We start from the raw sequence: 42,175 nt of genomic DNA, 5'->3' as shown, positions 1-42,175 counted from the left end.
TGCTAGGAAACTAGCACGTACGGTGTGAGGTGGGGGAAAAGGTGGAGATTACATCAAAGCCTTACCTATCATCATAAGTAGAAAATTACCGAGAAGAAATTCTAAATCAATCAAGCGAGTTGCTAGATGAAGAAGGATTAGCATATTTGGAAGAAGATTTACGTTCACCTTGTACGGAAGAAATTGCAATCTTCCGTGCGTTTGCCAATATCGTAGAAAAGGCAAATAACGAAATTGTTGTTATCGACACAGCACCAACAGGACATACGTTATTACTTTTAGATGCGGCACATTCTTATCATAAAGAAATTGAACGTTCTACTGGTGAAGTGCCCGTTTCAGTACAACAATTACTACCACGTCTTCGTAATCCGAAAGAAACAGGTGTTGTAATTGTTACGTTAGCAGAAGCTACACCTGTGTTCGAAGCAAGTCGTTTACAAGAAGATTTAAAACGTGCGAGTATTACACCAACTTGGTGGGTGATTAATCAAAGTTTATATGCAACAAACACAAAAGACCCTATTTTACATGGTAGAGCGATATCCGAAATAGAATGGATGCGTGAGGTTGAAGAAAGAGCAAATGGACAATATGTGGTGATTCCTTGGAAAGCACAAGATATTGTTGGCTATGAAAATTTGAAACACTTAACAGTGTAAAAATAAAAAAGAAGAGGAGAGAATACTATGATTATTACAGATGGAGCAAAGGCATATATTGAAGAGGTTATGAAAGAACACGGTGTATCCACATTACGTTTTTCATTTGAAGGTGCAGGATGTTGCGGGCCGAGCTGGGGAATGTCGTTAGCTACAGCACAAGAAGACGATATTGTACAAACAATTAATGGGGTAGAGATTGCAATAGATCAAAAGATTGTAGATACAGTAGATAAACTGACTGTTGATTTCGAAGGAAAAGGTGAAGAGTCAGGATTAGTCTTCCGCGGTGGAGAAAGCTGCTGTTAAATATTAAATAGTTCTTTTGTTATGAAGCAAAAGTAATCATATATAAATAAAGACCAAATCATTATGCGATTTGGTCTTTATTTTTTGCTGATAAATTAATAAAAGTAATTGTCTGTAATCCAGTTCGTATCTTTTTAATAAGGTAATGTTATTAAAACATTATTTAAAACGGTTAAAGGGAAATGTAATTATATTTTAGAATTAAAACAATGAAGAATGCATGTTGGAATATATTATATCAAAAGGTTAAGGGGATGAATCTAAATAATCAGTTTGGAGGAGAAAATGAAAAAATTGTTCTTCGCTGTGATTCTATTTTTGATTGTTATTACTACCTTCGGTTGTTCAAATAATAAAGGCTATAGTTCCAAGGAAGCGATAAAAAGAGGTGACATTGTGTATCAACAAAGCAAAGTTGCCAATTTAGCAAAATTTGAACAGTTCTTAATGAATATCTCTAACAAAAAAGAAGATAAGATACGAGTGACAAGCTATACACATGAAGGAGACCCCATATTTCAAGATTTGAAATTTGATGGGAAAGTCTTGAAATATACTCACGACAATTCAAACGATGCGTATGCTGGAAACGATAAAGGTATAGAAAAAGATGTTTGCACAGAAATAATTAAGAAGGAAAATGAACAAGGTCAAGTGGATTTCTTTGTAAGTGGTTGTGCAAAACAGCAGGATTCCTTTCTTTTCCGTGTAGAAAAAAGTAAATTAAAACATGATTGACTAATGATATAAGAAATGATATTACGCAATAGAAAAACATCTGACGCATAGGCAGATGTTTTTCTTACTATATATTTATTATTTTATTTACAGCACTCTGATTTATTATCAGTGTTGTTAGAAGTTGAATCATTCTTTTCTTCTTTTACTTCCTCAATTTTAATACTGCAACAATCTTTTTCTTTGCTCTGAAATAGTTTTTTAAAGATACTCATGGTAATTCCTCCTCTGTTTTATATGAAATAAAATAAAAATCCTGAAAGTGTTGCCATACTCATTACTGAAAGAATAAATGCTACGATTAATTTCTTTTTGAAAATACTGTTTAGCAATGTTATCTCTGGTAAACTTGCACCCGCAGAACTAATCATTAATGCCATAACTGGACCTAATGCCATTCCTTTTGCAATCATGATTTGCGAGATTGGAATCATCGTAGAAAGACGAATATATAATGGGATACCAATAATAGCAGCAATCGGAACAAGCCACCAATTATCACCTCCTAAATAGTTTGTAATCCATTCAGTAGGTACAGCTCCGTGAATAACAGCTCCAATTAGTGCACCAAAGATTAGGTAAGGATATACTGTCTTCATTAATTGAAACACTTCAACAAAAGCATTTTTTAAGCTAAATGATTGCGTTTTTTCTTCATATCCACTCATAATTACCTGTTTGACTTCTTTTTCGAATCCTAATTTTTCAAGTGTGTAGCCAATGATAATGGATAATAGGGATGTAATGACCGTATATGTAAGCGTCACTTTTACACCTAGCGTTGCAGTCATAAGTGTTAATATCGTTGGATCAAGGACTGGTGAAGAAAACAGAAATACCATAACTGTTCCAAATCGAATTTTTTTGTTTAATAAGTTCACAACAATTGGAATCGTTGAACAAGAACAAAATGGTGTAATAAAAGCAAATACGATAGCAATGAAAGAACTGTATAGAAAGTTTGATTTAGAGAGCAATACGTCTAGCTTGTCGTATGGCAAAAAGCTTTGAATGACTTGAATAAAGAATGAAATACCAACAAATAAGAGAGTTAGTTCAAGTGCGATAGAAAAGAAATCGCGAAGAATGGTTTCCCACATGTTAATTCCCCCTTTTAAAATAGTTGCATTTTGCAAGTATTAGTTTAAAATAAAGAGCAAAATACTTTGCTCAAGCAAGTGGCTTACAGCAAACATCAGTATCTTGCATTGCGTTGTTTAACAACTGAATAGAATTTAATATCATATCTTTTTCAAATGGACTCATTTTTGAGAACACTTCATTTAAATATTGATTCATTTGTTCATTGATTGTAGCAACAGCAAATGTTCCTTCTGTGGTTAGGGATAAAGTATGAATTCTTCGGTCTTGTGAAGAAGGCGTTTTTGTAACAAATTTCTCTTTCACAAGTGTTTGGATTTGTCTGCTAAATGTTGTAATATCCATGCCTAGAGTTTCTGATACGGTTTGCATAGAGGGTTGATCACGTTTGCTAATTTCATATAAGATGTGGCTTTGAACAAGTGAAATCTCTACCCCGCCAATACTACAACAGTTTTTATTTAAAAAACCAAAACGTCTTGCGAATACTTGAAATAGTTCTCTTGCATCATTCATTACGAATTCCTCCTTTGCTATATTTATACTATACAATAATATTTGCAAAATGCAACTATTTTCCTTTATAATTTTCTTATAAATTTGAAAAAGGGGTATGAATATGGAGATAAGGAAGTGTCAAAGTACTGATATTGAAGCAATCACACGCATTTATAACCAAGGAATAAAAGATCGAATTGCTACATTAGAAGAAAATGAGAAGACTATTCATGATATGGAAGAGTGGTTTGTAAATCGTGGAGAACGATATGCCGTATTAGTGGCGGAAATGAAAGGAGAAATTGTAGGGTGGGTGTCTTTAAACCCCTATTCTCACCGTTGTGCGTATAACGGTGTTGCTGATTTATCTATTTACATTGACCGAGAGCAACGAGGAAAAGGGATAGGAAAACGGCTATTACAAAAGATTGAAGAGGTTGCTGTACAAAATACATTTTATAAAATTGTTTTGTTTACATTTCCTTTTAATGCATTAGGTCAAAGTTTATATCGTTCTATGGGTTATCGTGAAGTAGGTGTTTTTGAAAATCAAGGTAAGTTAGACGAAGAATTTGTTGATGTTATGGCAATGGAAAAAAATATTGATTTATAAAAAGAAAAAATGCCTTCGAATTAAATTATTCGGAGGCATTTTAATATTAGTATCCTAGTTCTTTTTTTAATCTAGCTGTTTTTTCTTTGAGGACTTTTAGTTTGTCTTCAAATACTTGTTGTTCTTGTTTTCGTTGTTCGCGTCGCAGTTTTACATACTCTGCAATGGGGATTGTTTTTAATTCAATTCCTTCATCCTCGTCTTCTTCTAGAAAATTGTCCTCTTCATTAAGAGACATAAAAAGTCCCTCCTAGTCATAAAGGACTACCAACCCAGTAACAGTATATGCGTTACCAGTAAAAAATGTCCCAGTGTTAATGCAGGACCTCCACGGTACACAGTATATGCGGAGCATCTCAACGAAATGCAGGATGCCGAGTCCAATATATGATATGTGTATTTGTATTTAAAAGTGAGTTGAAAATAAGTGTTTTAAGAGGGGGTAACCAAGAGGGTTTGCTTAGTAGTCTACAAGTGTAAATATAAATATTTCAGAGGTGTTTGTATGAAGAAACATCTTTATTAATTGTGAACAATTGTTAGAATTTAATACAGGTTAAATTTAAAATTCAAGAATAGACAAATTAGGGTGACCATTGAAAGATGTTTGCCGAGAATTTGATGTTATATTTCCCTAATAATGTTAGGGAAATACAACATCATTGTTGATATAACAATATTTATATCATTTCACTAACTATTTACGTTCGCATAAAATCGAAAAACAAATGAAAGCAGAGCGTAATAAACGTGCGATCATATTAGAAGCTGAAGCTGCAAAACAAGATAAAGTCCTTCGTGCTGAAGGAGAAAAGCAAAGTAAAATCTTAATGGCTGAAGGGGATAAAGAAGCACGTATTCGAGAAGCAGAAGGTATTAAAGAAGCAAAAGAATTAGAAGCGCAAGGGGAAGCAAGAGCGATTGAGGAAATTGCAAAAGCAGAACAAAATCGAATTGAATTACTTCGCGAGGCGAATTTAGATGAACGTATACTTGCTTACAAATCATTTGAATCATTAGCTGAAGTTGCGAAAGGGCCAGCAAATAAAGTCTTTATTCCATCTAATGCAATTGAAACACTTGGTACTCTCGGGGCAATTGGTGAAATCTTTAAAGAAAAACAAGCGAAGAAACTGCCTTTAAATAATACAGAAAAAAAACAATAAGAGTGAAAAAGAGAAATGGGATGCCATTTCTCTTTTTTATTATAGAAAATTCAGAGTATGATATAATGGAATTTTTCGGATATTAAAAAGGGGAGTGAAGAAACATGCAAATACTACTAATACGCCACGGAGAATCAGAAGCTGATATTTTAAACGTACATGAAGGACGAGCTGACTTTGAATTAACAGAAAAGGGAAGAGAGCAGGTGCAAAGACTTGTACAGAAAGTGAAAGCAGATTTCCCGCCAGATTTCATTTGGGCAAGTACATTAAAACGGGCTCGCGAAACAGGTGAAATGTTAGCAGAAGGAATTGGATGCCCAATTCAATTAGAAGAGGAATTAATGGAGTTTAATAATGGAGTGCAAGCAGGTCTTTCCTTTGAAGAAGCAAAGAAATACCCAGAGCCAAAGTTCCTTCATGATCGTTTTGAAAACGGGGAATCATTTATTGAATTTAGAATGAGAATAGAAGGCATCTTTTCTAAAATCGTGACAGAGAATACATATGACCGAATTGCAATTGTTGCACATGGTGGTGTAATAAATAGTCTATTACGTGCGTTTTTCAAAATGCCCATTTCAATGGAATATTATTTTAAAATGGGAGATACGGGAATAAGCTTAATTGAAATGGATGGCGAACAAAAAACAGTACATTTCATTAATGATACGAATCATTTGGACGGGATGTAAAGATCTATGTACAAAGTAGTATTTTTTGATGTTGACGGTACGCTTTTAAGCGAAATTGATAGAAGTATGCATGAGAGCACAAAAGAAGCAATACAAAGATTAATAGAAAAAGGGATTCACGTAGTTGTTACTACAGGGAGACCATATAGCTTATGTTCGCAATTTAAAGAGCTGGGCATACATACAATTATTTCTGCAAATGGTGCACATATCAAGTGTGGGGAATCAGTTATACATAAATCAGTACTTTCAAGTGAAATTGTACATGATATCTCAGAGTTTGCAGAATTACATGGTCACGGTATTTCTTATTTTACCGAGGATTTTGCAATGAACGGAATAGCCTCGGATAATGAGCGTGTAATGCAAGCGCTTAGCGAGACGTTGAATTTAGAGGAGTATCCAGAAAAAAGCAGAGATTTGTCAGAAGAAATCTATTGTTTATGTCTGTATGCAGATGAAATAGAAGCTCAAAAATTTCTTGAAAGATATCCAGCACTTACGTTTGAACGTTTTCACGGTTATGTTATGAATGTGTTGGAAGATAATAAAGTATCGAAGGTAACTGCAATTCAAAAGGTATTAGAGCACCTAAACATTTGCAAATCAGAAGCCATTGCTTTTGGTGACGGTAGCAATGATATTGAGATGTTAGAGTATGTAGGATTAGGTATTGCGATGGGGAATGGCGGAGAAGAGTTAAAAACAAGAGCTGATTTCGTTACAAAGAAGGCGAGTGAAGGTGGTATTTTATTTGCCTTAGAGAAGTTTCATATCGTCTAACATACCTTTATTGAAATAAAGGTATGTTAGGATCTTTTATATGCTCACATAGTAAAATATGAACTTGTCCACGATGATGATAAAAGTGTGTAACAATTTCCAGCAACCATTCAAAGCGTGAATAAGAAATACCCCAATAAGCAGTCTTAATTTCTGCTAATTGTTCATTGGGATAAGATAAAAAAGTTTTAGAAAGTAAATCGTAGCCCTGTATCATCGTTTGTTGTATTTGCATAATTGTTTCGGGTGTTTGTTCTTTATAGAAAGTATGTAGCTCTTTTTCTGTAATACCATTTAAAATGAGTAAATCAGCATGGCAAATAAGAGAAAGATGTGCACACATTTCAAATAATGATCGCTTTGAGTGAATGGGTTGTATTTTTAATTCGTCTTCTTTATATCGGTTAAGCATTTGAATAGAAGTATCAACAGCAACTTGTAGTTGGTGTAATGCAGATTGTACAAACATTGTAATTCTCCTCTTCTACGTATATAATAGTTTCTTGAGGGTATTATATCGTACTCAAAATTCCGAAAATTCTAGTAGTTTGACTAGCATATTGAAAAGTATTATATTGTAAAAGGTCATATGAAACGTGAAATAGAATGGAATGCAATTATTGAGTTAGGAGTTAGACCAATGAGTTTGAAATATGGAAGAGATACAATTGTTGAAGTTGACTTAAATGCAGTAAAACATAATGTAAAAGAATTTAAAAAAAGAGTGAATGATGAAAATATTGCAATGATGGCTGCTGTAAAAGCGAATGGGTATGGTCATGGGGCAGTTGAAGTTGCAAAAGCTGCTATTGAAGCAGGAATAAATCAGCTTGCAGTTGCGTTTGTAGATGAAGCGATAGAGTTAAGAGAAGCAGGAATTAACGTGCCGATTTTAATTTTAGGCTATACGTCAGTAGCATCTGCGGAAGAAGCAATTCAATATGACGTTATGATGACTGTTTATAGAAGTGAAGATTTACAAGGTATAAATGAAATCGCAAACCGTCTACAAAAGAAGGCGCAAATTCAGGTGAAAATTGATACAGGAATGAGTCGCATTGGTTTACAGGAAGAAGAGGTTAAACCATTTTTAGAGGAATTAAAACGTATGGAGTATGTAGAGGTAGTAGGAATGTTTACACATTACTCTACGGCAGATGAAATCGATAAATCATATACGAATATGCAAACAAGTTTATTTGAGAAAGCTGTCAATACAGCAAAAGAATTAGGAATTCATATTCCATATATTCATAGTTCAAATAGTGCGGGTTCAATGGAACTTAGCAATACATTTCAAAATATGGTTCGAGTAGGTATTGGAATTTATGGAATGTATCCTTCAAAAGAGGTAGATCATTCAGTTGTTTCTCTGCAGCCTGCGTTGTCGTTAAAATCAAAAGTAGCTCATATTAAGCATGCAAAGAAAAATCGCGGTGTAAGTTATGGGAATACGTATGTAACGACTGGTGAAGAATGGATTGCCACTATACCGATTGGTTATGCTGATGGCTATAACCGTCAGTTATCTAATAAAGGGCATGCATTAATAAATGGAGTTCGAGTACCTGTTATTGGTCGTGTTTGTATGGATCAGCTCATGTTAGACGTTTCAAAAGCAATGCCAGTACAAGTGGGAGACGAAGTAGTATTCTACGGTAAACAAGGCGAAGAAAACATTGCAGTAGAAGAAATAGCGGATATGTTAGGTACAATTAACTATGAAGTTACATGTATGTTAGACAGAAGAATTCCACGTGTATATAAAGAAAATAATGAAACGACTGCTATTGTAAATATACTAAGAAAAAACTGAATCGTTATGATTCAGTTTTTTTATTTTTGACAAATGAAAAATGTTCTATTTGTACCGTGTGATTGAATGTCCTTAAAACCTACGGATTCTAGCAAAGAAATTATTTCTTCATTGGAATAACAAGCTTCTTCAAAAGAAAAGTCACTTCTTGTCCAATTATTATCTATGTCATGTTGAAATAGTATAAAGTTCATGACTGCTTTTTTATTGTCATTATCATATGTAGAATCGATTGTACAAATATATTCCGTTTCTGAAATGTGAAAGGAAGCGCTCCAGTTTTCAAGAAAACCTTTTTCCATATTCATATCAAATACGAATGTACCTTCACTATGTAATATAGAATAAACATTACGAAAAACACTTTTTAATTCATCTAATTTTAAAATATGGTTTAAGCTATCGCCAGTAGAGATAACATATTGAAATAGCGAGCATCATCGACGATAAAGGCTGCATCTGGAGCGTTTTGACGTGCGTATTCAATCATTTGAGCAGAACCATCTATACCAGTTACTACAAAATGATTCTCAATTAATTTCTTAGTAAGGTGACCAGTCCCGCAGCAAAGATCTAAAATATGAGAATGTGGTGGTGCATATTGTAAAATGAGTTTTTCCAAAAGTAGATAGGAGTGTTCAGCATAATGCCCCCAATGTTTATTATAAATGGATGCGAAAATATCATAATCAGAATAAATTAGTTTTTTAGACACATGCATTCACCTCGAAATTCATTACATTATAATAATCATACTTCGTTTTCATTTCAAAACCACATTGTGTATACAATTTTAAAGCATGGTTATTTTTCGTTTCGACGTCTAATTCAATTGTTGAAGCTCCTTTTGTAATAAGGGTATGTACCATGGACATAAGAATATCTTTTCCGTATCCTTTACCTTGATAGGAAGGATGAACGGCGAATCCTGATAGTGTAGTAGATTGGTCTTCTTTAGAAACTGTAATTGTTCCTATCACTTTTTCATCGATAAGAGCACTGTAAACTTGATGGGAAGATGAATCCATCATCTTTTGTAACCATGTAGTGGTGTTTTCTACTGAATCTCCAAACGCTTTACTAGAAATTTCAATCAGATCAAGCAGTGATTTTGAAGATGCAAGAGTAAGTTGTATAGCATTCTTCGTTCTTTTTTGCGCTCCATTTGCTTTGAACTCCATACTATATTCACTATATAAATAAGGCAGCTTCATATGTATTGCAAATGCTTTCCCAGAAGCAGACTCCCCATTCATAATAAGAAGAGCTTCGTCTGCCTCTCTTAATCGTATTTCTTTCATTGCGGTTTGTAAAAGAGTAGTACCTATATATTGTTTCCTATAGTTCGGATGAACAAAGCCTAATAACTCAAGTTTGGTAGGTCTTTCAAAGTCATACATACTTAATGCACCGACTAATTGAGTATCGTCATAGAGTAAAAAGTCATTTATCTCTTCTTTATTACGAGCAGTTAAAAAGTTTACATGTAAATCTGACGAGTAATCAATTTGATCGTGTTGCCCGCAAATATGAGCTAAATCTTTCATTTGTTGTATTTCACATTCTGTTAAAGAACACTTTTTCTGAATTTCCATTTCATAACCCCTCACCTTCGTATTTAAAAATAGGATGGATGATTTAGCCACTTTCCTAACTCCACACTGCCCTGAACAGATAATAAACGGTACAAATATCGATAAGGACGTCTACATGCTACAAGATTAGGAATAGGCATGATGGTTTCATAACCTTGTTTAAAAGCATGAGCTTCCTTTTCTGTAAATACATATTCTAAGCCGATAAAATCAAATTCTCGGGGAGCAACTGCGTAAGCTTCTGTATCTACTAAACCTGTAATAGTTGTACCATCTGATAAAAACTGAGTAGGGTCCATATCAATTAAAACGAGCGTAGCTTCCTTTGGTACCGGTAAGGAAGAAAGTTGTTGTTCAAAAGTAGGAAATGCGTTACGGATGCTCGCATTATTGGAATAAAATCTATTTACAAGTTCTTTACTGACTTTTAATATGTGAGACTTACATTCTTCTAGTGGAATTTGGAAAGTACCTGGTGGGTTTCCTATAAACTTTGCTTGAAACGAATGAATTTCTGCTAGTCCTTTTCCAAGGCTGAATAAAATTGAATCAGATTGTCCGATAAAGGATTGCAGCGTATTTCCTGTTAGTTTTTCGACACTAACAAACTTCCGGCCATTTAAAACATGTTTTTGCAAAATAGTGGGGATGGGCAAGTTAGTATGCTTTTTCAATAATTCGTGTATATGCTCTAAATGATGTACGTTCCTTGGATCGATTCCAAAAAGGTTTTTACATCCCCACCAAAAATCATTATTTGGTTCTTCAGTCATTTTTGAGGAACGAACAATAACTTCTTCAAATGCTGTTTTAACAAGAAACACATCGCTTGCATGTTCTTCATAACCTGGGTGTAAAGTTTGAATAGATAAAATAGGTGAAGCGAATAGTTGTTGTAGCATGAAATTGCTCCTTTTTCTGTAAATTCGATAAAATTATTATATAACAGAATATATTGCAAGTGGATAATGATAGAGACAACATAGAATTTAAATAAATTTAAGGTGAGAAATCAGTTTGGAAATTATATTTTTCTACTTTTGTATGAATTATCAAAATAATGTTTTTGATGATAAATCTGTAAAAATACCCAAATATAAATCTCATATTTTTCAGTAAATGAAGAGTTAAGCGCACTTTCAATAGGGGGATAACGTAGGTTATGAAAAATATTTCTCAATAATAAAATGAAGAGAAAAATGTGAAGAAATAGAATAGATTCCTTTATAATAGTTTTAAATTAATTAATATAATTAATTATTAATAATATTAGATAGGAGAGAATATGATGGCAAACGTACTCGTAATAAATTTCCCTGGAGAAGGTCATATAAATCCGACTTTAGCTATTGTAAGTGAGTTAATTCGGCGAGGGGAGACAGTTGTTTCGTATTGTATTGAAGATTTTAGAAAGAAGATTGAAGCAACAGGTGCAGAATTCCGAGAGTTTGAGAATTTTCTCTCTCAAATTAATATTATGGAGCGAGTAAATGAAGGTGGGAGTCCTTTGACGATGCTATCTCATATGATGGAAGCATCAGAACGTATTGTTACTCAAATTGTAGAAGAAACAAAAGGGGAAAAGTACGATTATTTGATATATGATAATCATTTTCCAGTAGGACGTATTATAGCCAATGTTTTACAATTACCTAGTGTTTCTTCTTGTACAACGTTTGCTTTTAATCAGTACATTACTTTTAACGATGAACATGAATCAAGAGAAGTAGATGAAATGAATCCATTGTATCAATCTTGTTTAGCGGGAATGGAAAAATGGAATAAGCAGTATGGAATGAAGTGTACTAGTATGTATGATATTATGAACCATCCTGGTGATATTACGATTGTGTATACTTCAAAAGAATATCAGCCGCGTTCAGATGTATTTGATGAATCATATAAGTTTGTCGGTCCATCAATTGCTACTCGAAAAGAAGTAGGTAGCTTTCCTATTGAACATTTAAAAGATGAAAAAGTGATTTTCATTTCTATGGGAACAGTTTTTAATGAACAACCTGAGCTATATGAAAAATGTTTTGAAGCTTTTAAAGATGTAGAAGAGACAGTCGTATTAGTTGTTGGTAAGAAGATAAATATAAGTCAAATTGAAAACATTCCGGATAACTTTAAGTTGTATAATTATGTGCCACAGTTAGAAGTATTACAGCATGCTGATGTATTCGTGACACACGGTGGTATGAATAGTTCGAGTGAAGCACTATATTACGGTGTCCCGTTAGTTGTAATTCCGGTAACAGGAGATCAGCCTTTAGTTGCGAAACGAGTAAATGAAGTAGGGGCTGGAATAAGGCTAAATCGTAAAGAACTCACTTCTGAATTGTTACGAGAGTCTGTAAAGAAAGTGATGAATGATGTAACGTTTAAGGAAAATAGTCGTAAAGTTGGAGAGTCACTTCGAAAGGCTGGTGGATATAAAAGGGCAGTTGATGAAATATTTAAAATGAAAATGAATTCGTACTTGAAACTTAAATAAATGTTTGAGGCACACTTACTACAATGGGTAAGTGTGTTTCAATAAAAAATTACATAAAAATCACTATAAAGGTGAAACTTTTGTGTATATAAACTGATATCTTTGTATTAGTAGAGAAATTACGTTAAAATAATACTAAGAAAATATATAAGTTTTGGGGGTAATGAATGAAGAAAGTATTTGAATACGTATTATTAACAATTGGCTCAATTATTGTAGCAGGTTCATTAGAGCTTATTTTAGCGCCTAATGGATTAGTAGATGGCGGGGTAACAGCCATTGCTATTATGGCGAATAAAGTTGCAGGATTGCCGCTTTATGGAGTGTTCTTGGGGATTAATATCCCGATTTTATTATTTACTGCAAAAGTAATGGGAAAGAAGTTCTTTATCCGTACGTCCTATGCAAATGTTGTGACAACACTCGGATTGATTTATTTGAAACCATTTCCAGCAATTACAACTTCTGAATTGTTAATTGTTCTTTATGGAGGAGTTCTATTTGGTGTTGGTGTAGGAATTGTAGTAAAAATGGGCGGAGCAATTGATGGATCAGAAATGTTAGCTGTTTGGATGAATAAACATTTTAAAGTGCCGATTAGTACATTTTTACTTGCTGTAAATGCGGTTATTTTCATCTTTGTTGCCATTTTGTTTTCAATTGAACAAGCGATGTTCTCATTAGCAATTTTCTATATTGTTACGAAGATGATTGATTTCATATTAGATGGCATTAATCAAGGAAAGAGCGTTATGATTATTTCTGGTAAAAATAAAGAAATAGGCGATCTACTTATGAAAGAATTGCAATTATCCGTTACGTATCTACATGGAGAAGGTGGTTTTTTAGGAGAACATAAGAGAATCATTTATTGTATTACAAACCGTTTCATTTATCCGAAAATGAAAGATCTCGTTCTCTCTGTAGATCCAACTGCTATTATTGAAGCTTCCTATTCAACAGAAACAACTGGTGTCAAACGTCCGGGAAGGGCAATGAGATCAGAAAAATAGTGCATAAAAATAGCTCCACGTAAGTATAACTTGCGTGGAGCTATTTTTATTTAGGGAACCACGCTTTTTTCAGTAATTTGACAACAGTTTCAATACATTCCTCTCGAATACTGCCAAAACCGAGCAATACATATGACTCCTCCCTTACATTATAAACAGAATCGTATGTGGAGAGAGGGTATAACTTAATACGTTCTTTTGCAGCTGCATGAATAAGTTCTTGTTCATTCATCCCGTTATGAACGTGAAGTACAATATGAAGCCCGGATTGTTCACCGAGTATATGCACGTTATTTCCCATTTCGCTTTTAATAGATTTAATTAAAGAAATATGTTTTCTTTTATATAACGTACGACTTCGGTTAAGATGACGTTCCCAATCCCCATTTTGAATAAAGGTGGCGAAGGTAAGTTGTTGCATTGTAGAGACAGTTTGTTTAAACATACCACCAAGTTCTTTATAGACTTTTAAAAGATGAGGTGGTAAAATGATATATCCCATTCGTAAAGAAGGTAAAAAAGATTTCGAGAAAGTTCCCATATAAATAACACGTTCATTTGAATCTAGCCCTTGTAAAGAAGGAATAGGTTTTCCTATATAGCGAAATTCCCCGTCGTAATCATCTTCAATAATATAACCATTACAATCATTCGCCCATTTTAATAACTCGAGTCTTCTAGATAATGGCATAATGATTCCGAGTGGAAATTGATGAGATGGAGTGACATATGCCACATTGGAACCGGATTCACGTAAAGCGGAAATATGAATCCCTTTATCGTCTAAAGGGATCGGGTGAACAGGTAGGCCACAACTTTGAATCATAGCAGGTATACGGTGAAATCCAGGATTTTCGATTCCGTATTCTTTTTTTGAACCAAGTAGTTGAAGGAGTAGCCAAAGAAGAGGCTGCGTACCTGCTCCAATAATAATTTGATCAGGTGAAGAATGTACCCCGCGAGCATGATATAAATACTTTGAAATATGTTCTCGTAGAACGAGCTCACCTTGTGGATCTTCTTTAGCAAATAATTCATTTTCATACTGAAATAAAGTTTCGTGTAACGCTCTTTTCCAGTTTGTTATGGGAAAAGCTTTTTGATCAATAAGTCCTTGACTACAATCATAATCATATTGTTCTTTTTCTTTATTGTTAGTACTGCTTGACGCAATTTGTTGTTTCTTTTGAATGACATCAATATCTACTTCCGCAACAAAAATCCCGCGTTTCGGTTTGCTTTCTACGTAACCTTCAGCTAGTAATTGTTGATAAGCGGATTCAACTGTAATACGACTCACATTAAGTTGCATAGCTAAATTTCTGTGAGAAGGAAGACGTGTACCGGCACGTAGTGATCCATGAGAGATTTCTCGTTTCATATATTCGTAAATTTGTAAGTAAATAGGTGTTTTATTTTGTAACACTAATGGGATAGTCAGATCCATTTGTAGACGCTCCTTTTTATACTGGCCTTATAAAAAAGAATAGAACTGTCACTTAAGTTAAGGGCAGTTACTTTCTATAATGATGATATAACATTTAGAAAATTTTATAAATAGTAAGGGGAGAATCATAATGAATATTAAAGAAGTAGTAACAGAAGCTGATTTACATGAAGTATTTCCCGTATTACAGCAATTACGAACAAAACTTTCAAGAGAAGAAGCAAGTTCTTTATTTCAAAAAATGAAAGAAGAAAATTATAAACTATTTTCGCTGCGTAACGAAGAGAATGAAGTTGTTAGTCTAGCTGGTGTAGCAATTTGTACGAATTTTTATAATGAGAAACATGTTTATGTATATGACCTTGTAACCGCGGAAGCTCATAGATCAAAAGGGTATGGTAATGTTCTGCTGTCATATATAGAAAAATGGGGGAAAGAAGAAGGGTGCAGTTCTATCGTACTTACATCTGCATTTCCAAGAATTGATGCACATCGTTTTTATGAAAGAGAGGGCTTTAATAAGGTAAGTTATTCTTTTTATAAAGAGTTATAATACTAAGTAGGTTCCGTGTGTAAAAATATATGGAACCTATTTTCTTTTTCAGCTTTGAGCTAGGGATAGGTCTAGCGATATGATTTGTCGAATATTAGAAATTTAAAATGGAATCTTGAATTTAGAGAATGTTAGGGGCGTTTATACTTGGAAAAAATAAAGAAATTATCTATACCAAATGATGTAAGAGTCATCATTATTTCTGATATTCATGGAGAATTAGACCTTTTTAAGGAACTACTACATAAAGTTAATTTTCAAGATGAAGATTATTTAATTATTAATGGCGATCTTTGTGAGAAAGGAAGAAATAGTATTGGCGTCGTAAACTATGTGATGGATCTAGTAGTTAGTAAGCCAAATGTGTATGTAATAGAAGGGAATTGTGAAGTTGTAGTTGAAGCACTTGTAAATGAAAATCCTGCTTTAATAAATTATTTGTGTACGCGAAAAAATACAATTTTTAATGAATGGCTAGCGTAATTGAATATTAACGTTCATAAAGAAAGTGATATCCGTGAATTGAAAACAAAATTAATGAGCCATTTCTCAAAAGAAATAAAGTGGCTAACAGAATTACCAACAGCGATTGAAACGGAGGATTATATCTTTGTACATGCTGGCCTTGAAGATAGAGAAGATTGGAAAGAGACAGAACGAAAAAATGCGATAGCAATGCCGGAGTTTTTCAATCAATCACATAAAGCAAATAAGTATGTAGTTGTCGGTCATTGGCCTGTTGTAAACTATTCAGAGAAGGCACCATCTAACAATCCTGTTATTGATAAGGAAAAAAAGATTATTGCAATTGACGGTGGAAATACGATTAAAGAGGCAGGACAATTAAATGCATTTATCATTCAGAGGACAAGTGCAAGTGATAAGTTTTCTTATACATATGTAGACTATTTTCCAGAATATGAAGTAATAGCAGATTTTCATGCCGATGCAACAATGCAGGGCGGGGTTACCTATCCACATTATTACATAGAGCCTATGGAGAAGAAGCAAGATTACACAATATGCAGGCAAAGGGAAACGAATACATTACTTTATGTGAAAGATGAATATATTAAGCAACTTGATTCAGGTGAATACACAGTGAAAACGGATATATCTTGTGCGCAAATAAGCGTAAAAAAAGGGGATATTGTTTCTCTCATTGATGGTAGCTGCTCAGGATATGATTTAATTAAAAAAGATGGAGTAGAAGGCTGGATAGAGAAAGGGATTTTAGTTGAGATAGAAAAGACGAAAAAGAAAATATTTAGCTGAAATAGGAGGGATGTAACCTCCTATTTTTTTTAAGAAGTAGATTGCTTGCTATCTTTAATAAGTAAATAAATCGTACTCGGTAAAATGACAAGCGTCATTCCTAAAATAATTGTTAGTATAGCATAACCTCTATAAGGAGTAGAAACGATAAATGGAAGCCCCGCTAGTAAAATACCTGCTATTATCATTGAAATACTACAAATATTTGAAGCTCTTTTTTCGAGGTGCTTATCATTCCATTCCAATGAAACAGTTGATTCAGTCGTATCAATTTTGGAACTGAAATAACCTATTAATATAAATAAAAGCCCTAATCCTAAAAATATAAAATGATCAAGAGGAAGTGAAAAGCCAAGAGCGATAAGGGCAATGACAATATCGACAAAAAATAAGAATAGTAAAATAGTATTGCCGATCCAAAGGAGAAATTTCTGATTACTCGCTGCTTTAGATAAAGCTAAAAATAAAAAGAATACGAAAGAACATATAATTATATTTACGATAACAAAAGTAGCTTTATCCATTGTTGATGTAGGCGTTCCATTGAAGTCCCATTTCGTAACAATATTTGATGGTAAGAAGAAATAGAGAATAATATTTGTCGTAACAATAGTGAGAAATAAAGTAATACTAAATCGATTATTCATTGAATCACCAGCTTTCTACATGAATAATTGGTATCTTATAACAAAATTATACAATATAATAAACGATATCTGTTTTGATTTTTCAGAAAAAACATTATAATTATATATGAAATAAAGAGGAGTGTAGGAGGAAATTATGAAAAGCGTAATCATAAAAGGGGATAGAGTAACAATTCGTACAATTGAAGAATCAGATATAAAAACATTATGGAATCTCGTGTTTAAAGAAGAAAATCCAGAATGGAAAAAATGGGATGCACCGTATTTTCCGTTTTCGATGCAAGAATACTCAGCCTATAAGGAAAAGATGCAAACTCGTTTAAAAGAAGAACCGCTATCCAATTTAATTATAGAACATAACGGTCAAGTTATAGGGACGGTCGGATTTTATTGGGAGTATAAACCGACGCGTTGGTTGGAGATGGGAATTGTCATTTATAATCCGGCTTACTGGAATGGCGGTTACGGTACAGAAGCGTTAACGTTATATCGGGATTTACTATTTGAAAAGATGGAGATTGGTAGAGTAGGGCTCACGACTTGGTCTGGTAATGAACGTATGATGAAAGTAGCGGAGAAAATAGGAATGAGCTTAGAAGGTAGAATGCGAAAATGCCGTTATTATAACGGAACGTACTATGACTCTATTCGAATGGGAATGATTCGTGAAGAATGGGAAGCGTTGAAAAATTAAAATTAATTAAGGTGGATTATGAAAATGGTTCTGCCATTTCTTCTAGTATATTAGCAGAATATAATGTAAAGAGAATGGAGACATCGAGATGACATATGTAATTAGAGAAATGAAGCAAGAAGATATTCATGCTGTACAATCAGTAGCGAAAATAGCTTGGCATGATACATACGAAGGCATTATTCCGGGAGAGATTCAAGACAGTTTTTTAGACGAGGCTTATTCTGACGAAAAAATGAAATATCGTCTTGAGAATACACATTTATTCGTTGCAGAAGAAGAGGGAGAAGTAATTGGCTTTGCAAATTTTTCACCTGTTAGACTGCAAAACGAAGCAGAATTAGGCGCGATTTATTTGTTACCAGATCAACAAGGGAAAGGGATAGGAAGTGCTTTATTACAAAAAGGGTTAACGGTATTAAAAGGAATTCGGAAACTATACATTCATGTAGAAGCAGCGAATGAAAAAGGAAAACGTTTTTATAAAGCGAAAGGTTTTGCGCAATTAGAGGAATTTGAAGAAAATTTTGAAGGACATATGATGCAGACAGTAAGGATGGTTTTATACATATAAGGAGGACTAGAAGTGAAGATTTTTGATTTTAGTGAAAAAGTAGGAAAGCAAATTACAGCATTTCAATCTAATTTCATAATGTCGAAAATAGTAAACCATCAAGGGAATATACATATCGGTGCTATGCATTTAAAAGAGAATGGAATAATTGGATATCATGAAGCAGTTGTATCGCAACTGCTTCTTATTGTGGACGGAGAAGGATATGTATGCGGAGCAGATAAAGAAAAAGTGAAGGTGAAGGCGGGACAGGCTGTGTTTTGGGAGAAGGGCGAATTTCATGAGACAAGTACAGAGCATGGATTAATGGCAATTGTTATGGAAGCGGAGGATCTTGAACGAGCGATATTAATGCCTATTAAAGAGGAGAGTTGTGAAAAATGATAGAAAAGGCAAACCGGAAAGAAACGGACGAAATAATACAATATGCAGCTCAATCGCTTTTTGAAGGTACGAGAGGAAATTGTCGGTTAAATACAGAGAAAGCGATTGAAATTACAAGGCCGATTGTAGAAAAAGGAGCGTATTATTTAGTCGTTAAAGAAGAAAACAATGTAATGGGATGGATATTGATAGGGGAAAATACGGACTATTTTTCTCATGACAAACTAGGGTTTATATACGAATTGTATGTTTTTCCAGAGTACCGCGGGAAAGGGTTATCAAGAAAATTAATGGAGGCTGGTATTAAGGAATTACAAAAGAATTATTCAGAAATTCGTTTGAATGTATTTGCTGGGAATTTTGCAAAAGAGATGTACGAAGAGTTTGGTTTTGTTGAAAGACAGGTAATTATGACTTTGAAGTGAGAAAAATATTGTGAGTGGGAGGAGGGAAAGAATGAGAAAAGAAAATGAGTATATTTCGTATTTACAAAGAGTATATCCAGAATTAAAAATAAGATCCGCTTATATAAATGAAATAGGCCAAAATAATGATGTATTAATTGTAAATGATAATATAGTATTTCGGTTTCCGAAATATGAAAAAGGTATTCAGCAACTGCGAATAGAAACGCAGTTGCTAGAGAAAATAAGACCCTTCATTACGCTTCAAATTCCCAACCCGAGTTATCAAGGGTTTCAAGATGAAGTACCAGGGAAAGTATTTGCAGGATATGAAATGATTGAAGGAGACCCATTTTGGAAAAATATCTTTACGGGAATAAATGAAGAGAAACAATTACAGAAACTTGCGTGCACATTGGCGGGATTTTTAAAAGAGTTGCATGAAATTCCGTTATCTACATTTGAAGGTATTATGCAATATGATAGTGCTGATATGTATTCAGAAATAAATAGTTTATATAGTCAATTGAAAGATTATGTTTATCCATACATGAGAGAAGAGGCAAAAAAAGAAGTTTCATTATCTTTTGAAACGTATTTAAATGAAGAGAGTCATTTTAATTTTACACCCAGTCTTATTCATGGGGATTTTGGTATGACAAATATTTTATATAGTGCAACAAAACAGGATATTTCTGGAGTCATAGATTTTGGTGGTGCAAGTATTGGAGATCCTGCTTATGATTTTGCTGGGATATTAGCTGGCTATGGAGAGGGGTTTTTACAATTCTTTTCAGCTTATTATCCCAATTTGGAAGAAGTAAAGGAAAGAATATATTTTTATAAAAGTACATTTGCGCTTCAGGAAGCGTTATTTGGGGTGATTAATAATGACAAGGAAGCTTTTGAAGCTGGAATAGCACAATTTGCTTAAAAATTTGATTGGTGAGAAAGAACAGTCAGTGGAGATGGGAAAATCATGATTTAGTAAACAATTTATTGTTGAAATTAAAAATGGATAAGTTCTTAAAGATATATAAAATAAAAGGTTTTCTTTAAATTTATAGTCGCTTTATAGAGTATGCCTCAAAAATGATAAATTGGAATTATATAATATAATGTTATTATAATAAAAGAGAAAATTTGGAAAAATATCATTTTTTTGTTTAGAAATTTTTAAATTATTGATATAATCAATTTGTAGAATTGATTATTGGTTAATTTTACTATTTTTAAATTTTAAGGGGGATTTAATAATGGCAGGACAAATTCGCATGTCACCAGAGGAGCTTAAATCGAAAGCGACTCGATATGGACAAAGTGCAAATCAAATTGAGGACATTTTACGTCAATTACAAAACTTACAAAATGAATTAAGAGGAGAATGGGAAGGTCGTGCTTTCGAAGGCTTTGATCAACAGTTCAATCAATTAAAGCCAAAAGTACAAAACTTCGCACAGCTATTACAAGAAATTAATATGCAGCTTAATAAAACTGCAGAAGCTGTTGCAAGACATGACGAAGATCTTTCTCGTAATTTCGGTCTACAATAAGACAGATAAAAAAGAAATATATAATTTAGCCATGCAACTATAGGTTGTATGGCTAAATTACTTTAAAACTAGAGTAAGATACGAAGTCTTTAACTTAATAGACTCGCAGTTGCAGGAGTGATAAGTAGTGAAAAAGTTCAAGTGGAGCATCTTGTTGTTTATTATTTTAGCTCTTGTGTTATCAACAGGGATCTCCTATTTAGCGTTAAACCAAAATGTTAAAAAAGCAAATGAGAACACCACGCCCAAAATGACAGTTGCATTGGTAAATGAAGATCAAGGTACTGTATTTGAAGGGAATAAAATAGCGTTTGGAGATCAATTTGTAAAAAATGTAAATAAAAACACGAAACAAGAATGGTACGTAGTGAGTCGTGGTGTAGCAGAAAGTGGTTTGAAAAATAATAATTACAATATGATGATTGTAATACCTAACGATTTTTCAAGAAAAGCTGTTGCGATTGATTCAGAACTTCCAGAGAAATTAACATTAAATTACAAAGTAAATGCAACTGGAAATAAAGATTTGAAAGCTGAGGCAGAAAATACAGCCTCTGCTATCTTAGAGGATTTTAATAAGCAAATCATCGATGTTTATTTTGCAAGTATTATCGGTAAGTTACAAGGTGCACAAGATAATATAGGTAAAATAATTGAAAAAGGAACCGCTCAAACAACTATGTACAAAAAAGATGTACATAGTCCTTTGGAAAATTATACAAATCAATTTAAAACGGTACAAGATTACACTGGTATTTCTGTTAATAGTTTTAAAGGATTCCAAGATGTTTTAAAAGGGTTTGGTCAAGCTTTAGATGAAGGTAATAAATCTAATAATACGTATTTAGAAGGATTTAATAACTTTCAAAAAATGCAAACTGATAATAATCTGTTAGCGAATAACTTTACAAATCAATTTAATCAGTATATGAGTGATATGAATTCAGGCGATGTATTAAAGCAGTTAAGCGCATTGGAATCCGCAAATAAAATTATCGCAAATCAATTTACGCTTTCAGAGAAAGATCCTAGTATTTTAGCTGATGCTTCAGCAATACAGAAGTATTTAACAGATGTAAAAAAACAAGTGTCAGAATATGATACAGAACTTGCAGGGAAATTAGAGAGTGACATTCAAGCAACAATCCTAAAACGATTACAAAAGTCTATATCAAATGATGGACAACATGAAGTAGTTATAAATTCGTTAATGAAACAACCAGATCTTCGTATTAAACAACAAATTGAAAATTTAATTGCGAAGTTGCCTAGTTTGAACATGGAAGAAATCGTTCAAAGTGATTTGCCGGATGTAACGAAATTACAACTGAAAAACGTAATCCAATTTACGAATAAATATAATAAAGAAAATAACTTTTATTATGACCCTGTAAATAAAATATCTTTAGGGAATTCAATTAAAGAAATAAAAGAAAGCTTATCTAAAGATGGAATTATATTCAACGATACAGCGAAAGTAATTGGAATGGATTCTTCGCAAACTATGAATATAAGTATACCTAGTGGCTTTGAGCTCTATGGAAGTACAGATTCATTATTAATTGATGGTGTGGACCGTACAAGTGAATTTCAACAAAACGGATCAATTACAATATCAGCACGTAATGAAGGAGATTTGAAAATTAGCCTCCATGTGAAGTTAATAGATCCAAATATCAATATAGATGTTTTCTCTCCAATAACGTGGGAATGGAAATTGAATGGTAATTACGAGAAAGAAACTAGTACTGGAAAAGAAGAACCAAATAAGGAAGAACCAAATAAAGAAGAACCAAATAAAGAGAATGAAGGAACAAAAACAGAAAATAGCAAAGTAGAAAGTGTAGTTAATAAAGCGCAGTATGGAATCATGCCGCTAGTAAACACTGTTAAAAAGCCTATCATTCAAAAGACAGAACAGAATAATAATAACACCGGAGGAAACCCAGAAGGCGGAACGGGAACAGATAACGGAAACGGAGGAAACCCAAATCAAGGTGGTGGCTCAACAGTTATTGAACGTACAAATAATTATATTGTACATCAAAAGACTGAGAAGTTAACAAATAATACATCTAATGTATTAATTAAAGAAGCAGTGGAGACCGTTCAAAGTTATCAAGGTTTAATGAGTCTTTATCAAATGTATTATGGTATTGATTTAAGAACGAATGATGTGGGGCCTAAGCTTGAAGAGGGAAGTTTAGATGCGATTGCTACTGATCATTCATTGTACTATATGTTAAATAAGCAAAGTGTAATTGATTTAATTTCAAATCTTGTATCAGCTAGTATTACGAGTGAAGTAAAACAAGATATGATTGGTTTAAAACAAAAAATGGACTCTTACCAACAGCTCATTACTAGTGCAGATCAAAATTCAATGCTACTAGCAGAGAAATTAAATGAAACGATGCAACAAGCAACTAGTATGAATCAAAATTTAGGTGAATATTTAAAAGGTTTAGCGAAATGGCGTGAGAGTAGCTTAAAGTTAGCTGAAGAACAACAAGTATTAACGACTAATAATGCAGGTGAACAAACAGCTGTACTATCATTAGACTCTGGTATTAAATCTTTAACGATGCAAACGCAGTCATTAGTAGAGAGTTCGAAGCATAGTTTAGCGACATCAGATGATGTATATAAAACATTTGATCAAATTAATGGACAAGCAAAAGAAATTCAAGAAAGCGGAACGACAATTGTTTCAAAAGCAGATTCTTTATTAAATGATTTTACGAAGAAAATGGAAGATGACAAAGCATTCTCGAAAAACTTTACGAAGATTTTGGCAAATAGTCGTATTGGAGATCGTCAAAATGAAATGCTATATGAGTTTTTAGCTAGTCCAGTTCAGAAACAAAATGATGGGGTAATTGTAGCAGGTAATGCTTTTACACCGTACTTAATCGTATTAACTTGTTTCATTGTTGCGCTATTTACAGCATACGCAATTGCCAATCAAGAAAAGAAACGAACGCAATCAGATCATTTTGAAGAGAGATTCTCTTTAATTGATATGAATGTACCAACTACAGTAGTAGCATTTGGAATATCGATTGTGGAAGGAATCAGTATAGGAATCATTTCAGGCCGTCTTTTAAAATTCGGTCAGGATCAAAGTTTACTATGGATTGCGTTTATCACATTTATTATGATGGCGTTTGTGCTAGTTTCAACATACTTACTGCGACAAATAAAAATGGTAGGAATGTTTATCTTATTAGTATTTTTAAGTATGTATCTATTTTTAACTGAAGCAGTTGGAAGTAAAGTAGATCAAATGTCTTCTGTAGGTAAAATGCGTCAATTTTCACCACTTCAATATATAGAAGGTTTTTTAAATGATTTTATTAGCGGTAAAGATACTGGAAAAGTTATTTTTATCGTATTGTTTGTAATTGCCATTATAGGATTAGCTAGTAATCTATTTGTATGGCACAAGAAATGGGAGGAAAAAGAAGTAAATGATCAAACAATGGAGCATAGTGGTTAAGTTATCATTTATTTGTTTCCTTTTACTGTTTGTCGCGCTACCGATAAGGAGCGCGGCCGACAGTTATCTTGGTGATGATGGAAAGATTCAGTTTAAAGTAGATCGCTTTGAAGATAAAGACCAAGAAAAAAATAAAAAGGAACATAAGGAAACGGAATTAGATAAAGCATCAATTGAATTATTTAATAAAGATATAGAAGAAGAAATTCAAAAAAAGAAAAAGAAAGAACAAAAAGAGATGGAATCTTTAAGAGATTCTCTTTTTATAAAACAAAAAGAGAATAATAGTGTTAAAGATACGAAAAATAGTTTGTTTAGCAGTGAATACATTGTGAGAAAAAGTGTAGATGAAGTAGCAAGTAATGAAACAATGAATGAAGAGCCAATTAGTATAACAGTAATATTATTATTTGGCGGCGGCATTATGCTTATTTGTATCGGTATTTATACGGTTCTTCGTAAAAGTTGGAGGTAAAGCGATGGCAATACAAACACATATAAATGTGACAGTAGATTTTAATAAATGGAATGGAAATACATATGATTTGCGTATTCCGAATCATCAATCCATTAAATATTTATTGAAAAACTTATTAGATACGCTAAAGATTGATAATCATGAAGGTTCACATTTTGTAATGAAAGTGAAAAATAAGTCAATTGTTTTAACAGATAACGATCGTTTAATTGATCACCAAATAACAGATGGCGATATTTTACAAATTTTATAAAGAATATTTCTTACTTTTAGTTATTTGAAAATAAGTTATTACGGGTATAAAGAAAAGGAGAAGAGGATAAACATGACGGAAAAAATAATTCAAATTGATGCAATGAACTATCAATTTCAAATAGAAAAAGAAAATTGGAAATTGGAGATGACCAAATCTCAAACACGTATAAAAGACTTCCGTCAATTCGATATAATTACGGGCGTATCATCTGAATTCGTGCCATTAACGATAGAAGAAACGGATGATATGTTTACGTTTGTATTTCAAGTGGATAAAAAATTATATAAGTGGGACGATCTTAGCCGTTTTGGAAGAAATGAGAAATTAAGACTACTTCGGAATGTTGCGCAGTTTCGTAAATATTTAAATAAGCGAATCACGTTCTTTTTACATCCAGACAATATAGTTTTTAATGCGAATTTAATACCAAGTATTATACATAGAGGAATTCGAGATATTGTTCCACCAACCCCGTTATTAGAAGAGCAATTTTTAACACAATATAAGTGTTTAATTATTGCTTTATTCTCCCAAAAACATAACTTTGATGATTTGTATGCTGGGTTACTAAAAGATGCAAAAGAAACAACATTTGAACAGACCGTTGCTCAAATGGAAAGCCTAGATGCATTACTGCAGTTTCTTGATGACAGCTTTGAGAAGGAACAAACAAAAACAGAAAAAAATATGCAGTTAGTACCTAAAAAAAGCTATAAATCGTTTAAATACTTAGCTTTTTCCTTCATAGCGGCGACAGTTATTTTAGCTGCTCCTTTAATATATTTCACTTTTATAAAACTTCCTTATCAAAATAAATTATTAGAAGCAAATGCGGGTTTCATAGCAACTGATTATGACAAAGTCATTACGCAGTTAAGTGAAGAGGAATTTGAATCATTACCGATTGCATCTAAATATGAGTTAGCATTTGCATACATTACAGCTGAAAAATTAGGTGAAGATCAAAAGAAATCGATTATGAAAAACATTAGTTTGAAAAGTGATGAAAAGTATTTGCTGTATTGGATGTATAACGGAAAAGGTAATTTTGATAAATCATTAGATTTAGCTAAAACACTTGATGATCCTCAGCTTATTATGTACGGCCTTGTTAAACAAATTGAATCATTGAAAAATAATCCGGATTTATCAGGAGAAGAGCGTGATCAAAAATTAAAAACATATGAGCAACAATTAGATGAATATAAAAAGAAATATGGCAATTCATCAAGTGATAAAAATTTGTCGGACACAGAGAAAAAAGAGTAAGCACTTGATGAGACAGTTGAAAAGGAGCAGTGAACAGGCATGGAGCAACTATTAGTATTGACTTATGGAGACAAAATATATAAGTGCACATTACATCCAAATGAGCAATCAATAGTGTCGATTGGAAAAGAGTGGACAAATGATATTACGAATCCAAGTTTAGAACAAGAAATAGAATTAACGTGGAATAATGAAGTAAATGCTTGGATGGTACAAAATCAATTAATAGAATTCAATAAGGAATTTGAGATTGGAAAAACTAAAGATGTGAGCTTGAAAATCTTTATCTCTATTATCGGCACAACTAAAGTGTTTGATATCGGAACGAAACATTCTCTTACAATTAGTCAAAACAGTTATGATGATATTTCTATTATTGGGACAAATGTAGATTTAATGCTATCTCGTGAAACGTTGTACGATTCTTTTAAAGTGAATGTATATGACGGGGATGTATTTCATAATTATACGAAGCTAAAAGATAGCGTTATGTTAGAAGCGGGAGACGTATTATATTTTGATGGTGTTTTAGTAGAAATAGGCAATGAAGACATTCAAGTACTTTCTTCAGAAGAGAACGTGAAATCTACGTTACCTATTTTAGTAGAATCAGAAACAAATTATCAAAGTGGTTATCCAGATTATCATCGTTCACCGCGTATTATTTACCGTGAACCAGAAGAGAAAATGACAATTGCAAAACCTTCAAGTATGCCGTCAAAACCGACTGAACATTTGGCAAGAATTATTGCACCTTCTCTTGTCATGATTGTCGTAACCGTATTACTTGCTATCTTTATGAAATATGGGATGTTTATTATTGCATCGATTGCGATGACATTAGTAACAATTATTGTTTCTGTCACATCATATATAAAAAATTTAAAGCAATATAAAATTGACATTGTTGAACGTGATAAAAGTTATAGAGCGTATATAAAACAAAAAACGAAAGACTTACATGCAGAAAGTGAAAAACAGCGCCATGCATTACATTATCATTATCCAAATGTTGAAGTGATACGTAATATGGCTATGCAAGTAAATCCACGTATTTATGAAAAAACAATGTTACATCATGATTTCTTAACATTTAGCGTTGGGACAGGACAAGCTAATACGAGTTTTGAAATCCAATTTAATGAAGAAGAATTTAGTCAAACGAAAGATGAGTTAATTGATATAGCGCGTGAACTAAGACAGCGTTATCTTACTTTGGAAGATGTACCTGTTGTAACAGATTTGATAAATGGACCGGTTGGCTATATTGGACAACGCTCTTTAGTGCTAGAACAATTACAATTATTAGTTGTACAAACCGCGTTATTCCATAGTTATTATGACTTGCAGTTTATTACTATTTTTCCTGAAGAGGAAAAAGAAAAATGGAATTGGATGCGCTGGTTACCACATGGAAGTGTTCGCGATATAAATGTACGTGGATTTGTATACCATGACCGTAGCCGTGATCAAGTGTTAAATAGTTTGTATCAAATATTGAAAGAACGAAAATTAAAACTAGATGAAAAAAGTTCAACGAATGAAAAAATGTACTTTGCACCGCACTATGTTGTTCTCATTACAGATGAAAAACTAATACTAGATCATGTTGTTATGGAATTCTTTAATGATGATCCAAGTCAATTAGGTGTATCACTTGTATTTGTACAAGATGTTATGCAAAGTTTACCAGAGCACGTGAAAACGGTAATTGATATAAGAGATGCAAAACAAGGGAACATCATCTTAGAACAAGGAGAGCTTGTAAACCGTCAATTTAAACTCAATCACGTACCGAAAGGGTTCAATTTAGAAGACATTTCACGAGCATTAGCACCTTTAAATCATTTGCAAAACTTAAAAAATAGTATCCCAGAAAGTGTAACATTTTTAGAGATGTACGGTGTTGAGAAAGTAAAAGAACTAAATATCACAAGTCGCTGGGAGAAAAATGCAGCGCATAAATCTTTAGCTGTACCACTTGGATTACGTGGTAAAGAAGATATCGTAAACTTAAACTTACACGAAAAAGCACACGGACCACACGGGTTAATAGCAGGTACAACAGGTTCAGGTAAATCGGAAATTATACAATCGTACATTTTATCTCTAGCAGTTAATTTCCATCCGTACGAAGTAGCCTTTTTATTAATTGACTATAAAGGTGGCGGTATGGCGAATTTATTCAAAAACTTACCGCATTTATTAGGAACAATTACGAACTTAGATGGAGCACAAAGTATGAGAGCGCTCGCATCAATTAAAGCTGAATTACAAAAAAGACAACGATTATTTGGGGAAAATGATGTAAACCATATTAATCAGTATCAAAAACTGTATAAAGAAGGCTTAGTAAGTGAACCGATGCCACATCTATTTTTAATTAGTGATGAATTCGCGGAACTGAAGTCAGAACAACCAGAGTTTATGAAAGAGTTAGTTTCAACAGCGCGTATCGGTCGTTCGCTCGGAATCCATTTAATATTAGCTACGCAAAAACCGAGTGGTGTTGTAGATGATCAAATTTGGAGTAACTCGAAATTCAAACTAGCATTAAAAGTTCAAAATACGTCAGATAGTAATGAAATTTTAAAAACACCAGATGCTGCTGAAATTACATTACCAGGACGTGCTTACTTACAAGTTGGGAATAATGAAATATATGAACTATTCCAATCAGCTTGGAGTGGAGCAGACTATGTAGAAAACAAAGAAGATAAAGAACATTTAGACGCAACGATATATGCAATAAATGATCTAGGACAATATGAAATATTAAGCGAAGACTTAAGTGGACTTGGTAGTAGTAAAGAAGTAATAAGCGTACCATCTGAACTGGATGCTGTTATTGACTACATTCACGATTACGCAGAAATAAATGAAATTGAAGCGTTAGCTAGACCGTGGTTACCACCACTTCCAGAAAGCGTATATTTACAAGACTTACATGCAATTCAGTTCAAAGAAGCATGGACGAAAGAAAAGAAACCATTACAAGCAACAGTTGGTCTACTAGATCAGCCTGAATTACAATCACAAACACCATTAACATTAGATATTAGTAAAGACGGACACGTAGCGGTCTTCTCAAGCCCAGGCTACGGAAAATCAACATTCTTACAATCAGTCATTATGGATGTAGCTCGTCAGCATAGTCCGGAGCATTTGCATGTGTATTTAGTGGACCTTGGAACAAATGGTCTTCTACCTTTGAAAGGATTACCTCATGTAGCGGATACGATTACGATTGATGAATCTGAAAAATGTTTAAAGTTTGTTGAAAGATTAACTCAAGAAATGAAAAATCGTAAACGATTATTAAGTGAATATGACGTTGCAAATATTGAAATGTATGAAAAGGCAAGCGGGAAAGAAATACCACATATTATTATTGCAATCGACAATTATGATGCAGTAAAAGAAGCGAAGTTCTATGAAAGCTTTGAAATGCTAATTATGCAAATTGTCCGAGATGGTGCAAGTTTAGGAATTCATACCTTAATTAGTGCAGGGCGACAAAATGCACTTAGAATTCAATTGTACAATAATATTAAAATCCAAACTTGCCTATATATGATTGATCAAAGTGAAGTAGCTAGTATTGTAGGGAGATCTGATATAAAAGTGGAAGAAACAGCAGGAAGAGCGTTAATAAAACTAGAATCTCCTACATTATTCCAGGTTGCACTACCTACGAAAGCAGAAGATGAATTACAGCAAATTCAATTATTACAACAAGAAGCAAATGATATGGATCGAGAATGGGATGGAGAACGTCCGAAGGCAATTCCAATGATGCCAGAAGTGATTGATATTGCTACTTATCGTAAAAATAAAGACGTTACAAAAGCTCTACAAGCAGCAAGAATTCCAATGGGGCTTGATTTTGCAAACGTAGAAGTTGTAGCTCATGATATTGCAGTGAATGATCATTTAATGATTTATAGTGTAGATGATAGTATGAGAAAACAAATTGTATCTAGCATCCTATCTCAATTGAATAAAGATTATTTTGAAAGTGTGACGTTGGTGGATACAGCAGAGTATAGTTTCGTTCAATATAAAGACGATGTGACGCACTACATTGTAGACGAAAATGAAATCAATATGCATGCGAAGTATTGGATGGAAGTAATTCGTGAACGAGCTCTTGAATTAGCACAAGCAAGACAAGAAGGTAGAGAAATTCCTGCATTCACAAAACAACTCATTATCATGACAAATGTTGAAGAGTTTAGTAAATTTGTTTATTTAGAAATGGAGGATGCAGCGACTTTAATTGATTTATCTCGTACAGTAGGTATTTACTTTGTATTAGCAGGTCACCACGACTACATGGACCGAAATCGTGAAGCTCTACCTATGAAAATGAGAAGTAAACTAACAGCAGCAATTATCGCAATGCCATTAAATGATCAAAGTATCTTCAACATAAAATATATAAGCAACGAAGCACCATTAGGTAAAGATGAAGTGTATTACTATCAAAAAGGGAACATAATGAAACTAAAAATGCCTAGAGTAACTAACGAGGTGACAGTATGAAATTAAAGAAGAAAGCTAAGGTGATGATAGTCGTGTCAATAGTGGCAAGTTTATTAAGTGGATGTGGTTTTGGAGAAAAGCAAATAGATTATAAGCCATTTGTCAAAGCTTTGGATGAAGGTGACATGAGAAAGGTTATGTCTGCGAGTGATGATGGGTATGCGTATGTGAAGGAACGGGTTATTGATTTTACGACAGAAAAAAATGGTGATGACAGAATTCATAATACACTATATCAAACTACTGAAGGTATATATAATTTGAAAGAAAAATTGTTATATGGAATAACGTCTCAAAAAATAACAAGTAAAACAAAAGATATAAAGGATAGGCATAAGGATATTAATTATAAAGAAGAAGAAAAATATAATACCAACTTTATGTATAAAAACGGAAAACTTCAAGGTTCGGATTCAAATTTAGATATTTCTCCTGTGAAATTGATATTTAATAGATTACAAGGTGTAGGGAATTTAAAACTGAAAGCAGATGGTAATAGAAAAAAATTTAATGAACCAAATTCAGTTGGATTTACTTTAACAGAAGCACAATTTCAAGAAATAATTAATGATAAATTAAAATTGCAATATAATAAATTTGAAAATGCATCAATTGTACTTAACTTTAACGATTCAATAGACAATGAAAAACACCCAATGCAAATAACAGAATTAACAATTTCAATTGACTATGAGAAGAAAAATGATGAAGGTAAAATGTTAACGCATAGTCAACAAATATATGTTTATTTTAGTAGTAAAAAAGATAACAATCAGGAAGCTAAGAAAGAGTTTGTAAATTATGAAAAACAATATAAAAATAAGTAATTAAATGGGAAGGTGAAGTGGTTTGACGAAAGGTGTGGAAAAGACAGAAAATTATAGATTGACTTCGGATTGGGGGAAATTGAAACTAGCAGGAGAAGATATATATAGTTTCAATAACAGCGAAGAGCCATATAATAAAACAGGAGAAAACGGCAGGGAATTAAACATAAATACTTTAGAAGAAAAATTTGGTGCAACACTTATAGAAGTTGAAGTGGATAAAGATACAGGATTTGCAGCTTATGCCTTTAAGGATAATAAAACAGGAGAAGTTGTTATTTCGTATGTTGGAACGGAAGCTGGAAAAGACAATAATAGTGATGTAGTAGTGGATGCGGAGATAGGTGGTCATAATTTAACCAATGCAAATAAATTAGTGTTTAATGATTGGGAACATGAGTTAGAAGTAAAACAATATGATCAAGGAGAGGCATTTTACGAAAAAGTGAAACAATATGCTGATGGTAAAACCATTAGTATAACAGGACATTCTTTGGGCGGAGGTATTGCAAATACAGTAGCATTAAGGCATCAAGAAGACGATATTGATGTTTTGGCGCTAAATCCAGCACCAGTTTTAAATCGAGATGTAGATAAGTTTGGTAATGGCTTTGATATGAAAAATGTTCGGAATATCATTAATCAGAATGATCCACTACATATTGGGATAAAGGCAGCAGACTTCACACTTCCGGGAAGAATGTATAAAATTCCGAATCAAGCTGGTCACTCATATGCTTTTACAGTGAAGGATTATGATGAGAATGGACATCTAATATGGATTGATAAACTAGCAAGTGATAATGATACAGGGTGGGATATTATTCCGGGGATTCTGGAGCTTTCCCAATCTACTGGTGCAATATATACAGGAACTATAAATGACGTATTTCATAGAAAAGTTTCTATCCAGGAAGAAAAAATAGCTGGAAATGCAATTAATTTGATACTAAGCGTAACGCCAATTTCTACTATTTTAGGTGGGATATTATGGTACTCGGACGTTATGCAAGGTAGCAAGGAGCTTGAAAAGCTAAAAGATATAGTTCAAGAAGGTTTTTCAAGATTAAATACAAAGTATGAAGGGCTAAAATCCCAAATTACAGCAGAAGCAATCCAATTTAGTATAATGGCTACAGTTGAAATAAAAGGAGCGGTAGATATCGCTGTAGAATGGATTGAAACAACTTTAGCGAAATGTAAGGAAAAAGTTTTAGAAGTATTAGAGTCTGTATTTAATACTGCTATAAATTTTTTAGCTGGAAGTGTTGTAGTATATTTAGCTACAAGTGAAATTTTAGATATTGCAAAAGAAGTTGCAGCTTCTTACGTGCAAGATTTACTAGATTTGTTTAAAGGAGATTTTGTAGTTGATACAAATGTAGCTGCAATTGTATCTGAACATATATTAAGTCATCGTCACTCATTGTTAAATCTCTTTATGAATGATAACAGTAGGGGGATAAACCGTTCTTTATTAGGTGAAATTGCTAAAGATGTGAAGGAGTTATCGAAAGATTTAAAACAATTAAACGACGATGTTTCAGAAGCGGTATTTTCTATGTTTGCAAAAGACGAAGAATTAGGAGCAGTTTCATATTATTAAAACTCCAAGTTTATAAATTTAAAAGAGAGGGGTATGAAGGTGGATTTACATACGATAATGTCAAGAGTTCATAGTACATTTCCAGCTAGTGGTGGACGAGAACAAATTATAAACGTTGTAGTGCAATTGGAAAAAGCAGCTGCATCTTTAACGGGAGATATTAGAAGGTTAGAGAGTAGTATTGATAGCACATTACAAGGAAAAACACGTGAGGCATTTATTGATCGTATCCGTCAATTAGAGAAAAAAAGACAAAAAATAGAAGAGAAAATTAGCGTACTAAAAGGGACAGTGAATTAATATGAAAGACTATATGGATAAAGTATTACCTTTAGGCAGTGTTGTAAGATTGGGTCTTAAAGAAGAGGAAGATGCGGAGTATGTAATTACTACGAGAGGTTTATTACTTGATGAAAACACATTCTATGATTATGGCGGAGTGTTGCATCCAGTGGGTTTAACCGAAGAGACGTATAAATTATTTAACCACACGGATATTGCAGAGGTTAAATTTGAAGGGTATCGAAATAAAATTGAAGGTCAATTCGCAGCTAAGTTTAAAATGTGGCGGAATGAGTTTGTTGAAAAAGTAATTGAAAAAAATAAAAAGCAACAACAAGCACAAGAGTTAGAAATAAAGGGAAAAAAATAAATTTAAAAGGAAATAAGCTTTCCTCTTCCAAAATGGAAAGAGGAAAGCTTATTTTGATTGAATAAGGGTGTCAGTATGAAGTTAAAGAAGAAAGCTAAGATGATGATAGTACTGTCAATAGTAGCAAGTTTATTAAGTGGATGTGGTTTTGGAGAGACAAAGATAGAGTATGAGAGATTAGTAGAGGCATTGGATGAAGGGGACATGAAGACAGTTATGTCTGCGAGTGATGATGGGTATGCGTATGTGAAAGAAGAGGTTAGGGATAGCACTTTTATTGAGGATAATAATAAGCAAATAGGAGTAGTTTATCAAACAACGCAAGGTATTTATAGTATTAAAGATAATATTCTTTTTGGTGAGGCACAAAAGAAAGTCAATACTCCAGTTGAGGATGAAAAACATAGTGACAACCCACAATATAAAGAAGAAGTTGTATTCAAGTCAGATATAAGATACGAAAATGGACAGCTAGAAGCTTCAAATCGAGGGGGAGATATGTCTAATATAAAATTAATGCTCAATAGAGTGCAAGGAATAAAAGAATTGAAACCAAATGTGAATAAAAAAAGCTTCAGCCAACCAGCTACGATAAGCTATAATTTATCAGAAACTCAATTTAAAGAGCTATTTAATGGGAATTTAGGATTAGAGTATGAGAAGTTTAGTTATGCAACACTACTAATTGAATTTAATTCTGCTAAGGATACAAAGGAAAATCCGATGGAAATAACAGAGATAACAATTTCGATAGGCTATAAACAAAGAAATGAAGAAAATAATATGATTAGGCATGATCAAGAAATAACAACATATTTACATAATAAAGAAGAAAATAATCGGAAATCAAAAAAAGATTACTTACAATATGAAAAGAAATTTAAAGAAAGCCATTAATATATAAGGGGGAGAATATGGTGAACGAGGAAGATTATAAATTAAGTAGTGATGTAGGAAAATTAAGATTATCGGCAAGAGATATTTATGATTATAATGGACAAGAAAAAAATATAATAATTCTGATCCAATAATAAATAAACAGAAGTTACAAGACAACTTTAATGCTAATCTTATAGTTTCTGATGATATTCATTCAGTGACTGGATTTGGGGCATATGCTTTAGAGGAAAGAAACACGCATGAAATTTTCATTGTATACGTTGGAAACCAACCGAGCCAAATAGGCTATTTAGCAACCGATGGAGCAATTTGGCTGCATAATTTAACTAATTCACCTATATTGGGATCATTAGCGGAATTTCAGTATAGTCAAGCAGAAAAATTTTATGAAAAAGTCAAGGCGAGTAATAAAGGAAAGAAGATAACTTTACTAGGGCACTCTTTAGGTGGCGGAGCAGCGAATACAGTTGCATTAAGACATCAAGAAGATAATATAAACGTATTAGCTTTAAATCCTGCGCCTGTTTTAAATAAGGATGTGGTTAAGTACGTATACGGGACCAATATGAAGAATTGCCGCAGTCTTATAAATGAATATGGTCCTTTGGATGGCGCCATTAAAGCCACAGATTTTGTAATATCTGGACAGGTTTATAAAATGGAAAATGGGGATATTTCGGTATTTTTATAGTTAGGAAAAAGTTATTCTAAAAGGAGTAAGTTGGGTGAATCATAGACGCAAGAAAAAGAAACCGAAACAAATAAGAAAAGAAGCTGTTCAGATAAAACCGATAGTAGAAGAAAAACCACTAAAGAAGAGTAGCAAAAAGTTAGTTGATATTCTTCTAGGTATTCTTCTTTTCCCAATTTTTATATGGGCTGTCTTGGAAGGTTCTACAACACAAGTAAGCAAAGGGAAGACTTTCCTTATTATCGTTTTCTTTCTCTTAATTGCAATAGGGTTATCTATGATAGGAAACAAATAAGGGGGAGTGCAGATGTTTAAGAAGAAGGAGAAAAAAACATTTACGTTAGATTGGTAAACACACAAGGGGAAATCATTCGAGAGTTTAATTGTACAGAAAAAGACTTGCGAAAAGTAAAAGAAAATGGTACTGAAATTCGTTTGGTTGGAGATAACTCATATGAGATGGTAGCAACCGATGAACAACTAGAAAAACTAGCAAGAGCTGAAGCAGAAATCGAAGCGGAAATTAAGGCATGGGAAGATGCTTTAAATGAGAGTTTGGATGAACGGGAAGAAAGAGAAGCGAGACAGAAGGAATTGAAAGAAAAGAATAAATGGAGTACAAAGAAGAAAGTAATCGTATTTGGACTGATATTCTTTGTATTTATTGGATTACCTATTATCGAAGGGTATCAAAATAGTAAACTAGTTGAAGAAGGTACATCATTACATGCAGAAATTGTAGGTAGGCATGTAGAGAAGGAATTCATGTTTACACACCCCACACTAGTAGTTGAGGTAGATGGTAAAAAGCATAATGTATGGGTAAGTGAAGAGACATATAACGGAGCAGAGTGGTTAGGTAGACTAAAAATCATCAAAACAAAAGATGGTAAAGTTGAGAAAGACCCTAGATATGAGGGTGAAGACTTAATTACGAGTTATTAAGCAGTATGTTTTTAGTATTCGCTTCTCTCAAATTAAATAACATTATTATTTGCAAAAATCGAATCCATTAAAATAAAAAACAAATTTTAAATAACTGTAATAACCTCCTAGCATATTGTTGATGGGAGGTTATCACCTTTCTGAAGATAAAATTAAAGAGCTATATTATCTTGATACAATTGTGATGACAGTAATGTTTTTACTAAGTGAGTGCAGTTTCGGGGAAACAAAAATAGAGTATGAGGGATATGCTTAAGTGAAAGAGAGAAGAATATTTAGAGCTTTTGAGGAGAAAGAAGGCTATTTGAACTATCAAAAGCATTCTGATTATGTACGGTAATTATACATAAAAGATTATCTAAATTTAGTTATACAAAAGATGAAGATACTTAAAAAAGTTACGAATGTAATGGGATTTTAGTGAATGAAAATTATTTAAACTGTATAGAAGGTGAAAAACTGAATGTGGAACATAAAAGAAGAAGATTTAGATCAATTTAGGATTACATGTAGAAATCGTTTAAGTCCTGAAGGTGCGACGGGATTTATGATGGGAACAATCATTTTTGTTTCATTATTGATGTTTTTTATTTTCGTAGCACTAGTTACAGATGGTTGGGATTACTATTCAACTTTTTTCGACAAAATAATTGTTAGTATTGAATTAGTTTTATATAGTTTACAAATAATTTTTTTAATACTATATCTATTTCCGAAAGCTCGTTATAAATTTCAAAAGTTACAAACGCTCGTTGTAATATTATATGCATTTCAATTAGGTACAATAACATTTACAGCGTTAGTTCTTCATGGAATGACTGACTATTCAATTGATCGAATGACTTTAATTTGTGTAGGGTTATTATTTATAGGAGCCGTTATCGTTCATATTGTGACAACAATTGATACGTTTAAGCAAGCAAGTGAAGGTGCGTTTAGTATGGATGAGAGGTCTCAATCATTTTTTAGTGAAACAAAAGAAAGAATGATAAAAGGTAGTATGGTATATAACTTAGCCCTTCTAATAATCATTTATTTCCATAATGATTATGACTTTGATACGTTAATTTTGTATGTAGTAGGGACAATTGTAATGCATGCAGTAGCCATCGGAGCAGCTGAATTCCAGCTCTTAGTGTACTGTAGATTCAAATTCAAGTCATTTAATATGACATGGGAAGAGAATGAGAGAATGCGTCGGAGATTTCGAAAGCGAAATACAAAATTCAAAACGAAAAGTAAGTAAGAGTGAAATAGAATTTAAGTGTATGAGAATTATTTAAACTGTATAGAAGGTGAAAAAGCTGAATGTGGAAAATAAAAGAAGAAGATTTAGATGAGTTTCGAATGACATGTAGAGTAAGATTAAGTCCTGAGGGAGCTACAGGATTTATGATGGGGGGCATACTCTTTAGTTCAATAATTATATTTTCTATCGTTTTATCAGGTGGTTGGGAGTATTGTAAGGTTCTCTTTGGAATGGGAATTGTAAAGTTTGAGCTGTTTTTATACAGTGTGCAATTCATTTTTTTAATACTATATTCGTTTCCAAAAGCTCGTTATAAATTTCAAAAATTACAAACAATTGTCGTGTTATTATACGCATTTCAATTAGGAACGATTGGGCTCACAGCTTTAATTGTTTCTGAAATAGCTAATAATTCGATTGATGTTTTGACATTGACGCTTGCAAGTTTATTATTTCTAGGAGCAGTAATTTTTCATATTGTGACAACAATTGATACGTTTAAACAAGCGAGTAAAGGTGTTTTTAGTATGGATGAGAGATCTAAATCATTTTTTAGTAATACAAAGATGAATGTACTGAAGGGAGTAATGATATACGTACCACTCCTTCTGGTTTTAATTTATTTTTGTAACGACTATGGGTTTGATGCTTTACTAATGTATGTGGTTGGGAGCATTTTAATGTACGCAGTAGCAATCGGAGCAGCTGAATTTCAGCTATTAGCATATTGCAGGTTTAAATTTCCGTCATTTAATAAAACGTGGGAGCAACATAAAAGAGAAACTCCAAGATATCAAAAGAAAAATAAAAAAAGTAAATCGAAACGTAAGGCATAAAGAAAGTGTGTATTGTAAGTTTTGATGATGAAAAAGTAATAATTTATAGGAGAGTATTTGAACTACGAAAAGAAAATTTACTTATGTAAGGTGATTAAAGTGATTAGTAGGTTATCTGATCGAAAATATAGAGAGTGTAGCATGATGATGAAATGAACAAAAAAAGGGTTTCTAAAATGATTATTATCATAATAGTGACATAAGTTTGATAAATCTTTCATAAATATTTCTATTTGTAGCGGAAAGAATTTGAGAATAAACAGGTAGCCTCAATTGCTGGAGTAGATGCAACAATTGGGGCTTTTATCTGTCTAAATTTAGTTTGAATACATAACATTTTTTAGTTAGAGTCCTCGCTCCTCAAGTAGTTTCTTCATAATAACGGTTTGAAGTTTTTGTATAATCTGCTTTTATTGCTAAGTTACAACTATTTTCGTTTATAGAGTATCTCTTATTATCGATACATCGTCCACATTCCAATGTCTTTAAATCCTAGTCGTTTATAAATTCGTCCAGCAGCTGGATTGTTATAAAATAAACAAACGATAAGATGGGAAAAGAGTTGTGGATAACGATAGAGTGAACGTATAAAACAAGCGTATTAAGGGGATGAAAACAATACTAAATTGTTCAATAAACGGTTATGGATAACGACCTTCTTAACGATGAAATCAAATCGTTAGGGAGGTTTTTTATTTTGTCGTTAAAAAAGAGAAAGAGGATTACGAAGATATCTAGTGATGGAAAAAAATACCCTAAGCTAACAATTCAACAAGCGCTTGACCTTGCCATTTCAGGTAAGCGTGCGGAAGGTTGTAGGGAAAGGACTGTAAAGGATTATATCAAAATGTGGAGGTATTTCACTGATTGGTTATATGCGAATTATGACGTGGAATATATCGATGAATTAACAGCGGAAGTCTTTCGAGAATATATAAATTATATGAAACACGATAAAAAACGCTACGATACTCATAAAGTAATTCACACAGACAACCGAAAAGTTGGTTTAGCTGATACGACGATCAATATCAATCTTAGGACGTTACGCTCAATCTTTAATCATTTGCAGCGGGAAGAAATTATTCAAGTGAACCCGATGGAAAGAATTAAATTATTAAGACAAGATATCGATTTAACGAATTGTTTAGAGGACGAAGAAGTCAAAACGATATTGCAACAACCTAACTTAAGAGATTTCGTAGGGTTTCGGGATTTCGTAGCAATTAATCTGTTACTGGATTCTGGATTAAGAATTCGTGAGCTTGTTAGTTTGCGTATTACAGACATAGACTTTCAATCGCGTTTTATAACAATATCACCGGATAAAAGTAAAAATAGAAAGCCGCGCCTAGTACCGATTTCTACGCACGTTACTAAGTTAGTTCTACAACTCGTTAATGAAAACAAGGCTAATTTTAAAAGCGATTTGATATTTTTAACAAGTTACGGTGATCCATTGACTACCGTTCATTTTAATAAACGATTAAAGCATTATGCAGACAAAGCAGGAGTGAAAGGGAAGAAAGTATCCGCGCATGTATATCGCCACACATGGGCAAAAAACATGATATTAAATGGATGCGATGTTTTTACTTTACAAAAAATCGGTGGATGGGCTGATATACGTACAATGAGACGGTATATACAAATGGATGTTAAAGAAATGAGAAAGAGCCATGATGAATTCTCACCGCTAACTAAATTAAGAAGAACAAGATAAAAACAAAAAAATAGAGCATCTATTAAGACGCTCATTCTGGGTCGCTCCCGCCAAGAAGACGACTCGCAATAATTCAGTTTAAAACTAAATATCGGAATACCGTAAACCCATTACCTTAATTTTATCGAAAAAATTCGAGGAATGCAAGGCTTCTTAAGTGCTGTCTTTTTTAGCTACTGATCTACGGGATTTCCAAACATGGAATGACCTAACACATGTAAAACTTGAACAGGTTAGCTAAGCCGATGTCAGAAAGTTAAGCGTACGCCCTCTAAAGTGTTTCCTTGTTTACACTGGGTGTAGTCTAGGTGTGAACGACCATTAAAGGTTCGGTGGCTGCTTGGTGTCCTACGGGACAGGTGGCAACGGATAGATATAAGCTCATGGGACAAGCTTTGTGAGTAGAAAGTCCGTTGAGGGAGAAATCCCTGTGTTTAAACAAGGTGATACAATACGGATACTTCAACAACTCATCCTAGCTCAGTATTAAGACATCTACTTTATGTCGCTTTAATTTTTGTTTTTGCGATGTAAGGTAGATATTTTATGTCCAAGCCGTTGCTTAAGCAATCTAAGCCATGCTCAGTGAAGGGAAGACCTAAAGTCAACACCTTTTAAAGAAAATATCATCAGCTACTCCGATCATAGGAGAAATGAAGAGGTTGCCGACAAAAAAGGAGTTATAGGCAAGTATAAGAGGATTTGTATTAAGAATGAAAATTAATGTCTCAAAATTTGAGTTATCTGGTACATATAAAGGTGTAGGGTGAAAAACAATATAAGTAATTGCAATTTTAAAACAGATGAAAAATGGTGAGATAAAGGAGTATATTGCAACGGAAAATGTATTTTATATGTTCAGGGAAGTTGTAGTAAGTTGGGAAGATTTTAAAAATATTATTGAGAACACGTAACGCGGTGGGCAAGTAATTTATACATATTCAGAAACCCACGTTCATAAATAAAGTAAAATTTTATAATAATAACCTTTTCTTACAATGGTTATCTGTTATTATGTAACGAGCAACGAAAGTATATAATATTTAATAAAGTAAAATTGATAAATGTAATCGTTTTTTAGAACAGATTATCGTTTCATGTCTTTTCTTTTTGCGTGATGCTGGAGAAATATTTCCTCTAGCATTTGCCGTTTTATGACAAAATATATTGGTAACTTTTTTAAAAATAAGGTTAAATTCGTTGACAAGTTTTTTGAAAAGCACTTTATTGACATGAGTTTTAGAATGTTGTTTTATAGCCTTTGGATTAAAAAAAAGCGACGGTCTTGTCGAAAAGTAAAATTTAAAAAAAGAAAGAATTTATACATATATGTTGTGTCTTATTTTGAAACGTAATACTATATATATAGAAGTCATCAAGAATTTACATAGGTAAAAAGTAACTCTACCAAACACTATTATAGATTTTGTGGTCTGCTAGTAATCCTCCTATTTTATATGCTGAAGGGGGGTGATGATCAGTGAAAATGTTAATTATTACAGCTGTTATTTCGAAGTTTATCCAGTTCTTCCTTGGGAAGATGTTGGAGTTTATATATCCGGTGTGTAAAGAGCGCGCAAAAACCGCCCTTTTAAGTTGTCTAAATGAACTGGACCCGAAAAGTTAGACATATATTTAAGCAGCTAATAAGGATTGAATTCTGTATTTTACAGGAGGCAATC

General features: G+C 33.0%; 40 protein-coding genes and 7 pseudogenes. 36 read left to right on the top strand and 11 right to left on the bottom strand.

Annotation, left to right across the window (positions count from 1 at the left end; genetic code table 11):
* Nucleotides 1–77: 77 nt before the first annotated feature.
* The 3 genes and pseudogenes from PDQ33_RS16855 to PDQ33_RS16845 all read left to right on the top strand — a co-directional run.
* Nucleotides 78–662 (top strand): annotated as a pseudogene (locus PDQ33_RS16855) (ArsA-related P-loop ATPase); the annotation flags it as partial.
* A 27-nt stretch (nt 663–689) separates the two neighbouring features.
* Nucleotides 690–971 (top strand): HesB/IscA family protein, encoded by a 282-nt coding sequence (locus tag PDQ33_RS16850; protein ID WP_061157634.1) that lies wholly within the window; start codon nt 690–692, stop codon nt 969–971.
* 285 nt (nt 972–1,256) lie between these two features.
* Nucleotides 1,257–1,709, top strand: coding sequence for a DUF4362 domain-containing protein (locus PDQ33_RS16845; protein WP_061157601.1), 453 nt, complete (start codon nt 1,257–1,259; stop codon nt 1,707–1,709).
* A gap of 83 nt (nt 1,710–1,792) precedes the next feature.
* Here the strand turns inward: PDQ33_RS16845 and PDQ33_RS16840 are convergent, their stop codons facing one another.
* The 3 genes from PDQ33_RS16840 to PDQ33_RS16830 all read right to left on the bottom strand — a co-directional run bounded on the left by PDQ33_RS16840 (nt 1,793) and on the right by PDQ33_RS16830 (nt 3,326).
* On the bottom strand, nt 1,793–1,924 hold the full coding sequence (locus PDQ33_RS16840; protein ID WP_088883293.1) for a hypothetical protein: 132 nt from the start codon (nt 1,922–1,924) through the stop codon (nt 1,793–1,795).
* An 18-nt stretch (nt 1,925–1,942) separates the two neighbouring features.
* Nucleotides 1,943–2,809 (bottom strand): permease, encoded by an 867-nt coding sequence (locus PDQ33_RS16835; RefSeq protein ID WP_163258034.1) that lies wholly within the window; start codon nt 2,807–2,809, stop codon nt 1,943–1,945.
* 70 nt (nt 2,810–2,879) lie between these two features.
* A complete protein-coding gene (locus PDQ33_RS16830) occupies nt 2,880–3,326 on the bottom strand; it encodes a MarR family winged helix-turn-helix transcriptional regulator (RefSeq protein WP_086719989.1) in 447 nt (148 codons plus the stop codon).
* Between the two features lie 103 nt (nt 3,327–3,429).
* On the opposite strand from PDQ33_RS16830, the gene PDQ33_RS16825 reads away from it, so the two are divergent.
* A complete protein-coding gene (locus PDQ33_RS16825; RefSeq protein WP_270756293.1) occupies nt 3,430–3,921 on the top strand; it encodes an arsinothricin resistance N-acetyltransferase ArsN1 family A in 492 nt (163 codons plus the stop codon).
* A gap of 46 nt (nt 3,922–3,967) precedes the next feature.
* On the opposite strand, the gene PDQ33_RS16820 is transcribed toward PDQ33_RS16825, so the two are convergent.
* Nucleotides 3,968–4,159, bottom strand: a complete 192-nt coding sequence (locus PDQ33_RS16820) for a hypothetical protein (RefSeq protein WP_073515859.1) — start codon at nt 4,157–4,159, stop codon at nt 3,968–3,970.
* A gap of 478 nt (nt 4,160–4,637) precedes the next feature.
* Between PDQ33_RS16820 and PDQ33_RS16815 the strand changes: the two are divergent.
* The 3 genes and pseudogenes from PDQ33_RS16815 to PDQ33_RS16805 form a co-directional block, all read left to right on the top strand.
* A pseudogene (locus PDQ33_RS16815) lies at nt 4,638–5,087 on the top strand (SPFH domain-containing protein); the annotation flags it as partial.
* Between the two features lie 104 nt (nt 5,088–5,191).
* A complete protein-coding gene (locus PDQ33_RS16810; RefSeq protein WP_061130916.1) occupies nt 5,192–5,782 on the top strand; it encodes a histidine phosphatase family protein in 591 nt (196 codons plus the stop codon).
* Between the two features lie 6 nt (nt 5,783–5,788).
* Entirely contained in the window at nt 5,789–6,565 is a 777-nt protein-coding gene (locus PDQ33_RS16805; RefSeq protein WP_000278956.1) for a Cof-type HAD-IIB family hydrolase, read from the top strand.
* Nucleotides 6,566–6,572: 7 nt separating this feature from the next.
* Here the strand turns inward: PDQ33_RS16805 and PDQ33_RS16800 are convergent, their stop codons facing one another.
* Nucleotides 6,573–7,034 carry a DinB family protein gene (locus PDQ33_RS16800; protein WP_000498028.1) on the bottom strand — a complete coding sequence of 154 codons (462 nt, stop codon included), beginning with the start codon at nt 7,032–7,034 and terminating at the stop codon, nt 6,573–6,575.
* Nucleotides 7,035–7,205: 171 nt separating this feature from the next.
* Here PDQ33_RS16800 and alr point away from each other — a divergent pair, with 171 nt between their 5' ends.
* Nucleotides 7,206–8,381, top strand: a complete 1,176-nt coding sequence (gene alr, locus PDQ33_RS16795) for an alanine racemase (RefSeq protein WP_000054188.1) — start codon at nt 7,206–7,208, stop codon at nt 8,379–8,381.
* Nucleotides 8,382–8,401: 20 nt separating this feature from the next.
* On the opposite strand, the pseudogene PDQ33_RS16790 reads toward alr, so the two are convergent.
* The 3 genes and pseudogenes from PDQ33_RS16790 to PDQ33_RS16780 all read right to left on the bottom strand — a co-directional run bounded on the left by PDQ33_RS16790 (nt 8,402) and on the right by PDQ33_RS16780 (nt 10,878).
* Nucleotides 8,402–9,096 (bottom strand): annotated as a pseudogene (locus tag PDQ33_RS16790) (class I SAM-dependent DNA methyltransferase).
* Nucleotides 9,089–9,976: a GNAT family N-acetyltransferase gene (locus tag PDQ33_RS16785; protein WP_061130915.1), complete on the bottom strand. Its 888-nt coding sequence runs from the start codon at nt 9,974–9,976 to the stop codon at nt 9,089–9,091. The pseudogene PDQ33_RS16790 and the gene PDQ33_RS16785 overlap by 8 nt, the downstream one beginning before the upstream one ends.
* Nucleotides 9,977–9,999: 23 nt before the next feature.
* Entirely contained in the window at nt 10,000–10,878 is an 879-nt protein-coding gene (locus PDQ33_RS16780) for a nitrate reductase (RefSeq protein WP_270756295.1), read from the bottom strand.
* 386 nt (nt 10,879–11,264) lie between these two features.
* On the opposite strand from PDQ33_RS16780, the gene PDQ33_RS16775 reads away from it, so the two are divergent.
* Nucleotides 11,265–12,473 carry a macrolide family glycosyltransferase gene (locus PDQ33_RS16775; RefSeq protein ID WP_061130913.1) on the top strand — a complete coding sequence of 403 codons (1,209 nt, stop codon included), beginning with the start codon at nt 11,265–11,267 and terminating at the stop codon, nt 12,471–12,473.
* A gap of 167 nt (nt 12,474–12,640) precedes the next feature.
* Nucleotides 12,641–13,486: a YitT family protein gene (locus tag PDQ33_RS16770; RefSeq protein ID WP_000755132.1), complete on the top strand. Its 846-nt coding sequence runs from the start codon at nt 12,641–12,643 to the stop codon at nt 13,484–13,486.
* A gap of 46 nt (nt 13,487–13,532) precedes the next feature.
* Here PDQ33_RS16770 and pdxR read toward each other — a convergent pair whose 3' ends face one another.
* A complete protein-coding gene (gene pdxR, locus PDQ33_RS16765; protein WP_270756297.1) occupies nt 13,533–14,933 on the bottom strand; it encodes a MocR-like pyridoxine biosynthesis transcription factor PdxR in 1,401 nt (466 codons plus the stop codon).
* 130 nt (nt 14,934–15,063) lie between these two features.
* Between pdxR and PDQ33_RS16760 the strand changes: the two genes are divergently transcribed.
* Both PDQ33_RS16760 and PDQ33_RS16750 read left to right on the top strand, forming a co-directional pair.
* A complete protein-coding gene (locus PDQ33_RS16760; protein ID WP_061130911.1) occupies nt 15,064–15,486 on the top strand; it encodes a GNAT family N-acetyltransferase in 423 nt (140 codons plus the stop codon).
* A 147-nt stretch (nt 15,487–15,633) separates the two neighbouring features.
* Nucleotides 15,634–16,761: pseudogene (locus PDQ33_RS16750) on the top strand (metallophosphoesterase).
* A gap of 29 nt (nt 16,762–16,790) precedes the next feature.
* On the opposite strand, the gene PDQ33_RS16745 reads toward PDQ33_RS16750, so the two are convergent.
* On the bottom strand, nt 16,791–17,408 hold the full coding sequence (locus tag PDQ33_RS16745) for a DUF1648 domain-containing protein (protein ID WP_001065185.1): 618 nt from the start codon (nt 17,406–17,408) through the stop codon (nt 16,791–16,793).
* Nucleotides 17,409–17,544: 136 nt separating this feature from the next.
* Between PDQ33_RS16745 and PDQ33_RS16740 the strand changes: the two genes are divergently transcribed.
* The 22 genes and pseudogenes from PDQ33_RS16740 (at nt 17,545) to PDQ33_RS16635 (ending at nt 38,770) form a co-directional block, all read left to right on the top strand.
* Nucleotides 17,545–18,102: a GNAT family N-acetyltransferase gene (locus tag PDQ33_RS16740; RefSeq protein ID WP_061130910.1), complete on the top strand. Its 558-nt coding sequence runs from the start codon at nt 17,545–17,547 to the stop codon at nt 18,100–18,102.
* Nucleotides 18,081–18,194, top strand: a pseudogene (locus PDQ33_RS16735) (2'-5' RNA ligase family protein); the annotation flags it as partial. The gene PDQ33_RS16740 and the pseudogene PDQ33_RS16735, both read left to right, overlap by 22 nt.
* A complete protein-coding gene (locus PDQ33_RS16730) occupies nt 18,191–18,676 on the top strand; it encodes a GNAT family N-acetyltransferase (protein WP_270394254.1) in 486 nt (161 codons plus the stop codon). The pseudogene PDQ33_RS16735 and the gene PDQ33_RS16730, both read left to right, overlap by 4 nt.
* 12 nt (nt 18,677–18,688) lie before the next feature.
* A complete protein-coding gene (locus tag PDQ33_RS16725; RefSeq protein ID WP_000688088.1) occupies nt 18,689–19,060 on the top strand; it encodes a hypothetical protein in 372 nt (123 codons plus the stop codon).
* Nucleotides 19,057–19,485 carry a GNAT family N-acetyltransferase gene (locus tag PDQ33_RS16720; protein ID WP_000570295.1) on the top strand — a complete coding sequence of 143 codons (429 nt, stop codon included), beginning with the start codon at nt 19,057–19,059 and terminating at the stop codon, nt 19,483–19,485. Before PDQ33_RS16725 ends, PDQ33_RS16720 begins: the two co-directional genes overlap by 4 nt.
* Before the next feature lie 31 nt (nt 19,486–19,516).
* Nucleotides 19,517–20,398: a phosphotransferase family protein gene (locus PDQ33_RS16715; protein ID WP_001990263.1), complete on the top strand. Its 882-nt coding sequence runs from the start codon at nt 19,517–19,519 to the stop codon at nt 20,396–20,398.
* 322 nt (nt 20,399–20,720) lie between these two features.
* Nucleotides 20,721–21,017, top strand: coding sequence for a WXG100 family type VII secretion target (locus PDQ33_RS16710; RefSeq protein ID WP_000918605.1), 297 nt, complete (start codon nt 20,721–20,723; stop codon nt 21,015–21,017).
* A gap of 127 nt (nt 21,018–21,144) precedes the next feature.
* On the top strand, nt 21,145–24,516 hold the full coding sequence (esaA, locus tag PDQ33_RS16705) for a type VII secretion protein EsaA (RefSeq protein ID WP_270756300.1): 3,372 nt from the start codon (nt 21,145–21,147) through the stop codon (nt 24,514–24,516).
* Nucleotides 24,488–24,991, top strand: coding sequence for a type VII secretion protein EssA (gene essA, locus PDQ33_RS16700; protein ID WP_270394252.1), 504 nt, complete (start codon nt 24,488–24,490; stop codon nt 24,989–24,991). Before esaA ends, essA begins: the two co-directional genes overlap by 29 nt.
* Nucleotides 24,992–24,995: 4 nt before the next feature.
* Nucleotides 24,996–25,247, top strand: a complete 252-nt coding sequence (locus PDQ33_RS16695; RefSeq protein WP_001007567.1) for an EsaB/YukD family protein — start codon at nt 24,996–24,998, stop codon at nt 25,245–25,247.
* A gap of 72 nt (nt 25,248–25,319) precedes the next feature.
* Nucleotides 25,320–26,519, top strand: a complete 1,200-nt coding sequence (essB, locus tag PDQ33_RS16690) for a type VII secretion protein EssB (RefSeq protein ID WP_000136621.1) — start codon at nt 25,320–25,322, stop codon at nt 26,517–26,519.
* A 39-nt stretch (nt 26,520–26,558) separates the two neighbouring features.
* Nucleotides 26,559–31,064, top strand: a complete 4,506-nt coding sequence (gene essC / locus PDQ33_RS16685) for a type VII secretion protein EssC (protein WP_061130723.1) — start codon at nt 26,559–26,561, stop codon at nt 31,062–31,064.
* Entirely contained in the window at nt 31,061–31,891 is an 831-nt protein-coding gene (locus PDQ33_RS16680; protein ID WP_000768472.1) for a DUF3952 domain-containing protein, read from the top strand. The genes essC and PDQ33_RS16680 overlap by 4 nt, the downstream gene beginning before the upstream one ends.
* Nucleotides 31,892–31,913: 22 nt before the next feature.
* On the top strand, nt 31,914–33,497 hold the full coding sequence (locus PDQ33_RS16675) for a lipase family protein (RefSeq protein WP_000160313.1): 1,584 nt from the start codon (nt 31,914–31,916) through the stop codon (nt 33,495–33,497).
* A gap of 39 nt (nt 33,498–33,536) precedes the next feature.
* On the top strand, nt 33,537–33,797 hold the full coding sequence (locus PDQ33_RS16670) for a hypothetical protein (protein WP_000363098.1): 261 nt from the start codon (nt 33,537–33,539) through the stop codon (nt 33,795–33,797).
* Nucleotide 33,798: 1 nt separating this feature from the next.
* Nucleotides 33,799–34,149 (top strand): DUF4176 domain-containing protein, encoded by a 351-nt coding sequence (locus PDQ33_RS16665; protein WP_000656382.1) that lies wholly within the window; start codon nt 33,799–33,801, stop codon nt 34,147–34,149.
* Nucleotides 34,150–34,224: 75 nt separating this feature from the next.
* Nucleotides 34,225–35,046, top strand: coding sequence for a DUF3952 domain-containing protein (locus PDQ33_RS16660; RefSeq protein ID WP_000768463.1), 822 nt, complete (start codon nt 34,225–34,227; stop codon nt 35,044–35,046).
* A 17-nt stretch (nt 35,047–35,063) separates the two neighbouring features.
* Nucleotides 35,064–35,737 (top strand): annotated as a pseudogene (locus PDQ33_RS16655) (lipase family protein); the annotation flags it as partial.
* A gap of 37 nt (nt 35,738–35,774) precedes the next feature.
* Nucleotides 35,775–36,035 carry a hypothetical protein gene (locus PDQ33_RS16650; protein WP_001016543.1) on the top strand — a complete coding sequence of 87 codons (261 nt, stop codon included), beginning with the start codon at nt 35,775–35,777 and terminating at the stop codon, nt 36,033–36,035.
* Nucleotides 36,036–36,085: 50 nt separating this feature from the next.
* Complete coding sequence (locus PDQ33_RS16645) at nt 36,086–36,685, top strand: hypothetical protein (protein WP_002198445.1); 600 nt, start codon at nt 36,086–36,088, stop codon at nt 36,683–36,685.
* Nucleotides 36,686–37,148: 463 nt separating this feature from the next.
* On the top strand, nt 37,149–37,931 hold the full coding sequence (locus PDQ33_RS16640) for a hypothetical protein (protein ID WP_061130724.1): 783 nt from the start codon (nt 37,149–37,151) through the stop codon (nt 37,929–37,931).
* A 62-nt stretch (nt 37,932–37,993) separates the two neighbouring features.
* On the top strand, nt 37,994–38,770 hold the full coding sequence (locus PDQ33_RS16635) for a hypothetical protein (protein ID WP_000265484.1): 777 nt from the start codon (nt 37,994–37,996) through the stop codon (nt 38,768–38,770).
* Nucleotides 38,771–39,224: 454 nt separating this feature from the next.
* Here the strand turns inward: PDQ33_RS16635 and PDQ33_RS16630 are convergent.
* Nucleotides 39,225–39,314: pseudogene (locus tag PDQ33_RS16630) on the bottom strand (GNAT family N-acetyltransferase); the annotation flags it as partial.
* Between the two features lie 153 nt (nt 39,315–39,467).
* Here PDQ33_RS16630 and PDQ33_RS16625 point away from each other — a divergent pair.
* Complete coding sequence (locus tag PDQ33_RS16625) at nt 39,468–40,493, top strand: tyrosine-type recombinase/integrase (protein WP_076872770.1); 1,026 nt, start codon at nt 39,468–39,470, stop codon at nt 40,491–40,493.
* A 1,480-nt stretch (nt 40,494–41,973) separates the two neighbouring features.
* Entirely contained in the window at nt 41,974–42,120 is a 147-nt protein-coding gene (locus PDQ33_RS16620; RefSeq protein ID WP_270395290.1) for a hypothetical protein, read from the top strand.
* The last annotated feature ends 55 nt before the right edge of the window (nt 42,121–42,175 follow it).

This window comes from Bacillus cereus group sp. Bc031 (genome assembly GCF_027716265.1).
Classification (GTDB): Bacteria; Bacillota; Bacilli; order Bacillales; family Bacillaceae_G; genus Bacillus_A; species Bacillus_A paranthracis.
Note: the sequence above shows the minus strand (reverse complement) of the source record. Positions and strands in the feature narration are given on the sequence as shown.

Excerpts from the sequence above, each read along its gene's own strand:
- PDQ33_RS16850 (WP_061157634.1), top strand. The coding sequence starts at position 690 with ATGATTATTACAGATGGAGCAAAGGCATATATTGAAGAGGTTATGAAA.
- PDQ33_RS16845 (WP_061157601.1), top strand. The coding sequence starts at position 1,257 with ATGAAAAAATTGTTCTTCGCTGTGATTCTATTTTTGATTGTTATTACT.
- PDQ33_RS16840 (WP_088883293.1), bottom strand. The coding sequence starts at position 1,924 with ATGAGTATCTTTAAAAAACTATTTCAGAGCAAAGAAAAAGATTGTTGC.
- PDQ33_RS16835 (WP_163258034.1), bottom strand. The coding sequence starts at position 2,809 with ATGTGGGAAACCATTCTTCGCGATTTCTTTTCTATCGCACTTGAACTA.
- PDQ33_RS16830 (WP_086719989.1), bottom strand. The coding sequence starts at position 3,326 with ATGAATGATGCAAGAGAACTATTTCAAGTATTCGCAAGACGTTTTGGT.
- PDQ33_RS16825 (WP_270756293.1), top strand. The coding sequence starts at position 3,430 with ATGGAGATAAGGAAGTGTCAAAGTACTGATATTGAAGCAATCACACGC.
- PDQ33_RS16820 (WP_073515859.1), bottom strand. The coding sequence starts at position 4,159 with ATGTCTCTTAATGAAGAGGACAATTTTCTAGAAGAAGACGAGGATGAA.
- PDQ33_RS16810 (WP_061130916.1), top strand. The coding sequence starts at position 5,192 with ATGCAAATACTACTAATACGCCACGGAGAATCAGAAGCTGATATTTTA.
- PDQ33_RS16805 (WP_000278956.1), top strand. The coding sequence starts at position 5,789 with ATGTACAAAGTAGTATTTTTTGATGTTGACGGTACGCTTTTAAGCGAA.
- PDQ33_RS16800 (WP_000498028.1), bottom strand. The coding sequence starts at position 7,034 with ATGTTTGTACAATCTGCATTACACCAACTACAAGTTGCTGTTGATACT.
- alr (WP_000054188.1), top strand. The coding sequence starts at position 7,206 with ATGAGTTTGAAATATGGAAGAGATACAATTGTTGAAGTTGACTTAAAT.
- PDQ33_RS16785 (WP_061130915.1), bottom strand. The coding sequence starts at position 9,976 with ATGGAAATTCAGAAAAAGTGTTCTTTAACAGAATGTGAAATACAACAA.
- PDQ33_RS16780 (WP_270756295.1), bottom strand. The coding sequence starts at position 10,878 with ATGCTACAACAACTATTCGCTTCACCTATTTTATCTATTCAAACTTTA.
- PDQ33_RS16775 (WP_061130913.1), top strand. The coding sequence starts at position 11,265 with ATGGCAAACGTACTCGTAATAAATTTCCCTGGAGAAGGTCATATAAAT.
- PDQ33_RS16770 (WP_000755132.1), top strand. The coding sequence starts at position 12,641 with ATGAAGAAAGTATTTGAATACGTATTATTAACAATTGGCTCAATTATT.
- pdxR (WP_270756297.1), bottom strand. The coding sequence starts at position 14,933 with ATGGATCTGACTATCCCATTAGTGTTACAAAATAAAACACCTATTTAC.
- PDQ33_RS16760 (WP_061130911.1), top strand. The coding sequence starts at position 15,064 with ATGAATATTAAAGAAGTAGTAACAGAAGCTGATTTACATGAAGTATTT.
- PDQ33_RS16745 (WP_001065185.1), bottom strand. The coding sequence starts at position 17,408 with ATGAATAATCGATTTAGTATTACTTTATTTCTCACTATTGTTACGACA.
- PDQ33_RS16740 (WP_061130910.1), top strand. The coding sequence starts at position 17,545 with ATGAAAAGCGTAATCATAAAAGGGGATAGAGTAACAATTCGTACAATT.
- PDQ33_RS16730 (WP_270394254.1), top strand. The coding sequence starts at position 18,191 with ATGACATATGTAATTAGAGAAATGAAGCAAGAAGATATTCATGCTGTA.
- PDQ33_RS16720 (WP_000570295.1), top strand. The coding sequence starts at position 19,057 with ATGATAGAAAAGGCAAACCGGAAAGAAACGGACGAAATAATACAATAT.
- PDQ33_RS16715 (WP_001990263.1), top strand. The coding sequence starts at position 19,517 with ATGAGAAAAGAAAATGAGTATATTTCGTATTTACAAAGAGTATATCCA.
- PDQ33_RS16710 (WP_000918605.1), top strand. The coding sequence starts at position 20,721 with ATGGCAGGACAAATTCGCATGTCACCAGAGGAGCTTAAATCGAAAGCG.
- essA (WP_270394252.1), top strand. The coding sequence starts at position 24,488 with ATGATCAAACAATGGAGCATAGTGGTTAAGTTATCATTTATTTGTTTC.
- PDQ33_RS16695 (WP_001007567.1), top strand. The coding sequence starts at position 24,996 with ATGGCAATACAAACACATATAAATGTGACAGTAGATTTTAATAAATGG.
- essB (WP_000136621.1), top strand. The coding sequence starts at position 25,320 with ATGACGGAAAAAATAATTCAAATTGATGCAATGAACTATCAATTTCAA.
- essC (WP_061130723.1), top strand. The coding sequence starts at position 26,559 with ATGGAGCAACTATTAGTATTGACTTATGGAGACAAAATATATAAGTGC.
- PDQ33_RS16680 (WP_000768472.1), top strand. The coding sequence starts at position 31,061 with ATGAAATTAAAGAAGAAAGCTAAGGTGATGATAGTCGTGTCAATAGTG.
- PDQ33_RS16665 (WP_000656382.1), top strand. The coding sequence starts at position 33,799 with ATGAAAGACTATATGGATAAAGTATTACCTTTAGGCAGTGTTGTAAGA.
- PDQ33_RS16660 (WP_000768463.1), top strand. The coding sequence starts at position 34,225 with ATGAAGTTAAAGAAGAAAGCTAAGATGATGATAGTACTGTCAATAGTA.
- PDQ33_RS16640 (WP_061130724.1), top strand. The coding sequence starts at position 37,149 with ATGTGGAACATAAAAGAAGAAGATTTAGATCAATTTAGGATTACATGT.
- PDQ33_RS16635 (WP_000265484.1), top strand. The coding sequence starts at position 37,994 with ATGTGGAAAATAAAAGAAGAAGATTTAGATGAGTTTCGAATGACATGT.